The 57,671-nt window shown below is 66.0% G+C and carries 43 protein-coding genes (2 of these 43 running past the window's edge); 17 read left to right on the plus strand and 26 right to left on the minus strand.

All coding sequences use genetic code 11. From position 1 onward, the window contains the following. The 10 genes from QY325_13580 to QY325_13625 all read right to left on the minus strand — a co-directional run. Positions 1-503, minus strand: partial view of a hypothetical protein gene (locus QY325_13580; GenBank protein ID WKZ65786.1) — the 5' portion only. Its footprint begins 139 nt before the window's first position; only the first 503 of its 642 coding nucleotides appear in the window; it begins with the start codon at positions 501-503; its stop codon lies off the left edge, out of view. Between the two features lie 23 nt (positions 504-526). After that, entirely contained in the window at positions 527-1,411 is an 885-nt protein-coding gene (locus QY325_13585; GenBank protein ID WKZ65787.1) for a hypothetical protein, read from the minus strand. A gap of 74 nt (positions 1,412-1,485) precedes the next feature. Next, entirely contained in the window at positions 1,486-2,166 is a 681-nt protein-coding gene (locus QY325_13590) for a response regulator transcription factor (GenBank protein ID WKZ65788.1), read from the minus strand. After that, on the minus strand, positions 2,138-2,926 hold the full coding sequence (locus QY325_13595) for a histidine kinase (GenBank protein ID WKZ65789.1): 789 nt from the start codon (positions 2,924-2,926) through the stop codon (positions 2,138-2,140). Before QY325_13595 ends, QY325_13590 begins: the two co-directional genes overlap by 29 nt. Next, complete coding sequence (locus QY325_13600) at positions 2,913-3,569, minus strand: hypothetical protein (GenBank protein WKZ65790.1); 657 nt, start codon at positions 3,567-3,569, stop codon at positions 2,913-2,915. Before QY325_13600 ends, QY325_13595 begins: the two co-directional genes overlap by 14 nt. A gap of 60 nt (positions 3,570-3,629) precedes the next feature. After that, entirely contained in the window at positions 3,630-4,511 is an 882-nt protein-coding gene (locus QY325_13605) for a hypothetical protein (protein WKZ65791.1), read from the minus strand. 238 nt (positions 4,512-4,749) lie between these two features. After that, positions 4,750-13,578: a delta-60 repeat domain-containing protein gene (locus QY325_13610; GenBank protein ID WKZ65792.1), complete on the minus strand. Its 8,829-nt coding sequence runs from the start codon at positions 13,576-13,578 to the stop codon at positions 4,750-4,752. Between the two features lie 401 nt (positions 13,579-13,979). Then, positions 13,980-14,765, minus strand: coding sequence for a hypothetical protein (locus QY325_13615; protein WKZ65793.1), 786 nt, complete (start codon positions 14,763-14,765; stop codon positions 13,980-13,982). A gap of 188 nt (positions 14,766-14,953) precedes the next feature. Further along, a complete protein-coding gene (locus QY325_13620) occupies positions 14,954-15,583 on the minus strand; it encodes a hypothetical protein (GenBank protein ID WKZ65794.1) in 630 nt (209 codons plus the stop codon). Positions 15,584-16,286: 703 nt separating this feature from the next. Next, complete coding sequence (locus QY325_13625) at positions 16,287-16,970, minus strand: response regulator transcription factor (protein WKZ65795.1); 684 nt, start codon at positions 16,968-16,970, stop codon at positions 16,287-16,289. Positions 16,971-17,356: 386 nt separating this feature from the next. Between QY325_13625 and QY325_13630 the strand changes: the two genes are divergently transcribed. Genes QY325_13630 through QY325_13665 form a run of 8 tightly spaced genes read left to right on the plus strand, consistent with a single transcriptional unit; the run spans position 17,357 to position 31,247 of the window. After that, positions 17,357-19,951, plus strand: coding sequence for an ATP-dependent helicase (locus tag QY325_13630; GenBank protein ID WKZ65796.1), 2,595 nt, complete (start codon positions 17,357-17,359; stop codon positions 19,949-19,951). After that, positions 19,941-20,768: a PD-(D/E)XK nuclease family protein gene (locus tag QY325_13635; GenBank protein WKZ65797.1), complete on the plus strand. Its 828-nt coding sequence runs from the start codon at positions 19,941-19,943 to the stop codon at positions 20,766-20,768. The genes QY325_13630 and QY325_13635 overlap by 11 nt, the downstream gene beginning before the upstream one ends. Before the next feature lie 30 nt (positions 20,769-20,798). Continuing rightward, positions 20,799-22,658: a DNA methyltransferase gene (locus QY325_13640; protein ID WKZ65798.1), complete on the plus strand. Its 1,860-nt coding sequence runs from the start codon at positions 20,799-20,801 to the stop codon at positions 22,656-22,658. A 38-nt stretch (positions 22,659-22,696) separates the two neighbouring features. After that, on the plus strand, positions 22,697-25,513 hold the full coding sequence (locus QY325_13645; GenBank protein WKZ65799.1) for a hypothetical protein: 2,817 nt from the start codon (positions 22,697-22,699) through the stop codon (positions 25,511-25,513). Next, positions 25,510-26,772: an ATP-binding protein gene (locus tag QY325_13650; protein ID WKZ65800.1), complete on the plus strand. Its 1,263-nt coding sequence runs from the start codon at positions 25,510-25,512 to the stop codon at positions 26,770-26,772. Before QY325_13645 ends, QY325_13650 begins: the two co-directional genes overlap by 4 nt. Then, positions 26,769-29,798: a DEAD/DEAH box helicase family protein gene (locus QY325_13655; protein WKZ65801.1), complete on the plus strand. Its 3,030-nt coding sequence runs from the start codon at positions 26,769-26,771 to the stop codon at positions 29,796-29,798. The genes QY325_13650 and QY325_13655 overlap by 4 nt, the downstream gene beginning before the upstream one ends. Before the next feature lie 31 nt (positions 29,799-29,829). After that, positions 29,830-30,561, plus strand: coding sequence for a hypothetical protein (locus QY325_13660; GenBank protein ID WKZ65802.1), 732 nt, complete (start codon positions 29,830-29,832; stop codon positions 30,559-30,561). Between the two features lie 35 nt (positions 30,562-30,596). Continuing rightward, a complete protein-coding gene (locus QY325_13665) occupies positions 30,597-31,247 on the plus strand; it encodes a DUF429 domain-containing protein (protein ID WKZ65803.1) in 651 nt (216 codons plus the stop codon). Between the two features lie 317 nt (positions 31,248-31,564). Here QY325_13665 and QY325_13670 read toward each other — a convergent pair whose 3' ends face one another. The 8 genes from QY325_13670 to QY325_13705 all read right to left on the minus strand — a co-directional run bounded on the left by QY325_13670 (position 31,565) and on the right by QY325_13705 (position 37,560). Next, the gene (locus tag QY325_13670; protein WKZ65804.1) at positions 31,565-32,086 is read right to left on the minus strand and encodes a hypothetical protein; all 522 of its coding nucleotides are present in this window, start codon (positions 32,084-32,086) and stop codon (positions 31,565-31,567) included. 168 nt (positions 32,087-32,254) lie between these two features. Next, entirely contained in the window at positions 32,255-32,875 is a 621-nt protein-coding gene (locus QY325_13675; protein ID WKZ65805.1) for a TauD/TfdA family dioxygenase, read from the minus strand. Positions 32,876-32,906: 31 nt separating this feature from the next. After that, entirely contained in the window at positions 32,907-33,446 is a 540-nt protein-coding gene (locus QY325_13680) for a hypothetical protein (protein WKZ65806.1), read from the minus strand. A 104-nt stretch (positions 33,447-33,550) separates the two neighbouring features. Then, on the minus strand, positions 33,551-34,300 hold the full coding sequence (locus QY325_13685) for a hypothetical protein (protein ID WKZ65807.1): 750 nt from the start codon (positions 34,298-34,300) through the stop codon (positions 33,551-33,553). Further along, positions 34,297-35,058: a histidine kinase gene (locus QY325_13690; protein ID WKZ65808.1), complete on the minus strand. Its 762-nt coding sequence runs from the start codon at positions 35,056-35,058 to the stop codon at positions 34,297-34,299. The genes QY325_13685 and QY325_13690 overlap by 4 nt, the downstream gene beginning before the upstream one ends. A gap of 231 nt (positions 35,059-35,289) precedes the next feature. Further along, the gene (locus tag QY325_13695) at positions 35,290-35,874 is read right to left on the minus strand and encodes a hypothetical protein (GenBank protein WKZ65809.1); all 585 of its coding nucleotides are present in this window, start codon (positions 35,872-35,874) and stop codon (positions 35,290-35,292) included. Between the two features lie 177 nt (positions 35,875-36,051). Beyond that, on the minus strand, positions 36,052-36,318 hold the full coding sequence (locus tag QY325_13700; protein ID WKZ65810.1) for a hypothetical protein: 267 nt from the start codon (positions 36,316-36,318) through the stop codon (positions 36,052-36,054). A gap of 156 nt (positions 36,319-36,474) precedes the next feature. After that, a complete protein-coding gene (locus tag QY325_13705; protein WKZ65811.1) occupies positions 36,475-37,560 on the minus strand; it encodes a T9SS type A sorting domain-containing protein in 1,086 nt (361 codons plus the stop codon). 182 nt (positions 37,561-37,742) lie between these two features. Here QY325_13705 and QY325_13710 point away from each other — a divergent pair, with 182 nt between their 5' ends. Genes QY325_13710 through QY325_13725 form a run of 4 tightly spaced genes read left to right on the plus strand, consistent with a single transcriptional unit; the run spans position 37,743 to position 41,786 of the window. Continuing rightward, the gene (locus tag QY325_13710; protein WKZ65812.1) at positions 37,743-38,540 is read left to right on the plus strand and encodes a hypothetical protein; all 798 of its coding nucleotides are present in this window, start codon (positions 37,743-37,745) and stop codon (positions 38,538-38,540) included. Beyond that, entirely contained in the window at positions 38,537-39,670 is a 1,134-nt protein-coding gene (locus tag QY325_13715; GenBank protein WKZ65813.1) for a hypothetical protein, read from the plus strand. Before QY325_13710 ends, QY325_13715 begins: the two co-directional genes overlap by 4 nt. Further along, complete coding sequence (locus QY325_13720) at positions 39,667-40,293, plus strand: serine protease (protein WKZ65814.1); 627 nt, start codon at positions 39,667-39,669, stop codon at positions 40,291-40,293. The genes QY325_13715 and QY325_13720 overlap by 4 nt, the downstream gene beginning before the upstream one ends. Further along, complete coding sequence (locus tag QY325_13725) at positions 40,290-41,786, plus strand: hypothetical protein (protein WKZ65815.1); 1,497 nt, start codon at positions 40,290-40,292, stop codon at positions 41,784-41,786. Before QY325_13720 ends, QY325_13725 begins: the two co-directional genes overlap by 4 nt. A 31-nt stretch (positions 41,787-41,817) precedes the next feature. Here the strand turns inward: QY325_13725 and QY325_13730 are convergent, their stop codons facing one another. Then, positions 41,818-42,426 (minus strand): hypothetical protein, encoded by a 609-nt coding sequence (locus QY325_13730; protein ID WKZ65816.1) that lies wholly within the window; start codon positions 42,424-42,426, stop codon positions 41,818-41,820. Between the two features lie 134 nt (positions 42,427-42,560). Here QY325_13730 and QY325_13735 point away from each other — a divergent pair, with 134 nt between their 5' ends. Together QY325_13735 and QY325_13740 are read left to right on the plus strand one after the other, a co-directional pair. Beyond that, positions 42,561-43,508 carry a hypothetical protein gene (locus tag QY325_13735; protein WKZ65817.1) on the plus strand — a complete coding sequence of 316 codons (948 nt, stop codon included), beginning with the start codon at positions 42,561-42,563 and terminating at the stop codon, positions 43,506-43,508. 127 nt (positions 43,509-43,635) lie between these two features. Next, entirely contained in the window at positions 43,636-47,025 is a 3,390-nt protein-coding gene (locus QY325_13740) for an FG-GAP-like repeat-containing protein (protein ID WKZ65818.1), read from the plus strand. Between the two features lie 39 nt (positions 47,026-47,064). Here QY325_13740 and QY325_13745 read toward each other — a convergent pair whose 3' ends face one another. The 5 genes from QY325_13745 to QY325_13765 form a co-directional block, all read right to left on the minus strand. Next, on the minus strand, positions 47,065-49,059 hold the full coding sequence (locus QY325_13745; GenBank protein WKZ65819.1) for a hypothetical protein: 1,995 nt from the start codon (positions 49,057-49,059) through the stop codon (positions 47,065-47,067). A 72-nt stretch (positions 49,060-49,131) separates the two neighbouring features. Then, entirely contained in the window at positions 49,132-49,776 is a 645-nt protein-coding gene (locus tag QY325_13750) for a CatB-related O-acetyltransferase (protein WKZ65820.1), read from the minus strand. A gap of 81 nt (positions 49,777-49,857) precedes the next feature. Next, the gene (locus tag QY325_13755; protein WKZ65821.1) at positions 49,858-50,379 is read right to left on the minus strand and encodes a T9SS type A sorting domain-containing protein; all 522 of its coding nucleotides are present in this window, start codon (positions 50,377-50,379) and stop codon (positions 49,858-49,860) included. Next, complete coding sequence (locus tag QY325_13760; protein ID WKZ65822.1) at positions 50,380-50,943, minus strand: hypothetical protein; 564 nt, start codon at positions 50,941-50,943, stop codon at positions 50,380-50,382. 93 nt (positions 50,944-51,036) lie between these two features. Beyond that, the gene (locus QY325_13765; GenBank protein WKZ65823.1) at positions 51,037-53,505 is read right to left on the minus strand and encodes an adenylate/guanylate cyclase domain-containing protein; all 2,469 of its coding nucleotides are present in this window, start codon (positions 53,503-53,505) and stop codon (positions 51,037-51,039) included. A 205-nt stretch (positions 53,506-53,710) separates the two neighbouring features. Here QY325_13765 and QY325_13770 point away from each other — a divergent pair, with 205 nt between their 5' ends. Then, positions 53,711-53,902 (plus strand): hypothetical protein, encoded by a 192-nt coding sequence (locus tag QY325_13770; GenBank protein WKZ65824.1) that lies wholly within the window; start codon positions 53,711-53,713, stop codon positions 53,900-53,902. Here the strand turns inward: QY325_13770 and QY325_13775 are convergent. Beyond that, positions 53,880-54,629 carry a LytTR family DNA-binding domain-containing protein gene (locus tag QY325_13775; protein ID WKZ65825.1) on the minus strand — a complete coding sequence of 250 codons (750 nt, stop codon included), beginning with the start codon at positions 54,627-54,629 and terminating at the stop codon, positions 53,880-53,882. The two genes, QY325_13770 and QY325_13775, sit on opposite strands and share 23 nt — an antisense overlap. Continuing rightward, a complete protein-coding gene (locus QY325_13780) occupies positions 54,626-56,419 on the minus strand; it encodes a histidine kinase (protein ID WKZ65826.1) in 1,794 nt (597 codons plus the stop codon). Before QY325_13780 ends, QY325_13775 begins: the two co-directional genes overlap by 4 nt. Before the next feature lie 124 nt (positions 56,420-56,543). Here QY325_13780 and QY325_13785 point away from each other — a divergent pair, with 124 nt between their 5' ends. After that, positions 56,544-56,888 carry a ribose-5-phosphate isomerase gene (locus QY325_13785; GenBank protein WKZ65827.1) on the plus strand — a complete coding sequence of 115 codons (345 nt, stop codon included), beginning with the start codon at positions 56,544-56,546 and terminating at the stop codon, positions 56,886-56,888. Positions 56,889-57,409: 521 nt separating this feature from the next. Further along, positions 57,410-57,671: the 5' portion of a heme-binding domain-containing protein gene (locus tag QY325_13790; GenBank protein ID WKZ65828.1), read on the plus strand. It continues 221 nt past the right edge of the window; only the first 262 of its 483 coding nucleotides appear in the window; it begins with the start codon at positions 57,410-57,412; its stop codon lies off the right edge, out of view.

A 57,671-nucleotide genomic window follows, 5' to 3' on the forward strand; every position in this document is an offset into this window, starting at 1 on the left:
GTCACCGGCGGCAGCGCGATGAAGTGGAGGAGCATGCCGGCGAAGAGCCAGAAGGCGGGCACGCGCTGCACCGGTGCCACGCTCCTCGTGGCGAGGCGCCAGAGCTGTGCGCCGAGCACGGCGGCCAGCAGCGCGGCGTTCACCGCCAGGCCCACGGTGAGCGGATGATTCAGGCTGCCCAGCACCGACAGGTCGATCGCCAGGGCGGCGATGCCCGCTGCGCCCACCGCGGCGAGGCGCGGCCCCCACGCGGGCTGCTGCGCGCGCACCGCCGCCAGCACCAGCAGCGCTTCGGCGGCGATGAAGGCGTTGCAGATCGCGCTGCCGTTCACCTGCAGCCCTGCGGCGATGAGCCCTGCGGCCGCCGCGGCCAGCGATAGCGCGGTGAGCAGCCCCGCCAGCCGGTACACGCGCTGGCGGGGCCACGGCACGCGCGTGTAGGCGAGCAGGGCCAGCGCCATGGCGGCGATCAGGAGCGTGGCGCAGAACTGGTACAGGGTCATGGCGGTGGCGTGGATCACGGGCCTCAGTGCCGCTCCGCGCCGTGCCCTGCGGCGGATGGCGGGAGGGGCGGACAGAGGGGCGGGCACGGCGCGCCCTTGCCCAGCGCCTTGTGGCGGTAGGGCGCTGCGGGATGCAGGCTATCGCTGAGGGGCACGCCCACGGGCACCCAGGCGATGCCGGGCAGCAGGTCGGAAGTGGCGTCGCCGCCAGCTTTCGGCCCGGCATCGTGCACCGCGATGGGCACCAGCGCCAGCCTTCCTTCGGCCAGCGCGTTGTCCGCGATCAGCGCGCGCAGCGCTTCCTCGGGGAACACGGCCGGGTGCGGTGCGGTGCCGACGGGCCGCCATGCGCTGTCGGCGATCACCGGGCGCAGCAGCAGGCGGCTGCGGTAGCGGTGGCCGGGGCCGCCAGGAGCGTACCAGGCCGTGAGGCCCCCGGAATCGGGGTGCAGGCGGCCGTCGGCGCCGATGCGCAGGCAGTGGTCGGGCCCGGCGGGGCACAGCGGCTGCAGCCGCACGGTGTAGGCGCCGGCGCTGTCCAGCCCATGGTGCACGGCCATGGCGCGGGGCGCGGCATCGGGGCAGCGGTCCCAGGCGGCCAGCAGGTCCGCGGCCAGCACGGCGAAGCCGCCGCTGGGCACAGCGATGGGGCGCGGGTCGGCGGGCAGGCCATGGCCCACGTGCTGCGCGAAGCGCGCCGTGGCGCGGATGAGCCCGCTGCGCGAGAGCCCCTGCCCATCGTAGAGGGCGGGGAGTGCGGCCTTGAGCGCCGAATCGAGCTGCGGCAGCCCCAGGGCATGCGGTGATTCATGCATCGCACCGTCGGCGCCGCACGAGGCCAGCGCGATCAGCGCGGCGGCGCTGAGGCCGAAGGCCCAGCAGGCGGGGATGCGGATCGCGGCGGCCATGGTTCAAGGGCCGAAGCAAGGCCCCCGGCACCGCCGCGAACAGCGTTGTTTTCACAGCCGGGCCCTGTGAATTTTCACAGGTGCCGCCCGTCGCCGTTGCCGAGCAGGCCCCAGCGGAGCGCGAAGAGCACCAGCCCGGTCTTGCTCTTGATGCTGAACTTCTCGAACAGCCCGATGCGGAAGTTGTCCACCGTGCGCCGGTGCACGCCCATGCGCTCGGCCATCTGCTCGTAGGTGTACTCGGCCTCGTCGCACACCAGCTGCAGGAATTCCATCTCGCGCGGGGTGATCTGCGCCAGCACGCGTTCGCGCTCGCGCTCGGCGCGCGTCTTCATGTCAGGGTGCCGCTGCAGCGCCCCGCTCAGGTCGTCGGAGTAGTAGTAGCCGGTCTGCGCCAGGCTGTCGAGCGCGCGCTTGAGCACCTCGGGCCGCGCGTTCTTCAGCAGGAAGCCGCGCGCGCCGGCGCGCACGGCGCGCACCATGGCGTCCTCGGCGGCATCGAAGGTGAGGGCGAGCGGCAGCACCTGCGGGGCGTTGGCGCGCAGCCAGGCGATGGTCTCGAAGCCGTCCATCACGGGCATGTTGAGGTCCACGATGGCGATGCGGGGCTCGGCGCCGCGCTCCAGCTCGGCGATGAGCTCGCGGCCGTTGGCGGCCTCCACGCGCACGGCATAGCCGCCCAGCGCGTTCACGGTGGCGGCCAGCCCGCTGCGTACCAGGTGGTGGTCATCCACCAGGGCGATCGGGAGTTCCATGGGGTTGGGTTTGGGTGAGGGTCCAGATGCAGCCGCGGCCCGGGGTGCTGGCGCACCACGCATCGAAGCCGATGAGCGCGCAGCGCCGGCGGATGGCCTGCAGGCCGCCGTTGCCCGCGGTGGCGGCGGCATCGAAGCCGCGGCCGTTGTCGGCGATGGAGAGGGTGACGGGCGCATCGCCGTAGAGCGTGATGGTGAGGGTGTCGGCGCCGCTGTGCTTCAGCGCGTTGTTCACCGCCTCCTGGAACACGCGGAAGAGGATGGTGCTGCTGTCCGCGTCGAGGGCCAGCGGCGCGCCGGAGCGCAGCACATGGGCGCGCACGCGGCTCACGCGCTCGATGCGCTCGGCCTCGGCCACGATGGCGTCGGTGAGCGAGCGCCGCGCCCACAGGTCGGCGTCGAGCCCGTGCGCCACGCGCCGCAGCTCCTCCACGCTGCGGTCCATGGCATCCTGCACCGCGGTGAGCCGCGCATCGGGGTGCTCGGCCAGCGCCTGGTTCACGCCGATCTGCGCCACTGTGAGCAGCTGCCCCACGTTGTCGTGCAGCTCGCGCGCCACCTCGCGCAGGGTGTGGCGCACCGCCTCGCGCTCGGCATGCGCCACCTCGCTCTGCCGCGCGCGCCCGGCCTCGGCCAGCTCGGCGCGGTGGCGCATGCGGCGCGTGCTGTTGAGCACCAGCAGCGCCACCACGAAGGCCGCCATGGCCAGCAGCACCAATGTGCTCACCACCACGGCCCAGGCGATGTCAGCCTTTTCCATGGGCGGGTGCAATGGGCGTGGGCCGCAGCAGCAGGCCGGCCACGCCGAGCGCCGCGAACTGCACCAGGAAGAGCACATCCACGATCACGAAGAGCGTGTCGGCCAGGTGGCGGTCGGCGGCGTAGAGGCGGTTGAGCAGGCCGAGGTAGGGGATGGCGGGGCCCAGCGAGGCGAAGAAGGCCAGGTGCACCCAGAAGGCCGGCAGCCGCCACAGCACGCTGTCGGCCGTGGTGGCCAGCCGCAGCAGCTCCGCGGCGCACAGCGCGCTGATGAAGGCATAGCCGAAGAGCACGCTGCGGGCGAAGAGGAGGCGCTCGGCGCTCACGGTGGCGGCCTCCCAGCCGAGCAGCCCCAGGTAGACGGCGAGCGCCCCGGCGATCACCGCCGTGGCCCAGGGGCGCGCCATGCTGCGCCAGAGCCAGTAGCTGAGCAGCACGATGAGCGCAGGCACATAGGCCTTGTAGAGCCAGGTGTTGTTGCCGGTGAAATGGCCCAGGAGCAGGGCCACGTTCTCCACCGCCACGCTCAGCGCCAGGAAGGCCGCGATGGGGCGCAGGGCGGGCGCCGCCCGGCGCAGGTGCAGCACCCAGGCCAGCAGCGCTGCGGCTTGCACCGCGATCTTCAGCAGGGTGAGGGGTTCCATGGCGCGGGCGCTGGCACCGAAGCTATCCACCGGGGCGTATCACCGTGCGGCGCGCAGGGCCTAGCGGCAGCGCGGCGGGCACAGGTGGCCCAGGTCCACGGCGCGGCGCAGGTAGAGCTTGCCGTCGGGTTGCGGCGCGTCCAGGTCGTCCTCGCTCAACTGCGGCTGGTTGCCGTGCGCCACGTGCCAGGCGATGAGGTGGCGGTATTCCTCGCCCTGGCCGGGCACGAAGCCCAGCGCTGCCGAGTAGCACACGGGCTCGCTGATGCAGGTGAGCACGAGCGCCATGTCGTCGCCGTTGTTCTCCGCCACCAGGCGGTCCAGCTCCAGGGGGAAGCGGAACCACTCGCCGAGCGGGTCGGGGAAGTCGCTGGGCGCGAGGATGGCGCTCGTCCAGGCGGGGTCGATGGTGCGGCGGATGCGGATGCTGCTCGCGTAGTTGTCCATCAGGTCCTGCGCCGAGGGGCCGGCGATACCGGGCAGCACGAGTTCGCCGTTCACCGCCACGTACAGGTCGCCCACGGGCACGGCATAGACCCCATCGGCCGAGAGCTCCATGAACTGGAACACCGGCGCGAAGCGATCCTCGTGCAGGCCGTAGTGCACCATCAATGCCACGGGCTTCGGGTTCATGTTGTCGCGCAGGTCCTTCAGCTTGTCCACCAGCAGCGGCACCGACGTGCCGGTGATGTCCTTGTTGCTGCCGTCCACCCATGCCTTGAAGTGGACATTGAAGGTGTCGACCGCGTTCTTCAGGGTGCTCTCGTTGTAGAGCTTCGAGCGCTTGCCCAGGTCGCCGTTGGCGCAGAGCGAATCGGGCGACTGGAGAGCGGCCGCAGCGGCTGGCTGCTGTTCATCGCGCTGCTTCCATTCGCAGCCGCTGAGGGCGAGCAGCAGGGCGCCGAGCGCAGCGGCGCCGAGGAGGGGATGGGTGTGCTTCATGGCAGGGAGGTGGGTTTGCAGCAAAGGAAGACGGATGCGGTGCAGCCGGTGCAGGTGAAAAAGACGTGGGGGCCGGGTGTGAAAAGGACGTTCGCGGTGCTGCGCACCCATCCGCAGCGCTCCGGTGCAGTGAGCCGGGTGCGGCGCGGCCGGTGCGGAATGGCGCAGGGATGGGTTCCGATCCGCCCCAGGGGAGCGTTCCGCGCGCCGCATCAGCGGCGCGCGGAACGCCATGCCCTCAGGGCAGTTGGGCGGCCCGTGTGCTGGTGGGCACGCTGCCGCCGATGTTCACCAGGATGGGGTCGCGGTCGTTGTCCTCGCCCACATAGCGCACCACGCCGTCCAGGTTCACGTCGTCGTTGAGGTAGCCGGTGGCGGTGTTGGTGGGCACGCTGCCGCCGATGGTGACCAGGATGGGGTCGCGGTCGTTGTTCTCACCCACATACTGCAGCAGGCCGTTGAAGGTGACATCACCCGCCCAGAGGGCATGCACAGGGAAGGCGCCGGTGATCGACTTGCGCGCGGCAGTGCCGTAGGTGGCCGTGCCGGGGTCGCTGAGGTCGAGGGGGGTGGACGATGCGGACAGGCTCACCGGCAGGGCCGCCATGCAGCCCAGGTGGTTGCGGTGCCGCACGGCCACGTAGTAGTCGCCCGGCGGCGCCGCGAAGGTGACCGGCGAGCGGCCGTCCACCTCCACGATGTCGCCATCGCGCTGCAGCAGGGCGCTGCGCGTGGCCACCACGGTGGCGTTGTTGCCGGAGGCGCGCAGCTCCAGCAGCACCCAATCCACGATGGCATCGCTGCCGGCGGCCGCCAGCACCGTGGGCGTGGTGAACTCGCTGCCGCCGCCGCTGTGCGCCACGCCAAGGGCGGTGTAGGGCTCCGTGATCGGGAGGAGGCCCGCCGTGCGGAGCGCATCGCCCATGAGCCCGGTATCGCTGTCGTAGGGGCCTTCGAGGCGCACCCTGGCCTGCAGCGCCACTTCCTGGCCTTGTGGCAGCGTGAAGGCGGCGATGCCCGCCCGCGGCTGCAGCCCCATGAAGCCGAAGCGTCCACCGACGAAGAGCCGGTCGCCGCTCACCAGCAGGGCTTCCACCCCACCGTTGGAGGCCTCCGGGTTCCACGGCGAAGCAAGGCCGTCATAGGTGCCCACCGAGCCGAGGAACCACCGCGACCCTCCGCCGATGCTGGTGAAGTAGCCGCCGGCGTAGATGCCGGAGGCGTGTGCGCCCACCCCGCTCACCTGGCTGTCCGGGTTCGGCGCCCAAGGTGATACCGCGCCGGACACCCGGTCGAGCAGGGACAGGTTGCTGCGCGGCTGGCCGTTGATGGTGCTGTACCAGCCCGCCACGTAGAGCCGGTCGCCTTGCAGGTGAAGGTCATGCACAGTGCCATCCGCATCGGCGCTCCAGGGCAGCGTGACGCCACCGCTCCGGCTGAGCGCGGCCAGGCGCGACCGGGGCGCTCCGCCGATGGTGGTGAAGGCGCCGCCGGCATAGAGCGTATCGCCATGCAGGGCGAAGTCCAGCACACTGCCATTGGCGCCGGGGTTCCATGCGGTGGGCACGCCCGTGGCGGCATCCACGCAGGCGATGCGCTCGCGGGATTGTCCGGCCAGGGTGGTGAAGGAGCCGCCCACATACACCTGATTGCCGCTGCGCACGATGGCCGAGGCCAGGGAGCTCGCTGCCGGGGCCCAGCCCGTGGCCGTGCCGTCGGAGGTGCGCAGCGCGGCCAGGTGCTGGCGGGGCTGCCCGCCCACTGCATTGAACTGGCCCGCCACATAGACCAGTGAGTCGCCGCTGAGGTGGATGTCGTACACATCGGGAAAGGACGTGTGCTGGACATTCGGATTCCACGGGAGCACCGCACCGGTGGCGGCATCGATCGCCGCCAGGTTGTTGCGCACGGCGCCACCCAAAGTCGCGAAGGTGCCGCCGATGTAGACCGCCGATCCGCTGCGGCACACCGCGCTCAGCGATGCCCCGGGCGCGGGATCCCAAGCGGTCACCGCACCGCTGGTGAGGTCCACTTCCACCGCATTCTGGCGTTGCTGTCCGCCTATGGAAGCGATGTTGCCCACCAGGTAGGCGCTGTTGCCGCTCACGGAGAGGTCGAGGACGCCGCCCAAGAGGTTCGCGTTCCACGGGGTGCTGGTGGCGGTGGTGGTGCTCACCAACGCGATGCCCATCCGGAAGTTGCCGCCGATCTGGTAGTACTGGCCGCCCACCAGCAGGTTGCCGCCGTGCAGGGCCAGTGCGTTCACAGAAGCGAATCCGCCCGAGCCGACCACCCCAGGATCCCAGCTCGTTGCCGCGCCGGTGGTGCTGTTCAGTGCGGCCAGCGCCGTGCGGGGCTGCCCGCCGATGCTGGTGAACTGACCGCCTGCATAGACGACACCGCCGGCCGCCAGCATGGTGAGCACGGCCTCATTCGGGGCGGGGTCCCAGGCCGTGGCGGCACCCGTCACGGTGCTCACCGCACCGGCGTTGGTGCGCGGCTGGCCCGCCACGCTGGTGAGGAAGCCGCCCACGTACAGGGTGGTGCCGTCCAACGCGAGGGAGAGCACGGAGGAGCCGGTGGCGCCGGGGTTCCAGCTGGTGGGCACGCCCGTGGTGGCATCCACGGCGGCGAGCCTGGCCCGCGGCTGGCCGCCCACGGTGGAGAAGGCACCGCCCAGGTACACCGTGGAGCCGGAGACCACGATGGCATTGACGCCCCAGCTGGCATTCGGGTTCCACGGGTGCAGGCTGCCGTCGGCGTTGATGCGCGCCGCGCGGTTGCGCTCCACGCCGCCGATGCGGGTGAAGAACCCGCCGATGTACCAGCCCCCGGCGCCATCGGGCACCGCCACCTCCACCGGGCCATTGGGGGCCGGGAAGGCCGGGTCGTAGGCACCATCCGTGGTGTTCACCCGGGCGCCGTAGGGCACTGCGGGTCCCAGGCGCGTGAAGCTGCCGCCGAGGTAGACGATGTCGTTGATGGTGTCGTGCGCAAGGGCGCGCACCAAGCCATTCACCAGGGGCCAGTTGGCGGCCAGGGTGACGCCGCCGCTGCTCACCGTGCCGCTGCAGGTGCAGCCGCTCACCACGTCGCCGATGGTGGCGGGGTTGCCGTCGTCGCAGGGGTCGCCGTTGTTCAGGTCGGCCAGGTAGGGGCAGGCATCCAGCCCGTCGCAGGTGCCGTCGCCGTCGGAATCGGGCGCACTGGTGCCCACGCACAGGCAGTCGGCACCGAGGGCATCGTTCAAGGTGCAGGGGTCGTTGTCATCGCACGGGCTGCCCACGGTGCCGGGCACCAAGGGGCAGCTGTCCTGCGCGTCGCAGAGGCCGTCGTTGTCGCTGTCGGGCAGCGGCGTGCCCACGCACTGGCAGCTGGGGTTCCAGGTGTCGCCGGTGGTGCAGGCGTTGTTGTCGTTGCAGGGCGTTCCCGGCAGCGCGGAGCCGCCCAGCACCCCGAGGCAGTCGAAGACCGGGGGCGGATAGTTCGCGCAGATGGAGAAGCCGCCCGCGCCGCTGCTGAACACCTTCACGTAGTAGTTCTGGAAGGGCGCCACGCTCACCGTGTGGGAGGTGCCGCTACCGCAATACACGGCGCTCCCGGGGCAGCCGTCGAACACCTCAATGCCGGTGCCGGTGGCGCCCAGCTCGGCGATGCTCACCTCGATGGCCGCTGCGCTGCCGCTGTAGAGCACGTACCACACGTCGTAGGATGCGCTGCCGTTGCAGCCGTTGGCGCCGCTCTGCGTGCTGCCCGCGGTGGTGCCGGGGTTGGCATTGGCGGGGCAGTCGCCGTCGTTGAACACGCCCAGGACCGTGGCGAAGTCGCACTCGTTGTTGGCCACCGGTGTGCTGGCGCAGATGGTGAAGTCGCCCGGCGCGGTGCTGAAGACCTTGATGGAGTAGGTGGTGTAGAGCGTGGTGGGCACGGTATGCGCGGTGCCCGTGGCGCAGTACACCGGCGTGCCGCCGCAGGCATCGAAGACCTCGATGCCGATGCCCGCCGCGGTGACGTCACCGAGGTTGACGAAGAGGGCGCTGCCGCTGCCGGAGCCCACCGTGTACCACACGTCGTGCACGGCGCCTGGGGCGCATGAGTTGGCGCCGCTCTGCGTGCTGCCCGCGGTGGTGCCGGGGGTGGCGTTCACGGGGCAGTCGGTGTAGTTGTAGAGGCCCAGGCCTGCGGCGAAGTCGCACTCGTTGTTGTACACCGGCGTGCTGGCGCAGATGGTGAAATCGCCCGGCGCGGTGCTGAAGACCTTGATGAAGTACGTGGTGTTGAGCGTGGTGGGCACTGTATGCGTGGTGCCGTTGCCGCAGTACACCGGCGTACTGCCGCAGGCATCGAAGACCTCGATGCCGATGCCCGCCGCGGTGACGTCACCGAGGTTGACGAAGATGGCGCTGCCGCTGCCGGAGCCCACGGTGTACCACACGTCGTGCACGGCGCCTGGGGCGCATGAGTTGGCGCCGCTCTGCGTGCTGCCCGTGGTGGTGCCGGGGGTGGCGTTCACGGGGCAGTCGGCGTAGTTGTAGAGGCCCAGGCCGGTGGCGAAGTCGCACTCGTTGTTGTACACCGGCGTGCTGGCGCAGATGCTGAAATCGCCCGGCGCAGTGCTGAAGACCTTGATGTAGTAAGTGGTGTAGAGCGTGGTGGGCACGGTGTGCGCAGCGCCGTTGGCGCAGTACACCGGGGTGCCGCCGCAGGCATCGAAGACCTCGATGCCGATGCCCGTTGCGGTGACGTCACCGAGGTTGACGAAGAGGGAGCTGCCGGTGCCGGAGCCCACGGTGTACCACACGTCGTAGGTGGCGCCGCCGTTGCAGCTGTTGGCGCCGCTCTGCGTGCTGCCCGTGGTGGTGCCGGGGGTGGCGTTCACAGGGCAGTCGGCGTAGTTGTAGAGGCTCAGGCCCGCGGCGAAGTCGCACTCGTTGTTGTACACCGGCGTGCTGGCGCAGATGGTGAAATCGCCCGGCGTGGTGCTGAAGACCTTGATGACGTAGTTGGCATTGATCGCGGTGGGCACGGTGTGCGCAGTGCCCATGGCGCAGTAAACCGGGGCGCCGCCGCAGGCATCGAAGACCTCGATGCCGATGCCCGTGGCGGTGACGTCACCGAGGTGGATGAAGATGGAGCTGCCGCTGCTCGAGTAGGCGCTGTACCACACATCCTGCGTGGCGCCGGCACTGCAGCTGTTGGTGCCGCTCGGGGTGGCGCCCGCGGTGGTGCCGGGGGTGGCGTTCACGGGGCAGTCGGCGTAGTTGTAGAGGCCCAGTCCGGTGGCGTTGCTGCAGTCGTCGTTCGAAGGGGGCGCGCTCACGCAGATGGTGAAGCTGCCCGGCGTGGCCGTGAAGACGCGGATGGCGTAGAGCTGGCTGGGCACCATCGGCACGGTGTGGCTGTTGCCACTGGCGCAGTAGATGCTGTTGGCGTTCACGCAGCCGTCCCACTCGATCACCTCGATGCCCATGCCGCCGGCCGTGCCGGGCACCAGGTCCACGAAGGTGCTGCTGCTGCCGCTGGCGCTCACGTAATACCACACATCGTTCGCGCTGGCGCTGCATGCGCCGCCGCTGGCGCTGGCGCCCAGCGTGGTGCCGCTGGTGGCGGAGCAGCTGCCGAAGGGCTGTGCCCCGCCCAGGTAGGTGGAGTTCGCGCAGTCGTCGTTGCCCGGCTGCACGATGCTGCTCACGCAGACGGTGAAGTCGCCGGGGGTGCTGGAGAAGATGCGCAGGTAGTAGTTCTGCCCGGGCGTCACCGGCACGGCGTGGCTGGTGCCGGCGGCGCAATAGATGCTGCTGCCGCCGCAGCTGGCCTCAACCACCTCGATGCCCAGGCCGGCGGCGGTGAGGGCGCCGAGGTCCACCTGGGCGGAGAGCGAGGTGCCGGAGTAGAAGTAGTACCAGGCGTCGGCATTGGCCGCGCCGCAAGCACCGCCGCTGGGGGTGGTGCCGGAGGTGGTGCCGGTGACGGCGTTGGCGGGGCAGTTGGCGGCCTCGTTGTTGTCGATGTACACGGCGCCGGCGCAGTCATCGTTGGTCTGGGGCGCGCTCACGCAGATGGTGAAGCTGCCCGGGGTGGCGGTGAAGACGCGGATGGCGTAGAGCTGGCTGGGCAGCATGGGCACCGTGTGGCTGTTGCCGCTGGCGCAATAGATGCTGTTGGCGTTCACGCAGCCGTCCCACTCGATCACCTCGATGCCCAAGCCGCCGGCCGTGCCGGGCACCAGGTCCACGAAGGTGCTGCTGCTGCCGCTGGCGTAGACATAGTACCACACGTCGTTCGCGGTGGCGCTGCACGCGCCGCCGCTGGCGCTGGCGCCGATGGTGGTGCCGCTGGTGGCGGAGCAGGCGCCGAAGGGCTGTGCCCCGCCCAGGTAGGTGGAGTTCGCGCAGTCGTCGTTGCCCGGCTGCACGATGCTGCTCACGCACACGGTGAAGTCGCCGGGGGTGCTGGAGAAGATGCGCAGGTAGTAGTACTGCGCGGGCGTCACCGGCACGGCGTGGCTGGTGCCGGCGGCGCAATAGATGCTGCTGCCTGCGCAGCTGGCCTCGACCACCTCGATGCCCAGGCCGGCGGCGGTGAGGGCGCCGAGGTCCACCTGGGCGGAGAGCGAGGTGCCGGAGTAGAAGTAGTACCAGGCGTCGGCATTGGCCGCGCCGCAAGCACCGCCGCTGGGGGTGGTGCCGGAGGTGGTGCCGGTGACGGCGTTGGCGGGGCAGTTGGCGGCCTCGTTGTTGTCGATGTACACGGCGCCGGCGCAGTCATCGTTGGTCTGGGGCGCGCTCACGCAGATGGTGAAGCTGCCGGGGGTGGCGGTGAAGACCCGGATGGCGTAGGTCTGGCTGGGCAGCATGGGCACCGTGTGGCTGTTGCCGCTGGCGCAATAGATGCTGTTGGCGTTCACGCAGCCATCCCACTCGATCACCTCGATGCCCAAGCCGCCGGCCGTGCCGGGCACCAGGTCCACGAAGGTGCTGCTGCTGCCGCTGGCGCTCACGTAATACCACACATCGTTCGCGCTGGCGCTGCACGCGCCGCCGCTGGCGCTGGCGCCGATGGTGGTGCCGCTGGTGGCGGAGCAGCTGCCGAAGGGCTGTGCCCCGCCCAGGTAGGTGGAGCCCGCGCAGTCGTCGTTGCCCGGCTGCACGATGCTGCTCACGCACACGGTGAAGTCGCCGGGGGTGCTGGAGAAGATGCGCAGGTAGTAGTACTGCGCGGGCGTCACCGGCACGGCGTGGCTGGTGCCGGCGGCGCAATAGATGCTGCTGCCTGCGCAGCTGGCCTCGACCACCTCGATGCCCAGGCCGGCGGCGGTGAGGGCGCCGAGGTCCACCTGGGCGGAGAGCGAGGTGCCGGAGTAGAAGTAGTACCAGGCGTCGGCATTGGCCGCGCCGCAAGCACCGCCGCTGGGGGTGGTGCCGGAGGTGGTGCCGGTGACGGCGTTGGCGGGGCAGTTGGCGGCCTCGTTGTTGTCGATGTACACGGCGCCGGCGCAGTCATCGTTGGCCTGCGGCGCGCTCACGCAGATGGTGAAGCTGCCCGGGGTGGCGGTGAAGACCCGGATGGCGTAGGTCTGGCTGGGCAGCATGGGCACGGTGTGGCTGTTGCCGCTGGCGCAGTAGATGCTGTTGGCGTTCACGCAGCCATCCCACTCGATCACCTCGATGCCCATGCCGCCGGCCGTGCCGGGCACCAGGTCCACGAAGGTGCTGCTGCTGCCGCTGGCGCCCACGTAATACCACGCGTCGTTCGCGGAGGCGCTGCACGCGCCGCCGCTGGCGGTGAGCCCCACGGTGGAGCCGGCCGTGGGCGTGCAGCTGCCATAAGGCTGCGCGCTGCCCAGGTAGGCGCTCTGGGCGCATTCGTCATTCCCCATCGGTTCGCGCACGCACACCGTGAAGGTGCCCGGCGTGCTGGTGAACACGCGGAACCAGAAGTACTGGCCAGGCTGCACGGACAGGGTGTGACTGTTGCCCGTTCCGCAATAGGTGACCGCGCCGTCGCAGTCGATGTCGCGCACCTCCACCCCGAGGCCGGCCGCCGTGCCCGGCACCAGGTCGATGAAGGCCACGCCCTGGGGGTTGGTCGCGTAGCTGTAGTACCACACATCGGCCGGCGTGCCGCCGGTGCAGCCCAAGGGGCCGCTCGACGTGGCCCCCTCGCTGGAGCCCAGCGTGGCGCTGCAGCTCAGGGTGGGTTGCGCCGCCCCCAGCCAGGTGGCCACGTTGCACTCATCGCTCACGAAGATGCCCTGGCACACGCAGCTGTTGTTCACCTCGTCATTCACGGTGCCGGGGTTGCCATCATCGCAGGCATTGCCGGGCACCAGATTGGCCAGGTAGGGGCAGGGGTCCGTATCGTCCGGGGTGCCGTCCTGATCGCTGTCCAGCGTGCCGTCCACGGTGATGTCATCGAAGGCGAGTGCGCTGCTGTTGCCCGTTTCCGTGCCGCGCCAGATGGCCCAGCGCACCTGCACCACCGGCTGGTAGTTGCAGGCGGCGGGCAGGGTGGCGCTCACGGTGGTCTTCAGCCCCGTGCCGACAGCACCGGCCTGAGAGTAGGGGTTGGAGCCGCTCGTGGGGCTGATGCTCGTCCAGCCGCCGCTGGTGCCCACGCGGTACTGGCACACCACGCCGATGGTGCGCGGCTGGGCCAGCTGGCTGTACACCGCATACTCCAGGGTGATGTCGGCGTAGCTGGTGGCATCGAAGGCCATCATCAGCTGGTTCACCCCGTTGGTGGCATTGCCGCTGGTGTTCACCGCGATGCGCCCGCTGGTGCCGAAGAGCCCGGCCGTGCCGCCCGCGGTGGGCGCGGCGGCCGTGAGCGTGGCATTGCCCGTGGGGGTGCTGGCCGCCGCCAGCGCCAGCGTGGTGGTGCTGCCGCCGTTCACGCCGTTCCATCCCTGGAAGCCGCTGGGGTAGGTGTTGAAGGTGCCGGACGGGAACGCCTCCGTGAAGGGGAGGCTCCGCGGGCTGGGGTTGGTCTGGGCCTGCGCGCAGAGCGCAGCACCGGTGAGCGCAGCCCCAAGGAGGGCCCGCAACGGCAGGGACGAGAACAGCATGGAAGGTAGGGGGTAGGGTATGGTTTTGTTGCGCCAGGCCAGGGACAAGGGCGTTGGCCGGACGCAGGGTAGGCGGAGCAAATTAGAAGAATGCTCCGTGGGCCACAAGCCCCTGCGCATTTCATGGGGCGTGCCGTGGGCCGATGGGGGCTGTGGGGCGGGCATGGCGGGAGGCTGTGCGAAGGAACCGGGACCCGCCCCGCGCGGCAAGGTGAAAAAGACGTGGTCGCCGCCGGTGGGGCGGCGGCCCCGCGAACGGAGGGCGCCGGGGCGAAGGCCATCCCATGGAATCGGCATCCGCACGGCCGTCGGCTTCCTCCTGCCCGATCCAGGGGCACGGGAACTGCGGAATGAGAAAGCCCCGGCCGTGGCCGGGGCTGCTGCGCGGGTGCCCGCTGCGCTCAGCCCACCTCCACCCTGTCGAAGGGCTCGGCGAAGATGAGCGCGGGCCGGTGGGGCGGCACGGTGCCGCGCGTCATGCGCAGGCCGTGGGGCTCGGCGCGGTAGCCGCGCGCGGTGAGGTGGTGGTGCGCGCTGTTGCCCTCCCACAGCAGTACGTGCTCCTGGATGGGGAAGTGCCAGCGCTGCAGCTCCAGGCCCAGGTCGGGGTCGTCGGCCACGATGAGGCCCTCGCCGAGCAGGGCCAGGGTGAAGCCGCGCACCGTGCCGCGCTCGGTGCAGGCGCGGCCCATGTATTCGTGCTCCAGCAGCAGCGTGCTGCGCTCCTCGCCGCTGGCCTTGCGGTCAAGGTGGATCACGCCCAGGCGCTGCGCGGGCTCCAGGATCTCGATGCCGTCCCAGGTGGCCTGCAGGAAGCGGCCGCCGGTGTAGCGCAGCAGCGGGGTGCCGGCCGCGAAGCCCAGCGCGCCCCAGAATGCGGCATCGGCGGGCGCGGCGTGCACCACCTGTCCGGTGCAGCCGGCGCGCTCCAGCGCGGCGATCAGGGCCTGCGCCACGGCTTCGCGCTCCTGCGGCCGCTGGCCGCGCAGCGCCGTGATGCGGCCGGTGCCGCCGCTCACCACGGCCGTGCCGCAAGCCTCCACCTCGTCCCAGCGCACGGCCCCCAGGGCCAGCGCGTAGGGCGTGCGCGCGCTCCAGCGCAGCCGGCCCAGGAAGAGCTCGTACTGCTCGTGCCACCAGGCGGCGGCCTGCTCCAGCTCATGCGTGAGGAGGGGACGGATCTCCATGGCAGTTGTTCTACGGAAAGTGAACGGGGCGGGATATGGGGCTTGGGTGGACCGAGGGGGGCGGGTTGGTGTGCGGGACGCGTGCAGGGCCGCCACCGGACCCGCCCCGGCATCCGCCCACCGTGCTGTGGGCGGACCCGGGGCTGAGGTCACAGTGCATGTGCGGACGCGTGTTCGTGGTGTCCGGATCAGGCGGCCTTGGCGGTGGCGCTGTCGCTCATCTCGCCGGCGCCCGCCGTGCCGATGGCCTGCACGCGGAAGTAGTAGGCCCGGTCCGTGGTGAGGCCCGCGGCCGTGTACCGGTTCTTGCTGGTCTGCACCAGCAGCTTCCACGTGCTCTCGTCCTTCGGGTCACCATCGGTGATGTACACCGCGTACATCAGGCGGCCGTACACGCCGTCCCACATCAGGTGCACCTCACCGGGCAGCTTGCCGCGGCCGGCGCGCAGGTTGGCGGGGGCATCCAGCACGCCCACCGGGCTGGGCTGCTTGCGCACGCCGAAGCCCGTGCTGGCGATCTTCTCATGGTCGCCTTCGGACTGGGCCTGCACGTAGCCGGCCAGTTCGCGCACCACATCCTGCACGTCCGCCACACGGGCGTCGCGGGTCACATGGTCCTGGCGGCCGCCGTTGTCGCGCACCGCGAGGTTGGCCTGCTCCAGCGCGTCGCACGCCGCGCCCAGGTCGGTGAGCAGGTTCGCCGGCAGCGTCAGGTTCGCGTTGCCCGTGCACTTCTCCACCAGGTTCCGTCCCTTTTCCACCAGGGCCGTGGGGGTGAGGCCGATGAGGCCCAGTTTGACGACATACACCTGTTTCATGGTGTTGGGTTGTTTTAGTGCCGGAGACATTTCCGACACGGGGCCTTATTCGATGGGTGCGCTCATCTGGTGTCGTTTTCACCTTGCGGGAATTACGTACCGCCATCTGCGTTGAATTGCGTACGGACTCTGGAAATCCGCTTCGGACGAGGCTTTCAGACGGGGTGCCGCCCCGCCGGCCCGGGTGCGGCATACGGCGCCCGGGTCTTCCCCCCCGCGGCTCGCGGCACAACTCAATAAGGTCGCGGTGCAGCTCAATCGGGTCGCGGCGCAGCTCAATCGGGTCACCTCGCAGCTCAACAGGTTCGCGACGCAGCTAAACAGGGTCCCGATGCAGCTCAATCGGGTCGCGACGCAGCTCAATTAGGTCGCGACGCAGCACAACAGGGTCACGACGCAGCTCAATCGGGTCGCGTCTCAGCTCAATTAGGTCGCGACGCAACTCAATAGGATCGCGACGCAGCTCAATAGGATCGCGACGCAGCTCTATAAGGTCGCGACGCAGCTCAATCGGGTCGCGGCGCAGCTCAATCGGGTCACGACGGAGCTCTATAGGGTCGCGACGCAGCTCAATAGGGTCGCGACGCAGCTCAACAGGGTCACGTCGCAGCTCAATTGGGTCGCGACGCAGCTCAATAGGGGCGCCGCGCAAAGCAATAGAGCAAACGGGGACGGCAAGGGGACCTTCCCACCTGAGTCGGCCTTACACCCGCACCAGCCCCAAGCGGATGGCGGCCACCACCAGGGCCGTGCGACCGCGGACGCCGAAGGTGCCGAACAGCTCGTTCACGTGGCTGTCCACCGTGCGGCCGCTGATGCGCCACCGCTGGCCCAGGGTGGCGCTGGTGTGGTCCGGGTGCTTCACCAGGCCCTCCAGCACCTCCAGCTGTCGCCCGGTGATCTGGCGCAGCAGGCGCTGCCGCTGCCGCTCGGCGGGCGTGAGGCCATCGGGGTTCTCCACCAGCAGGCGCTGGCTCTCGGGGCTGTGCACCACCACCCCCTGCAGCACGGCAGCCAGGGCCTCCAGCACCGCCTGGGTGTGGAAATGGCAGCAGAACAGGGCCCGCGCACCGGCGCGGTAGGCGCGCAGGATAGTGGCCTCGTCGTGGTGGTGCGCCAGGGCCACGGCATGCGGCCCCTGCGGCAGGGCGCCCAAGCGCTCCAGCACCTGCAGGTCGTCCTCCACCTGCGGCCGCAGCCCCACCAGCACCAGGGCGGGCGCCACCCCCTGCTCCAGCGCCGCGAAGAGCGCCTCGGCCTCCCCGCCGCTCCACACCACCCGGTAGGGTCCGTGGGCCTCCAGCCAACTGCCCAGCGCGGCACGCATCAGCGGGTGCGGATCCAACAGGGCAATGGGGTGGGGTGGGGGCTGGGTGGGGCGGGCCATGGCAACCGGGATTTACTCAAGTGTAGCGCGCGCATCGGCAGTGCGCAGGCGCCAGTTTCACGAAAGGCAGCGCGCAGCAAGGGATCGCGCGGGCTGAGACGGGATTTGTGAAGAGGGGTTTATACATTGAGCGCCCCATGGCCCCCCTCACCCCCGAACAGCAGGCCCGCGAGCGCATCGAGGCCTTACTCAGGGACACTGACTCGAGGGGAATGGCGATTTGGTTCTTGGTGGCCGGAGGCCAAGAGGCCAGCAGGCCTGTAAGCCGACAGGCCAAAAAGCCCATGGCCGATAAGCCCGAGGCTGCAGGCACAGGCCGCGCAGCGGAAAGGCCAATGGCCATCAGGCCTCAAGGCCATCAAGCCACAAGCCCCCTTGCCTGAGCCATGGCCAAGAAGCCCGACCTCCTCCAGTCCCTCTTCTCCGCCGTCGGCTTCACCCCCAACCCCAGCCAGCGCAGCGCCATCCTCCACGAGGCCGGCCCGCTCTTCCTCACCGCAGGCCCCGGCTCGGGCAAGACGCGCGTGCTCCTCTGGCGCACCGTCAACCTCCTCGTCTGCAAGGAGGTGCCACCCGAGCGCATCTTCCTGAGCACCTTCACCGAGAAAGCCGCGCACCAGCTCAAGGAAGGCCTGCGTTACCTGCTCGCGATCGCCACCAGCCAGACCGGCCGGCACTACGACATCAGCGGCATGGCGGTGGGCACCGTGCACAGCATCTGCCGCCAGATGATCACCGACCGGCGGTTCTCACCACCCGGAGCACGCCCCAACCCCGTGGTGTTGCTGGATGAGCTGACGCAGTACTTCCAGGTGACCCGTCGCGCGTGGAACCATCTAGTGGCCCCCTTGGGCAAGGAGAAACCGGAGGATGCGCAGCGCTTCCTGAACAAGACCATCGAGGATGCCGACAACGGGAGCAAGCACCTCGCTGTGCTCAGCGCCATCAAGGCCTTCAACCGCTTCGCCGAGGAGAGCATCCTACCCGAGCGGGAGCTGGCCTGCGATGATGACTGGAAGCTGATCCGCGAGGTGCATGCGGCCTACATGAACTGGCTGAACCAGGACGAGGTGCAGAAGGTGGACCTGTCCCTGTTGCAGCAGAAGGCGCTGCAGGTGCTGCAGGCCCATCCGGAGGGCACGCGCCTCTTCGACCACGTGATCGTGGACGAATACCAGGACACCAACGCCATCCAGGAGGACCTCTTCTTCCACCTCGCGGGCGGCAGCACCAACCTCACGGTGGTGGGCGATGATGACCAGGCCCTCTACCGCTTCCGCGGAGCCACCGTGGAGAACCTCGTTCAGTTCCCCGAGCGTTGTGTGCAGCGCCTCGGCGTGGAGCCCACGCGCATTGACCTCGACATCAACTACCGCTCACGCAGCCAGGTGGTGGATGTGTACACGCACTTCATCGACCGCATCGACTGGCGCAAGCAGAGCGGCCAGGGGCACTACCGGGTGCAGAACAAGAACATCCAGGCCCACCGCAAGGATCCGCTGCCCAGTGTGGTGGTCACGGAGAAGCAGGATGTTGAGGTTGTGTACGCGGAGCTGGCGGCCTTCATCAAGCAGCTCAAGGTCCAGAAGAAGATCAACGACTACAACGAGGTGGCCGTGCTCTTCCCGAGTGTGCGCCCCTACAATGGTGTGCCCAACAGGGCGGTGACCGGAATGCGGGATGCCCTACAAGTACATGGCATCCCCGTGTACGCGCCACGCGCCGGTCGCTTCCTGGAGACCGAGGAGGCCACGGTGGTGATGGGGCTACTGCGCCTGATCATCGGCACACCGCACGAGCCGGAGTGGAACAGCCCCAGCTACCAGCGGTTCCGCGCCTGGCTAAGCCGCTGCCGCAAGGAAGCGATGGAATACGTGGACAAGGACAAGCAGTTGAAGGCCTTCATTGAGGACCGCAAGGCCGAGAAGCAGCAGGCCGCCGATGACCTCACCGCCTTGCAGAAGGTGCTGCAGAAGAAGAAGTGGGCACCCAGCGATGCCTGCACCTTGGAGCATGTGGCCGCCCTCACCAAGGCCACCAACCTCAGCACGCGCGCCATCAAGGCGCTCACGAGCAAGTACTTCCGCGACATGGTGGCCAACCGCGCCAAGGCGGGCAACCCGCTCACCCTCACCTACGTGCTCAACCGCACCACGGCGCTGGACTGGAACGTGCTCGACCTCTTCTACCAGCTCGCTGGCTTCGCTCCCTTGCGGTCGTGGTTCCAGCTGGCGGAGGACGGCACGCGGGAGGACTACGACGAAGGCCCCATCTGCAACCTCGGGCTCCTGAGCCAGTACATCGGTCGCTACCAGGATGAGTTCACCGCCATCCTCACCGGTTGGTACATGCACGAGGAGCGACTGGCCAACAGCTTCTTCCGCCAGTACTGCTATGCCTTGTGGCGTTTGGGCGAGAGCGAGTACGAGAACGACGACGACCCCTTCCCGCGCGGGCGCGTGCCCTTCCTCACCATCCACCAGAGCAAGGGGCTGGAGTTCAAGGTGGTCATCCTGGGCAACATGGGGCGCCGGTTGCGCGAGCCCTCCCCCTTGGAGGTGGCCGTGCGCGACATGCTGGGCAAGGAAGGCGAGCCCCTGGATCGCCACGCCGAGTTCGATGCCATGCGCCTCTTCTACGTGGCCCTGAGCCGCGCCAAGGACCTGCTGGTGTTCGTGGACAAGAAGGGCGGGCACGTCTTCCCACCCCTCAAATGCTTCCGCGACCTGCAACTGCCCAAGCTGCACGATCTGGACATCGCCACCCTGCCACCCGCCACCGCCGAGGTGGACGACATGGGCAAGGCCTACAGCTTCACGGGCGACTACACCAGCTACCTCACCTGCCCGCGGCAGTACATGATCTTCGACAAGTACGGCTTCGTGCCCAGCCGCCAGCAGACCCGGCTGTTCGGCCACCTGGTGCACCGCACCGTGGAGGACCTCCACCAATTCCTCATCGCCCAACGCCATGGCCACTAAGAAGAAGCCCGCCGGCGATCCGATGGAGGAGCGCATCCGCGACCACTTCGAGCGCAACTACGAGCTGCTCCGCATGGAGAGCGGCCAGGTGCTCACCAACGAGCTGAAGCAGGAGGCCCTCAACCAGGTGCTCTTCTACTACCGCAAGATGAAGCACGTGGCCGAGAACGTCACGCGCACGGAGGTGCGGCTGGCCCTGCCCGAGCAGCGCACACCGCAGGGCCGCCGCTTCACCATCGAAGGCGTGGTGGACGTGGTGCAGGAGGGCGACGAGACCTGGCTGTACGACATCAAGACGCACGACCCGGAGTACGTGCGCCAGAACCCCGCCAGCTACGAGCAGCAGCTCAACGTGTACGCCCACATCTGGCAGAACCTGCAACGCCAGCCCCTGCACCACACGGCCATCATCGCCACCCAATACCCGCGGGCCATGAAGGATGCCTGGCGCCGGGGCGACATGCCCGCCTTCCTCTTCGAGTTCGAGCGCTGGGACCCGCTCATCGTCCTGCCCTTTGACCAAGGCCGCCTGGAGGAGACCCTGGGCAGCTTCGGCGAGGTGGTGGATGCCATCGAGGGCAAGCAGTTCCCACCCCGCACCGAAGAGGACCTGGAAGGCGGTGGCAAGCGCCGCTTCGCCACCCGGGTGTGCCGCAACTGCGATGCCCGCTTCAGTTGCAGCAGCTACCGGGGCTGGGCGCGAAAGCGTACCGCCAACGACCGCAGCGCCGCCAAGTACTTCAGCGACCCGGTACCCGATGCCGAGCAGAACGACTGGGTGGATGGCAACCTTGAAGCTCCATCGAATGAACCCTGAACCCGACTTTCGCAGTCCGCATTGATCCCCATGTCCCACACCAAACTCCGCCCCTCCTTCACCTTCACCGACGAGCGCCTCGCCGAGCTCAAGCGCATCGCCCCCGAAGCCTTTGCCGATGGCCGGGTGAACTGGGAGGCCCTGCGTGCCGCCTTGGGTGAGCACCTGGAGGACGACGATGCCAACGCCGAGCACTTCGGCCTCAACTGGCCCGGCAAGCGCGAAGCGCGCAAGATGGCCGGCACCCCGAGCAAGGGGGCCCTGGTGCCGCAGCCCGGCAAAGGGGTGAACGAGGACAGCACCCGCAACGTGTTCATCGAGGGCGAGAACCTGGAGGTGCTGAAGCTGTTGCAGAAGGCCTATGCCGGCAAAGTGAAGATGATCTACATCGACCCGCCGTACAACACGGGCACCGACTTTGTGTACGAGGACGACTTCACCGAGCCGCTGGAGGAGTACCTGCGCCGCACCGGGCAGGTGGACGAGGAGGGCAAGGCCCTGACCACCAACACTCGTGCCGACGGGCGCTTCCACAGCAAGTGGCTGAGCATGATGTACCCGCGCCTGCGCCTGGCACGCCAGCTGCTGCGCGATGACGGGGTGATCTTTGTGAGCATTGACGACAACGAGGTGCACCACCTAGTAACATTGATGGCAGAGGTTTTTGGCGATGAAAACAAGGAAGCGCTTGTGACGTGGCGCAGAAGGCACAATCAGCCGAATGACAAGACGAAGATGATTGGCAAAGTGGCTGAGCACATAGTAGTCTTCGCTCGAAACTCCGAGGCCTTAAAAACGCAAGGCGGATTCCAAGGGGTGCCGCTAACCGAAAAGCGGAGTGCCGAATACAAGAATCCTGATAATGACCCCAAAGGGCCATGGACATCTAATCCTTGGAAGGCCGCTAAAGGTCGGGGCGGTTCGAGGTACACGATAACAACACCGACCGGCAAGAAGTACACTGAGGTATGGTACGGTAATGAGGAATCCTTCAAGGACCTTATCAAGGAGAAGCGGGTACACTGGACTGATGAAGGTGCTGGGGTTCCTCGTATCAAGATTTACCTGACGGAAGCCATGGAAGGCGGTCAGTCTGCCATCAATTTCCTGCGACATGAGGAGTACGGCAGTAATCAGGATGCATCTGCTGAGCTTGAAGAACTCTATGACGGAGTAAAGATTTTTGATAACCCCAAGCCGACTCAACTATTGTCATCACTTTTCCACGTTGGGAGCAAGGCGGGTGATATTGTCCTAGACTTTTTCGGAGGGTCTGGCTCAACTGCTCATGCCTGTTATCGGATGATGAGCGAAGGCGCTGGTGCGCGACAATTCATAGTGGTTCAGATGCATGAACCTGTGAATGAGAAGGAGGAAAGTGGCGCCAACGCAAAGAAGTTAGGTTTTGGCACAATCTCCGAGCTTACACTGGATCGTATAAAACGGGCATCGAAATCTCTTTCAAAGGGCAAGAAAGACTTTGACATAGGTGTGCGGTCTTATGTTATGACACACAGCCACTTCCGCGCCTGGCGCGATGTGGAGGGTGCGGACCTCACCGCCTTGGAGAAGGCCTTTGCCGAGGCCGAGAGCCCCTTGGTGAAGGACTGGACCTGGGAGGGCCTGTGCACCGAGGTGATGCTGCTGGAGGGCTTCCCGCTCGATAGCCGGGTGGAGGCCGTGAAGGAGCTGAAGAAGAACCGTGTGGAGCGCATCCACCACGAGTGGCACGCCCACCGCCTGCTGGTGTGCCTGGACAAGAAGGTGGCCCCCGAGACGATCAAGGACCTGCAGCTGGAGGATGGCGACATCTTCATCTGCCTGGACACGGCCATTGATGACCAGAGCAAGTTGCGGCTGAGCGACAAGGGGATGATCAAGACGATCTGAGGCTTTGAGCGACCTTTGGAGCTGTATACGGAACGAACATGAGCGCAGGCATCAACCCTACCCAATGGCCCTACCCCGGCGCACGCTGGTGGAAGTGCGACCTGCACAACCACACGCCGGCTTCAGCGGACTATGGAGCCGGCCCGAACCAGGCGGCGCTGAAGGCGCGCACACCGCAGGATTGGTTGTTGGACTACATGCGGGCCGGTATCGATTGTGTGGGTGTGACCGACCACAACTCCGGGGCGTGGATCGATCAGCTGAAAACGGCACTGGCGCATCTTGATGACACGCAACCGGCAGGGTACAGACCGCTGGTGATCTTTCCGGGAGTGGAGTTGTCCATCGGGCGTATTCATGCCTTGGTCCTGCTGGACCCAGACAAAGGCAGTGCGGATGTGGAGGGGATCATTGGCTATGCGCAATTCAATGGCACCCGAGGCGATTCCGACAGCGCTTGTTTGAACTCCCCGACGGCGATCGCCGCAGAGGTGCATCGCCGTGGTGGCTTGTTCATTCCGGCCCATGCCGACAATACCAAGGGCATCTTTCACGAACTGCACGGCAACGACCTGCGTCCCTTTCTTGACATTGAGAGCGTGGTGGGCATCGAGTTGTTGGCCGAACCCATCGTTTGGCCGTCGCTCTACACGGAGCGGAAGCTGCACTGGACCCCGATCGTTGGTAGCGATGCGCATCATCCGGATGACCAAGGCCGGACCGTGAACAACTATCCAGGAAGGCGTTGGACCTGGATCAAGATGGGTCGGCCCACGATCGATGGGTTGCGGTTGGCTTTACTGGATGGGGCGCTCAGCGTATCTCGTATCCTAGATCCCGCTTCGGTCGCGGAGCGCAACCGGACACCGGACCGATTGATCACTCGAGTGGAGGTGAACGGTACCAAGGTGATGGGCAATGGCGCGCCGGTGCAATTGGCATTGAGCCCATGGCTCAACGCGGTCATTGGTGACCGTGGTACGGGGAAGAGCAGCTTCGTCCATTTTGTCCGGCAGGCTTTGGCGCGTAACAAACCGATTGATCTTGGTGGAGAGAACAGCCGGCCGTGGGCAACCTTCAGCAGTTTCATGAAGCCTTCAACCAGCCGGAACGGCGACGGGGTTCTGAGGACCAATGCGCTGCTAAAGGTGCACTACTGGTTGAACGGAACGGAGTTCGTGATCAGCAGCCAAGGCGGCACCAAGGACCATTTGGTGGATGAAGTACAGCCGGAGGGTACTGTGAAGCGGGCCGGGAGTCAAGAGGTCCGGGACCGCTTCAAAGTGACCTTGGTGAGCCAGGACCAGCTGGCCGAGCTTGTTGAGAACGGTAGAGGTGGGCTGTTGGGTTATGTGGACGAAGCGATCGACCGCCTGAAATGGCAAGCGGAGCAAGATGAACGCAATGCTCAATTCCTCGCGATCAGTGCAAATCGGCGTGAGCAGGGCACCCAGTTGGCCCAGGAAGATCGACTAAAGGCACAGCTCGAAGACATTGGACGAAAGCTTGCTCAGTTCGAGGGTTCTGACCATGCACGCATCCTAAAGGAATTCCAGCGCCAGAGTCGCCAAAGTCGCGAGGTACAGTCACTTTTCAGCGAACTGGATGCCATCGGCACTGACATTCAACGCTTGGAAGAGGGTATCGGTCTTAGCGACATGGCCGAAGGGGTGTTCGAAGCTGATTCTTCCGCCGAGGCCGAGGTGCTTGAAACCTACCAGCGTTTGGTGCAGGCCGTTAATAGCGCCAAGGCTAAATTGAAGGAAGCGCGCGAGCTGCTGGCTACACAAGGCCGGATGGCACAGAAGGTCTTGAATGAGTCGGAATGGGCCGCTAATGTCAAGGCTGCTCGGGAAGCCCACGAGCAGCTCATCGATCGATTGCGAGCCTCAGGGGTTAACGACCCCGAGCAATTCGGTCAACTGGTGCAACAGCGCCATGTGGTGGAGGGACAACTGAAGCGATTAGAGGAGGTCAAGGTTGAATTGCACCGATTGGATGGTATGCGCGCAGCGGCGATTCGGGCACTGCGGAGCCATCGCCTGACCTTGTCGCGTGAAAGGGCCCGATTCCTCACTGAGGTTCTCAAGGACAACCGCTTCGTGCGCATGCAGGTGGTGGCCTTTGGCGACGAGATGGAACACTTGGTGCGCAACATGCGGGAATGGTTAGACCTCCAAGGCGATGGTTTCGGCGATGACCTGACCGCGATGGCTGCCGAGCTCTACAATGCACTCCCCGGCGAATTGGAAGCTCGGATGACCGAGTTCTTGCGTCGCTTGGATACCTTGAAGGACGAACTCCTGCGCGTTGCACGGGGTGAGCGCAACTCGAAGTGGTCGGGGTGGTTGAACAACAGGATCATCAAAATGGCCGCTGAGAGACCGGAGTTCTTTGACCGGATCGAGTCGTGGTATCCTGAGGATGGCATTGCCGTGGAGTATAACGCGACCTCACGAGAAGGTGGACAGCGTTGGAAGGATGTGAAAACCGGTTCGGCCGGCCAAAGATCAGCGGCCCTGCTCGCCTTCTTGCTCTCGTATGGTGAGGAACCTATCATCCTCGATCAGCCCGAGGATGACTTGGACAATCAGGTGGTCTTCGATCTGGTTGTTCAAGGCATCCGCGAGAATAAGCAGCGAAGACAGATCATCGTGATAACGCACGATGCCAACATCGTGGTAAATGGAGATGCGGAAGCAGTACACGTTATGGAATTCCGCGACCAATGCCATCTACAACTCACCGAGAGTTTGCAGAACAGCGCTCTGCGCGACTTGGTCTGCCGTGTGATGGAGGGCGGTAAGAAAGCATTTGAGAACAGATATCAACGCTTGATCGGCGCTACCGAATGAAGTACACAGCCTTAGAACTGCTGGATCGAATTCGGCTCGGCGAGGACAGTGAAGTGGAATGGAAGGAGGTCCGCCTGAGCGGGGACAGGCTTACTGGACCAAGGCCGGATGATCTCGCTGACGAGATCGCTGCCTTCGCCAACAAACGGGGTGGTGTTCTTATACTCGGCGTGGATGATAAGACGAAGGAGGTCGTTGGTATTGCCAAGGAGAAACTCGAGGCCCTGGAGAATGCCGTGAAGAACATCTGCGCGGACAAATTGAGGCCGGCGCTAGAAACGGTGGACATCTACAGGCGGGAGCTACCAGACTCATCGGGCCAGCTTCGTGCTATCCTGCAACTAGAGATCACACGCAGCCTGTTCGTGCACGAAAGCCCAGGAGGCACCTTTACACGCATCGGGAGCAGCAAGCGCCAGATGAGCGCTGAGCTGAAGTTGCGCATGCAGATGCAGCGCTCGCAAGCGCGGGTGGTGCGCTTTGACGAGTTCCTGGTGCATGAGGCCGGCCTCGGGGACCTGGACAAAGACCTCTACGAGCGTTTCAGGACTGACCGCTCGGACACCAGCGTCGAGGACTTCCTGCGCAAGCTGGGCATCCTCGGGCAGGATGAAGAAAGGGCTTGGCACCCCACTCTTTCCGGCGTGCTGATGTGCTCCAAGACCCCCAAGGTCTGGCACAAGGGAGCCTTCATTCAGGCCGTTGCCTATTCCGGGGCAGATGCGGTCACATCAGGTGGCGAAGCCGCCTATCAGGTGGATGCAGAGGACATCACCGGACCCTTGGATCAACAGATCGTCGGGGCGATGCAGTTCGTGCGTCGGAACTCCAAGGTCGCGGCCACAAAAGAGGCCGGACGAACTGACAAGCCGGAGTACGATACCACGGCCATTTTCGAAGCCTTCGTCAACGCGGTGGTCCACCGGGACTACACCATTCAAGGAGCCAAGGTCCGCCTGAAGATGTTCAGTGATCGCCTGGAGCTCTATGTCCCGGGTGCCTTGGTGAACACGCTTGATCTGGATTCGATCTTGTTCAGGCAGGTATCACGGAACGATACACTTGCGAGTCTCTTGAGCAAGGTGCCCGTGGATGAAAGGCTGAAAGGGAACACATCGCGCAGTACCTACATGGATCGGCGCGGCGAAGGGGCCGGCCTGATCGTGAAGCGCACGGAGCAATTGTCAGGCAAGCCGGCAACCTACCGGCTACTTGGAGATGATGAGGTCATGTTGACCATTCCCAAGGCCAGCGTATGAGCAAGGTGATCAAGCTCCACTTCGACCCGAGCCAGCCGCACCAGCTGCGCGCCGTCGAATGCACCGCGCAGTTGCTGGAGGGCCTGCCGCAGTTCGACAGTGCTCTGTACAAGAAGGCGCTGAGCGAGAGCGGCCAGCTCGGTCTGCAGAACGATGTGGTGGGCAACATCCCACCCGCCTACCAGCTGGACGAGGACTGGTTGCTGGACAACCTGAACGCCGTTCGCCGCGGCCAGCGTGACTGGCTGGAGCCCGCCCAGCTGATCCAGGAGACGATGACCCTGGACGTGGACGATGGCGATCTGCTGGACGTGCCAGGTGTGGAAGGCGAGGCCCACCGCTACCCCGTGTTCACGGTGGAGATGGAGACCGGCACCGGCAAGACTTACGTGTACCTGCGCACCATCCAGGAGCTGCGCAAGCAGTACGGCCTGCGCAAGTTCATCATCGTGGTGCCCAGCGTGGCCATCTACGAGGGCGTGGTGAAGAGCTTCGACACCATGCGCGAGCACTTCAAGGGCCTCTATAGCAATGAAGTGACGCACCTGATCCAGTATGACAGCGGGCAGATCAGCCAGTTGCGCGACTTCGCCACGAGCGACAAGGTGGAGGTGCTGTTGATGACCGTCGACAGTTTCAACAAGGCCAGCAATAACGTTTACAAGGCCACCGAGAAGCTGCAGGGGGAATGGAAGCCCTACCGGTACATCCAGGCCGTGCGGCCTGTGTTGATCCTGGACGAGAGCCAGAACTACCAGAGCAAGCGCGCGCGCCAGGCCCTGCGCACACTGAAACCGCTCCTGGCCATCAACTACAGCGCCACGCCCGGCAAGCGCGAGAACCTCTTCTACCGCTTGGGGCCGCTGGAGGCCTTCCAGCAAGGGTTGGTGAAGAAGATCGAGGTGGTGGGTGTCACTGAGCAGTACCAGTACAACAACGAGCAGTTCAGCTTCAGCTTCGTGAGTGCAGGTCGCAGAACTGGCGTGGGGCCCGAGGTGGAAGCGGATGTTACCAGTCTGATCAAGGGTCAGCCCACACGGGTGGTCCTGCGATTCAAGAAGGGTGATGATCTGTTCGACAAGACCGGCAATCCCGCATACAAGGGTTTGATCATTGATGAAGTGAGCCAAACTACCGGCGTCCTCCTCTTCTCGAACGGCGACCAGGTGAACGTGCGCGACCACGGCAACGCACAGGAAAAGGAGGACATCTTCCGCACCCAGATCGAGGAGACCATCAAGCACCACTTCGACAAGCAGAAGGCCCTCCTCGCCTCCGGCATCAAGGTGCTCTCCCTCTTCTTCATCGACCGGGTGGACAACTACGTGGCCACCGACGGCCTCATCCGCCGGTTGTTCGACGAGGCCTTTGAGAAGTTGAAGAAGGACTACCCGTACTGGAAGGGATGGAAGGCCGAGGAGGTTCGGGAGGCCTACTTCGCCAAGCGGAAAGCCGCACGTGGCCAGGCCGAGCAGTTCGTGGACACGGCCATCGAGGTGGAGGAGAAGACGAAGGCCGATCAGGAGGCCGAGAAGGCGGCGTACGAGCTGATCATGAAAGGCAAGGAGCGCCTGCTGAACCTGGACGAGAAGGTCGCCTTCATCTTCGCCCACAGCGCCTTGAAGGAAGGCTGGGACAACCCCAACGTGTTCCAGATCTGTACCCTGAACCAGACCACCAGTGAGGCCAAGAAGCGGCAGGAGATCGGCCGGGGCCTGCGCCTGGCGGTGGACCAGAGCGGTCAGCGCGTGATGAGCGAGCAGGTCAACGTGCTCACCGTGGTGGCCAACGAGAGCTACGAGCGCTTCGCCGATGCCTTGCAGAAGGAGTACACCGAGGCCGGCCAGCTGGCCCCCCCGAAGCCCACCAACGCGCGCCGCTACGCCGCCAAGCGGAACGAGAGGGTGTACAAGAGCAAGGCCTTCCGCGCCTTCTGGGACAAGCTGATGCAGCAGGCGGAATACGAGATCCTGGTGGAACCGGAGGCCGTGGTGGAGGCCTGCGTGGCCAAGCTCAACGCCGAGCAGTTCCCCGAACCGCACATCGTGGTCACCCGCGGGGAGTTCGTGATGAGCACCATCAGCGTAGAGCTGATGCAAGTCAGCGCGGGGCTGGCCAAGCTGGACGTAAGCATCAGCAACACCGCAGGTGAAAGCCGCAGCAGCACGCAGTGGTTCCGCACCGGCGATGAACTGGCCCGCAAGCTCAACGAGCCGCGTCTCAAGGGCTACAAGCTCGTGGCCATCGAGGGTGAGGGCAATGAAGCCCGCGTGCTCTTTGGCGACAAGGGCGAGCTGGCCGTGGGGCAGCAGCACCAGTTCCAGGTGCGTGAGGAGAACCGCAACACCCCGAGCACCCGCCTGGAGGCACAGGCTACGCATCCGGTCTTCAACCTCATCGACCGCGCCGCGCAGGAAACGAAGCTGACGCGCCGCACCATCCGCACCATCTTCGAGCGGATGCACCCGGACAAGAAGCAGTGGGTGTTCCGCAACCCCGAGGGCTTCAGCGGGGTGTTCGTGCGCACCATCCGCGACCTGCTCGCCGACCACATCGCCGAACGCGTGCAGTACCACCTGAAGAAGGAGAAGCAGGATGCCGACCTGGAGGCGATGTTCCCGCCGGAGAAGAAGTACGCGCAGAAGGAGCTGATCGAGGGCTCAGACGCCAGTATGTACGACTGGGTGCAGGTGGACAGCGACGTGGAGAAGCACTTCGTACAACTACGCCTGAACGGGGATGGCAAGGTGAAGGGTTATTTGAAGTTCCCAGCCGGCTTCAAGATCAACATGCCGAAGATCATCCAGGACTACAACCCGGATTGGGGTGTGCTGCGCGAGGATGAGCAGAAGCCCGAAGTGCTGATGGAGCTCGTGCGCGAAACGAAGGGCACCACGCAGATCGAGAACCTGCAATGGGGCCACGAGAAGCGCAAGATCAAGCTGGCCAAGAAGTACTTCGCCGCCCTGGGCATCGATTACCGCACGGTGGATGACAAAGTGGTGAGGTGGTGGGAGAAGGGGTGATGAATTGAACGCAGAATCAACAACGGATAACATGCCTCGCACGAATAAGCCGATACGTGATCAGATCGCGGACTACTGCTTACAGCAGTTAAAGACTCATCCTGATGGCTTGCGCTTCAGTGAACTCAAACGCTTGGTCGTAGAGAAGTTCAAGGGCACCCCCGACGGAACCATTCACGGCTCCGTTTATGTCCTTGGCGACCACCCTCAAGTGGTCAAGCCTTCACGTGGACTGTTCCGACTCCGGGAGTACGATATCACCAAAGAGGCAAAGAAACCCAAGTCCAAAATCAAGGAGCAAGATTTTTACGGACCGTTCGCAAATTGGATCACAACGGAATTGGAAGAGTGCACAAAGGCCTTGGAGGTTGGGGGCAACAAGTTCAAGGACAAGTGGGGGACTCCGGATGTAGTTGGTATCAAACGCCCCAAGGAGAGCGACATGCTCAAGTTCCCCATTGAGATCGTATCCGCTGAGATCAAGGTTGATGGCAACGGCTTGATTACCGCTTTTGGCCAGGCTTGCGCCTATCGGCTTTTCAGTCATCGCTCTTATATCGTAGTGCCAAGACAATCGCGTCAAGACGACATTGATAGACTGGACAGCTTAGCTCTTGTTTTTGGGATCGGACTTATCTTGTTCGACAACACCAACAAGCTGGACCCGCAGTTTGAGATTCGCAGCAGAGCAGCCAGGCACGAGCCTGACATGTTTTACGCGAACAAGTACATGAAGCTCCTTGAGAACGATCTGTTCTCTTGAGATGGAGATAATGTAACGCTTCCTTTCAGGTTATCATGGCGAATGACCCCATCGTCGTCGGCATCGACGTCGGCGGCCCCACCAAGGGCTTCCACGCCGTGGCGCTTGCGGGCGGCCGCTACCACGCCACGCTCGCCAGCAAGGACATTGCAGAGCTCGCGCACTGGAGCGTGCGCGACATGGGCGCCACGGTGATCGCCATCGATGCGCCCTGCGGCTGGAGCATGACCGATCGATGCCGACTGGCCGAGCGCGAACTCATGGAGCGGAGGATCTTCTGTTTCGCCACGCCCACCAAGGCTACCGCCGCCGACAGGCCTTTCTACCATTGGATGCTGAAAGGCATGGCACTGTATGATGCTCTTGCCCCTACGCACCCCGTGCGCGATCCACGTTCACCAGGCCGTACGCACTACTGCATCGAGACCTTCCCGCACGCCATCACTCATCAATTCCTGGGCGTGAATGCTACGGCGCGAAAGAAACGGGAACAACGCCGCGCGCTCTTGGACCGCCTGGGCATCGACCGCACGGCCCTCACCAACATCGACAAGGTGGACGCCGCGCTGTGCGCGTACGTGGCGCATCGGGCCGCCACGCGAGCGGCGCTGCAGGCGTACGGGGAGGAGGCCACAGGGCTGATCGTGGTGCCGCAGATGGCCAAGCGGTTCTTTGCGGGGGTGTGAGGGCATGCACGTGCCGTAATGCACGCAACCCCCAACGCATCCGTCGGGGGCTCCGTGCTTCGTAGTGCGGGTCGGTTACTTCTTGGCCGGTGCGTTACTCCGCCCAGGGCCCGAAGGCACATGGGGTACGGTGCTCGGCTTGTTGGCCGGGTAGGCAGGCCGGGGGCTTCCGCCGCCCTTGTTGCCTCCACCTTGGTTTCCTCCTTTGCTCATGAGGAACAAGTTGTTGAGTTTGTTGCCCCGGGTCTCATACCCTCATCCCTGCGCCCGGTCCGTGGGATGAAGGGGTATTAATCGGCTTCTGCGGGCCGGCTCGTTCACTTGCTCGAGCACTCGTGCCAGCAGCGGCCGCTGCAGTCGTGCCAGCAATCGGTGGCATCGGGTGCTGTCATCTCCTCGCCGAAGGCCTCCTTGTAGAGGCGGGCGGTGCGGTTGAAGCCGGCCTCCAGCTGGCGTTCGTCCTCCTCGCCGCGCATGCCCAGGTAGGGGAAGTGGTGCAGGTAGTGGCCGAACACCTGCTGGCAGTCCTCGTGGTAGGCGCGGGTGTCGAGGATGTGGTAGTGCCAGAACTGGTCGATGACCTTGGTGGGCACCATGCCCTTGCCGTGCAGCTTGCACAGGTGCAGGTACCGCTTGTACTCCACCTCGTTGGCCTCGCACTGTTCGCGGGTCCAACCAAGGCCCTCCTCGGTCTCCATCAGTTTGGTCTTCACCATCTCCAGGTCGATCGCCGCAACGGCCGGGTCGATGCCCTTGTCATGGATGAGGTGCGAGATGCGCTCGGCCGTCAGGGGCTCGGGCAGGTTCACGTTATAGGCTTCCTTCAAATGCGCTTTCATCGTCGTTGGGGGTATTGTGGGCGTTGGCCCGTGGTTCTTGCTCGTCGTTATGGACGTCTGTCCGTGGCTCATGCTGATTCCCCGCACGCCGCCCAGAAGGGCATGGCGCTGAGCCTGGGGGCACCGGGTTCATCTTCTCATGGGGTTGGTAGGTTGGCAGGTGGATGATCACTTGATCCAGAAGCGCTCCAGGTAGCGATCGCCATCGGGTCCGATCGCCTTGCGGCCGTGGAGCATGCGGTGGTTGTCGATGATCAGTGCATCGCCGGGCCGCAGCTTCAGTTCCAGGCGAGGCATGGCCCGCAGGGCATTCTGAAAGGCCCCGTAGGCAGGATCGTCGCGGTCGCTGGGGTTGGTGAGCCAGAAGGAGTAGTAGAAGCGCAGTCGGCCTTGGTCGTACATCACGAAGGGCCAGCTGCCGGGGTCCTCCGGAAAGACCTTGTGCTCGTGCAGTTCCAGCGTGAACAGGCGGTCGCGGTGCTCAGGTGCAAGGCGGTCGAAGGCGGCACGGGCATCCAGCAGCAGGCTCTCCCCACCCTGTTCGCTCTGCCGGTGGCAGTACCACGCGATGTAGCGTGCGGCATGGTGATCGGTATGCAGGTCCAGCGAGCGCGGCGAGGTGACCATGGCCTTGCTCTCGGGCCGCACGCGCACCTCGGTGCGTTGGATGATGGTGCCGAGCTCTCGGATGGATTCCCGGAAGTCGCCGTAGGGCAGCGCGGGCAGATGCAAGTGGCCTTTCTCCATGAGGGTGGTCCTTATGTCGGTGAGGAAATCGGTGGTGTTCATGGGTGCTTCGGGTTACAGGAATGATGGAAGTTCAGGCGCGTTGGCGCTGGGTGAGCAACGCATGGCGCTTGCGGTCGATGAACTCATGGAGCTGCACGGCAACGCGGTAGGAAGGCAGGAGGATCTGGAAGCTGAATTCGCCACCCCGATGCTGCACGCGGAGCACACGGTTCCGCACGCACATCACCTGCACGATGTCGCGGATGTAGAGGAAGACCTCGCGCTTGAGCTTGCCCTCCTCATCCAAGCGGATGCGCACGACATGGCGCGGGGTGAAGAGCAGGATTACCAGCAGGGTCTTCCGGATATGCTCATTCGGAAGGCGGTGCCCCTTCGTCTGGAAATGGTTGTCCGGTACCAGGAACCCCTGTTCGATCAACTGGGATCCATACTTCTTGCCGGCATCATCGAGGTAGCGCTCCCCCACGTTCACCACCACGTGGCGGACGTAGTTGAGCTCTTCGGCCCGGAGGGCCTCAGAGGCATGCTCGAGAAGGTCCGGTATGCAGGTGGCGTTGGGGAATTCCTGCTGGAGCTTGCGCTCTACGGTCTGAAGGATGTTCGGGTACATGGCTTTGAGGTTTGCGCCTCGCCATGCCAAGCAAATGCCGTCAATCGCTCGCGAACTCCACCGGGCAATAAGTGCCCTGTTCGGGGCAATGGATGACGGTGCTATCAGCCCAACCGCCCCCGATAGGTGTCCGTGACCTTCAACAAGTGACGGACGAGCTTGCCCGATTCATCAATTGCTTCAACCTTCAAACCATCTGTACCCTTCTGAATGATGCACCTTCTGTTCACCACGCACTTGCTGGAGATCTGAACAAACACCCGATCCGGTAATGTGGTCCCGACCATCTTCTCCAAGGTGATGTTGGCCAAGGTCTCCGGCGGGCGGTCCGTGAAGTGGATCCGCTTGTTCTGCGAAGCGGCCTCCTTGGCATCGGGATGCACCTCGATGAACACGATTCGATCCGGCGGCACCAAGATCTCCTCACCGTTGCGCTTCAGCCTGATCGGGATGGGCTTGTCCAAGCCGAGCGCATGGATCAGGCGCATCAGCCTGCTGACGGCCTGCTTGAGTCCAGCTTCAGTATAGGTCTTGGTAAGATGTTCAACCGGCATATGCTCTCGTATGCGCTGAATCTGTTCGATCGTATCAAGGTGCTCCCGGGTGTGTGCACTGGTGAAAAGCACCGGTATCGCGAATTCCTCTGCCAAGTCCAGGCCAGCACGCTTATCCGTCTTCACCTCAATATCGAGCAGGAGCGCATCAGGCGCTTTGGTTCGCACCCGGCTCTTGAACTCGATGACATCATCGGTGGCCGTGACCACCTCCACGTTCTCCATGCCTTTGAGCCACCGGACAAGTTGGTCCAACACTTGCTCGTCATCCTCAAGGACGGCAACCCTCAGCTTCGTCATGACTTGACCGTGATGGTGAGCGATGAACGATACATGTCCGAAGACACTGGACCATGCTCGATGTGGAACGAACCATCCAGCAGGCTTTCCAAGCGCTCCTTCATGTTCTTCAAGCCGATGCCTCCTGTCGAATCCCCATACTTCTTGCCGACCTTGTTCAACACTTCCATGCGGAACTCATTGCCAACAAGGCTGATCTCCACCCGCAGAAAGTCGGGGTCCTCCACCGCACCGTGCTTGAAGGCGTTCTCCAACAGGTAGCCGGTGACAAGGTGCGGGATGCAAGGCTGCGCGTACCAGCGTGAGTTCTTATCCAGCTTGTCGTCAATGACATCCAGCCCATCCCGCTGCTTGCGGATGATCGCTTGCATGTCCACATAGCTGCGGATGAAGCCCACCTCTTCCTCCACGCTCACCGTATGCGTGGCCCCCTTGTACAGCACATAGTCCATGGTCTTGATCATCGTGTCCATACCATGGCTCAGGTTGCTCGAATAGGCCTGCAGCCGGCCCATGATGTTCTTCACGGTATGCGGCTCCAGTTGGATCTTCAGGTTATCCGATCGGAGAAGCGCATTCTCTGCCTCGAGCTTCGCATTCTCCGTGATCAATGTATCCCGGTGGACCGTGATGCGATCCTTCTCCTTGACCACGGCATCCAATTCCTTGCGCGTTCTTCGCAGCTTGACAATGAGAACGATGAGGGCCGTGGGAATACCCAGCAGGATCAATAGCCCCAACAGATCTCCAGCCTCCATGGAATGGATTAGATGAGTGTGAAATTATCTATTCAACAACATCAGACGGATGGCTTTGTCTCCAGCGCTTCTCGACATTCACCCCTGGCCGCACGCCGATGACAACCTGTTGAGCAAGGGATGCGCCGAATGGCGGATTCACCAGCAAGCAGCTTGCGCTAGGCAAGGTCATCAGCCCCACATGAACGAACCTGCTGGTCGTGCGAAAGGACCTGGATTAGAACCGCAAGCTCATCCTGCAGTGCCAGCAGTTGGCGAAGCGGTGCTTCCCGGGGGTGTGAGGTCCCACTCCACCACCACAAAGTCCTCCACGCTGCACCCGCACTGCAACGCCGCCTCCAGCCACCGTCCCTGGGTGGCGCGCATGCGGTCCTTGCCGTAGCGCTTGCTTTCCACGAAGAGCAGCCGCCCGTTCTTCCACAGCACTACATCCCAGCTGCCGCCGTAGGTGCCGCCGTTGGCTTGGGCGATGGCGTGGAGCCGCTCGTTCACCCCGGGCTCCTCGATGGGGACATGTTCCTGGGCGCCGGGTCCGCCCGGCTTCCATTCCCGCCAGAGCCCGGGTTGCAAGCGGGGCTTGCCGTAGGTCTCCACCCACCTTCCTTCCCAGCCCACGGCCTCAAAGGCCCGCAGGATGGCCAACTCCGCGAACATCGGCTGGCCGTTGGCCTCCACAAGGGCCTTGTGGCCAAAGGTCCAGAGGTCGGTGGGCGCGGTGTACGCGGTGAACACCGGCCGGCACACCGGCACGGCCAGCGGTCCGGTGGTGGTGTGCAGCACCAGTTGGTCAGTGGGTTCGAAGCCTGGCGGCCACATGCAACGAAGCTAGGTTGGCTTCGACCCTTCGAGTCCATTGCTCTCCACGCTACCGGGACCTTCGGCCGGCGAAGGCCCGTTCATGGTCCCTGCCGATTTCCCAGCTCCCCCATCCGCACCAGGCATCACCCCCTGCGCGTGGTCGTTCCCCAGTGCGGCGTTGCCGCCGGATATGCGCTACCGCGCACTGTTCACCAGCCGCGCGACATACCGCTGCTGGTGGTGCTCCACGCTCACCACGAAGACCCCATCGGGCAGCGGCGCATCGATGCGGATGGGCTCCGGAGCGGCCGTGATGGGGCGCTCGTGCAGCAGCAGGCTGCTGGCGGCATGGATGCGCAGCGTGGCGCGCGCGCCATCGGCCAGGGGCAGCAGCAGGTGATGCGCGCCGGTGGCGGGGTCGGTGAGCAGCCGCAGCGCGGGGCTGTGGGGCGCCTCGTGCACGGAGTTGAGCTCATCGGGCGTGAGGCGGATGATGTTGCGGAACTGGTCCTCCGCATCGAAGGCGCCGAAGAAGCCGCCCAGCAGGATGAGGCCATCGGGCTACACGGCGATGGTGTTCACGAACGCGGTGGGCTGGGTGCCGGGCACCGCGCCCCCTCACTCCACCACCAGCCGCTGCGCCCCGGGCGCGCCCTCCAGCCGCAGCAGGTACACGCCCGGCGCAAGGTGTGCCGCGAGGGTGGCGGTGCCGCTGGGGATGCGCTGCTGCAGGAGCAGCTGGCCCCGGGCATCGTGCAGCTGGAGCAGGCCTGCGGCGCGCGCGTGGATCAGCACCGGGCCCGAGGCCGGATTCGGGGCGATGGCCAAGGGGGCGGGGCCCGGCTGATCGGGCAGGCCCGTGCTGGCGATGAACACGCAGCTGCTCTGCTGGCTGCAGCCGCCGAAGCTCACCTGCAGGGCGTAGCTGCCCGCTGTTTCAGCCGTGTAGCTCTGCTGGTCGGCGCCGGGGATCGGCGTGCCGCCGTCATCGCAATCGAGCCACTGGTAGGCCACGCCGGTGGCGTTGGCCGTGAGCAGGGCGCCGTCCACGGTGAAGCCGGTATCCAGGTCGATCACCTCCAGCTCGATGGTGATGATGGAGTCGCAGCCCTGCGCGTTGGGGATGGTGTCGGTGTAGAGCCCGCTGCTGGTCCATTGCTGCCCGCTGGGCGAGAGGAAGGACAGGCAGGCCGAGGCCTCGAGGGAGGAGGCGGTGGGCACGCAGTCGGCGAGGATGGAGACGTTGAAGCGGATGTCGCTGTTGGCGTAGAGCGCGGCGTTGGTGCCGTTGTAGAACATGCGTCCGCCGGGGTAGGGGTTGCCGCCGGAGAAGGGGATCTCCAGGCTCATGGGCAGCTCGAAGGTGAGCTGGCTGAAGGCCGTGGCCGTGACCGCTTCGGTGAGGTAGATGCGCAGGTAGGAGTTGGCGCTTACCGCTGTGGCGGGCTGCGCCTGGGTGTGGATGGGCGTGCTGGTGACGGTGCTGCCGGCGTAGATCTTCAGCTGGCCGGCCAGGTTGGTGCCGCCCTCCAGGCAGTAGATCTCCACATACTCCACGAGGCCGTTGCAGGTGGGCATGAACGACTGGCCGATCTCCGCATCGGTGGGGTCGGAGCCCGGGGCGTTGCTGTTGCCGATGAGGCATTGGGCCTGCGCGGCGAGGGAGAAGCCAAGACCAACGGCGAGGAGGAAGGGGCGGTTCACGGTGGGAGGGTGAGCGCGAGAGGTATCATGGACCGGCTGGGTCGTGCTGCGGCGGCCTGCGGAAGCGGGGTGCGCGTCAGCGCATGCGGAAGGGTGCGGTACCGGGGCTTTGGCAATCTGGGCTTGCGAATGCCGTAGCGTAAGGGCCGTCCGCCTATCTTGGTCTGGAAATGCGAACTGGAATGAAAGCGATGGCCCGGATCACGGTGGTTGGGCTGCTGGCCTTTGCGGCCGGCGGGGCGGCTGCGCAGTGCAAGTCCTTTGAGGGCGATCGCGGCGCGCTGAAGTACCAGGCACGGGGCCAAACGGCCGAGGAGAAGCGATGCGAAGGCTTCACCAAGCTCGATATGGCCGCATTGGACGGTGAGGTGATGTCCGTGACGCGGGGCATCCCCTCGTATTACTACTCGGCCACGGAGGTCATCTCCATCATGGCCCCGTACATCGCGGGCTGTGAAGTGCTCGAATGCACGGGGCGTGCGCGGGTGAGCGGGAGCTTCTATCGGCTCGACATGGAGATCGGGCCGGGCGAGACGAAATACGTACCCGTGAAGGACGTGATGCTGGACGGCGAGGTGAAGAACGACCGCCTGGGGGTGGTGCTGCGGCGGCCCGGCATGAAGGAGACCTATGTGCCGGTGCGCGTGAGCTCGCGCCTGCGCAAGGGCGGCATCGGCGCACCCGATAGCCTGTTCGTGAAGTTCCTGCCGCGCATCGCCCTGCGCGATATGGCCGTGGAGGTGTATGACGGGGCCACGGAAAAGCTGCTCTACACAGGCGGGGTGCGCGGCATGCTGGCCAACGACAGGGAGGTGACCGTGGCGATACCGGTCGCTGCGCTGGGCCTGCGCCGCGATGCCGAGCGCATGGTGCTGGTGCAGCTGAAGAGCAAGGCGGAGGGCCCGGCGACCGACAAGGAGAAGGCGCGACTGGACCGGTCGTTCACCTTGATCCTGCCCAAGGAATTGCCGGCGCAATGAGCTTGCAGGGGGGGCTGCGACGGATCAGCCGCAGCGTGCACGGATGGTGGGCCGCCGAGCGGGGCTGGTGCCGGCTGCGCGAGGAGCGTGAGCGGCTGTGGCGCCGGATGTCCCGCTCATTGCGGAAGCCCGATGCGGATGCCGCACGGCGGGAAGCGGAGTTCGCCCACCTGCAGCGCGTGGAGGCGGTATACAAGGAGCTGCGCCAGCGCCGCGTGCTGCGCAACAGGCTGTTGCTGCTGTGCGGACTGATGCTGCTGGTGGGGCTGCTGCTGCGCCCTAGGGAATCCAGCACCACATTCCAATTGAAGGGCCGGTTCAGCTCGGTGCTGTTCCGCACCACCACGGACCTGTCCATTTCGAGCGATGAAGGGGCGCCATGGGTGCGAAGGGCGGTATCCGCCGTGGTGGATACCACGTGGAGCTACAAGTACGGCACGCCGTTCCCCAAGCGCGGCCGCCTCGTGCTCACGGCACCGGGCGGCGAGGTCGTGATCAGCCACCTGAAGATACCCGCAGGCACCTTCATACGGTTGCAGCGCGACGGCAATACGAGCCTGCTGCGCATGCTTCCCGCAGAGGAACGGCGGGAAGACCTCAGTGTGAGCCTGCTCGGCCACGGAGGAGCACTCGTGCGGGACGGTGACAGCACCACCTTCCCCGGCGGTGTGGAGCTGCTCCCCGAGGGCAATGGGTACCATGTGATCCAGCTCGTCGGGCTGGACCTTGAGCTGCCCTGCCTGGCGGTGGATTCGGTGCGCTTCGTGCGGTCGAACTGGCTGAACCCGGAGGACATGCCCCGCGCTTCGACGCTGGCCGCCAGCCTGGTCACCGGTGCCGGCGACACGCGCGGCATCGAGCTCCTGCAGCACGACACGCTGGCGATCCGGCTCGATGGCCGCGCCCCGTTCTGCCTGCGCACGGACAGCTTGGGCCTGCAGGTGACCCAGACGGGCCGTGCCCTCGGTCTGATGGCCGGGCAGGCATGGAGACAGGCGGAGGAGCTGGACCGGAGACGCCTGTGGCTGACGGCGCAGGTGGCGGACCTGCCGGCGGAGTGGCGCGCTTTCCTCCTCACCATCCTGGTTTCCGTGTTCGGCTACCTCGTACTTGGCAACCGGGGCAAATGAGGCCACTCGTCGCCCTGTACGTTGCGCTGCTCGGCTGCGAACTTGCGGCCCAGATGCCGCCGGAGTACGAGCTCGCCTACCGGCGGTGCGCCGTGTACATCGAGCGGCCGGCCGACGGAGGCCGGGAAGTGGGCGCGGGCTTCATCGTGGATCGGCGCGGTGATTCGCTGGTGGTCGCCACCGCACGGCATGTGGTGCAGGACACGGCTTCGCGCCATGCGCCACCGGGCCATGCCGTGCTCTACAATGGCGGGCCGCCACTGCCCTACCGCCTCCTCCATCTGGATCGTGAGGACCTTGCTTTCATCCAGGTGCACGCCCCACGCTACACGGTTCGGCCTGCCCCGCCCTGCCGCGAGGCACCGATGGACGCACCGGTGTGGTTGCTCGCTTTGCGCGCGGGCTACGTTCCCATGCCCTTCGGTTTCGATGGCCGGTTGCTGGCCCGTTCAAGCAACGGCCTCCATTTCTGGGCGGCGATGACCGGCGCTGATCAGGGCGATTCGGGCTCGGCGATCATCTCCCACCAAGGCGTGGTGGGCATGCTGCTCGGTGGAAGCGATGAGGTCCGCTGCCTGGACATCGCATACATCATGGAGCGATACCAGACCCTGAAGCGATGAAACGAGCCCGCAACCTGCGCTGCCGACTCCTGCTTGCCGTCAGCCTGCCGCTGGGGTGGTCGGCGCTGCACGCTCAACCCTCGATCACCGAGCTCACGGCGGTGGAGTTCGAGGATGGCCAGCTGGGCGCCGTGGTGGCCTCCCGCAACGGGACCCATCACTTCGTGCGGATTACCACGCGGCAGCAGGAAGCCGCTGCGCCTTTGCTGCCCGAAGCGGAGGTCCTGTTCGCCAGGAGCAGGAAGGCGACCGCCACCCTGGTCCGCCGCATCGATGCGGACGAGCGCTACATCATCGGATTGTACCGCTGCCAGTACCTCGGAGCAGCAACCTCGGCACCGCGGATCGCCACCATGCCACTGACCAAGGACCAGCCGCTTCATGTGGTGATGGACGTCCGCCCAGCCAGTGAGCGGGACCAGTTCGAGCCGAGCCTGCGGCGCATCCTCACGTACACGGGCGAGTCCGGTGGCAGGCATGAGGCCCGTCCCGTTCCCGCCACGCGCGGCTCAAGCGGTGCACCGGTATTCAATGAGGAGGGCGCAATGGTGGGAATCACCCTGGAGGATTGGACCCTGCGGGATGCGCGCGTGGCGGTTGCCATCCTGCCCATCACCGGCCTGCGGGAGCTCATCCTCGGGAAAGCCGGGACCACGGCGGGTGCTGGAGGCATACCCTGCGAGCAGTTCGACCTGCAGGAGATGGCCACGGGCCGGAACACGTGTGAGCAGTTCGAGCACGATGCGCAGCAGGCGCTCAAGCGCGCCGAGGAGGCGCAGCAGCGCCAAGCGGCGCGCCAGCGCCAGTACGAAGCGCAAACCAGGCTGCAGAAGCGCTGGGAGCGTCGGATGGTGCAGAGCACCATTGCGGTTGCGCCGGTAGTGGGCTGGGGCGGCGGCTCAGAGATGCTGCTGCGACCCACTGGGGGAGTGGACCTCCATGTGATGCCCGACCGGCTGTTCCAGATCCATGTGCGGCTGCAGGGGCTCATGCTCTACGGCGACCGCACCTATGAAGATGCCGACGCAGCACTGCTCGGGTTCAACCGGATCCGCACGCGCGCGCAGGCGGTGGAGGGCATGGCGGGCTTCTGCCTCGGCAAGGGCGACATCTACTTCGGGGCGATGGCCGGCTATGGGATGGAGTTGCCGGCTACCTTGATCCGAACCCTCGGCCCACAGGAGATCAGCACCGTCACTGCAGCAGAGGGCTGGATGCGGCCGGTTTCGCAATTCGACATCGGCGTTCAGATCGCCCCTGTTCGATTGTCACTGGGCTTCCGTACCGCCCATGGCGCCGTTCCTGATATCTACAAGGCCCAGCGCATGGGCCTGCCCTGGGCATTCAGCTGGCCCGCGAAGGACATGCCCGCGAACGGGACCATGATCGTGCTGGAGTTCAGCTACCGGCTTTGGGGCTGGTGGAACCGCGATATGAAGGAGCACGCGGAGAAGGAGTACTATGGGAGCGGTGGCATCGATCGGCCGCGCTGATCGGTGCTCCGGCTCCGCAGCCCATCCGTCATCAGCGCTTGGCAGGCCCTTGGTGGGGGTCGAACATCCTCTTCCGCTCGGCTTCGATGATCGCGGGCAGAGCACCGTTCGTCTTGCACCGCGCTCCCCTGTTCGGCGGATGCAAGCGCTGGCGCTCCAGCCAGCCATTCGGCATGGCGGCGGCTTGTTCGCGCGGCAACAAGTCCTCTATCCGGTGAGCATCGAGGAGATCAGGATCCAGTATCACCGTTCCGTCCGCTTCTTCACCCATCCCGGTTCCAACCTTGTCGGGCAGCCCGGCCGAAGGCCCTTGGTTGTACAGCGCACCGGTTCGGTCGTAGCAGCAGTTCTGGCCTGCCCGCACCGCGCGCTCATTCACCGTGGGGTAGGATCGGTAACAGGTGACCGTGTCTGACGTTGCGTTGGGAATCAGCGGCGGAAGGATGGCCCAGCCATCGCCCAAGTTCTTGCCGGGCGCTGTGCACGGGCAGTTCCTCAAGGCCTTCGCCCACTCCGGGGTAGGCGGCGCATTCATGACCGACCCTGGAGCGGAGTAGCCGCCGATGTGCTGTGCCGCGGCACCCGCGATCCAGGCGAAAGGCATCAGTACGAGCACGATGCGCAGCATGGGGAAGGGCATCCGTTGCGAAGGTCGCGGTCTTCGCCCATACGGGCAGGCGACCTGACGAGCAGAAGCATCGGGGCGTGCCCCCCCCATGATCCCCGTCAGCGCCGCGTACGCCACGCCCGACTACCTTTCGGAAAATCGCCACCATGCGGAACATGACCCTGCTCGCTTCCGCTGTGCTCAGCGCCGCCGCGCTCCACGCCCAGCCCACCCTTACCCAGGCCACCAACAGCTTCACCATCGGCCAGAGCCTCACCTTGAACTACAGCCCCTACACGGACCCGGGCTCCGCGGGGCCCAACCAGACCTGGGACTTCGCCGCGCTGGCCGTTGACAGCACCACCACCGTGCAATGGGTGGACCCCGCCACCACCGCCAGCGGCGCGCTCTTCCCGCAGGCCACCATCGCGGAGCTGTGGGACGTGACCTCCTTCAGCGATCAGGACGCCACGGGCCTCTATGTGCAGGGCACCGATGAGCAGGGCACCGTGGTGGCGCTCACCGACACCCGCCGCGCGCTGATGTGGCCGCTCACCTACGACGACAGCTGGACCGACACCTATGCGGGCGCCTACAACGTGGCCGGTTTCGATGTGACGCGCACCGGCACCTACAACGGCGAGGCCGATGCCTACGGCACCCTGGAGATGCCCTGGGGCACGGTGGCGAATGCGCTGCGCGTGCACATCACCGCCGCGCAGAGCGATGCCTCGCCCTTCGCCACCCTCGAGCAGGACATCGATTCCTACCAATGGTTCGTGGTGGGCGAGCCCTGGCCGGTGCTGGAGGTGGTGACCAATACGATCAACAGCCCGCTCGGCCCCTTCACCACCACCTACAGCCTGTGGCAAGCCGATGCCGTTACCGGTACGCCCGAGCGCACGGCGCCGGCGGCCGAGCTGCGGGGCTGGCTGCTGCCCGGCGGCGCGGCCTTCGCGCTCAACCGGCCGGCCACTGGAGTGCTGCTCGATGCATCGGGCCGTGTGGCGGCCACGCTGAACCGCGAGGCGGTGATCGGCCTGGCCGGCCTGGCACCGGGCCTCTACATCGTGCGCGGTGACGATGGCGCCACGGCGCGCTTCGTGCGCGAGTAGCGGAGGGGCGAGGGCCAGCGACAGCCGTCCCTTCACGGTCGGCCTGGCTACGCTGAAGCGCCGATGGTGCGCGCCGGCTCATTGGCACGCACCGGGTCGGTGGGAAGGGTCTATGTTCGCGCCCGCCATGATGAAACGACTCCTGCCCCTTCTGCTGGCGGTCGCCGCCGTCGCCCCGGCCGCGGCCCAGGGCTACCGCACCGAGCTGATCTCGCACACCACGCTGGACCTGGTGGTGACCGATCTGGACGAGGACGGCGACCTCGACCTGGTGACCGGTGGCCTGCGCAACGTGGTGTGGTACGAGAACGAGGGGAACGCGCTGTTCACCAAGCACGCCATCAGCCACGATGCCCAGGAAGCGCAGCAGGTGCTGGTGCTCGACCTGGACCAGGACGGCCACAAGGACCTGGTGGTGGCCGATATGGCCGCCAACCGCATCCTGTACTACCGCAACAACGGCGACCTCACCTTCGACCGCACCTTCCTCTACACCGGCACCGGCGGAGTGAGCGGCATCGGGGTAGCCGACATGGATGGCGATGGCGACCTGGACATCGCCTGCGCGGCCTTCACCACCAACAAGGTCTACTGGCTGCGCAATGAGGGCGGCTTCGCCTTCACCCCCATCGACATCGCCACGGGCATGACCGGTGCAGCCCGCATCCTGCTCCACGACGCGGATGGCGATGGCGATGCCGATGTGATCGCCGCCATGCAGACCGCCGGTGCCATCCGCCTCTTCCGGAACGACGGCGCAGGAACCTTCACCAACGAGCTGCTGCTCACCACCAGCACGCCGCGCAGCATCAAGCTGGCCGATGTGAACCAGGATGGCCTTCAGGATGTGCTGTACGCCGGTACAGGCGGCGCCGGATACCTGCGCAGCACGGGCACAGCATTCACCCAGCAGCAGATCTACGGCTACAACGGCATCCGGGGCCTCGGCGTGGCCGACCTCACGGGCGACGGGTACAACGACCTGATCGTGGCCGACTATGCCGAGGACCGCATCACGTGGAGCGCCCAGAATCCTGCCACTGGGGCGTTCACGGGCCCGGGCAGCGGCACGCTCGACACCTGGCTGAACTACGCCTCCATCGTGCACGGAGCCGATTTCGATGGGGATGGCGTGAACGATGTGCTGGCGGCATCGAGCTTCGACATCCGCATCTACCTGCACCCGGGCAACCCGCCCGACCAGCGCCTGCTCGTGAACCGGTACCTCGGGGATGCACGCGGCATCGACCACGGCGACCTGGACGGCGACGGTGACGTGGACATGATGGCCGTGGGCCAGCTCTACATCAACTGGTACGAGAATGACGGCGATGGCCACATGATCCCGCGAATCGCCAGCGAGGGCATCGGCCGCATCACCATCAATGGCGGCGTGGACCTGAAGCTGGTGGACCTGGACGGCGATGGGGACCTGGATGCCGTGCTCACCGAGAGCCTGGGCAACCGGGTGACCTGGCTCGACAACAACGGGAACGGGACCTTCATCAAGCGCCTCGTCACCGGCCACCAAGCCGCCTACTCGTGCGACCCGGTCGATTTCGACGATGATGGCGACATCGATGTGGTGGTGACCAGCGTGATGGGCGACGACAATGTGTACTGGTACGAGAACAACGGTGCACAGAGCTTCACGCAGCGGCCCATCCTGCTGAGCTATGCCGACCCCTTCGAGGCGCGGGCACTGGACTACGACAACGATGGCGACATGGACGTGGTGGTGGCCTGCCATTCCAACCTGGCCCAGAACGGCAAGGTGGTGCTGTGCCGCAACAACGGCAGCAATGCCTTCACCGTGCAGGAGCTGGATGGCGCAGCGCCCATGGCCACCTCCGTGTTCTGGGTGGACCTCGACCAGGACGGTCACATGGATGTGCTGTCCACCACCGGCGGCGACGACCGCGTGAACTGGTACCGCAGCAACGGGGCGTCCATCCCTTCGTTCACCAAATCCGTGATCCAGTACGGCATGGGCTACGCCACCTATGTGGTGGCCGAGGACCTGGACGGCGACGGCGATGTGGACGTGGTGGTCTCCTGCCTCGACGACCGCAACGTGAACTGGCTGGAGAACGATGGATCCCAGGTCTTCACCCGCCACCTGCTCGCGCGCAACGTGTTCAACAGCCAGTTCGTGGGCGCTGGCGACATCACCGGGGATGGCGTGCCGGAGATCTACGCCACCGACATGGAGGCCGAGGCCGTGCACCTCTACCACCGCACCGGCTTCAGCTACGAGGAAGTGGCGGGACCGGAGCCGCAGCCCTGCCACGACCTCTTCATCAGCGAGATGGTCCATTATCCCGGCGACATCGCCCGCGCCATCGAGATCTACAACCCGCGCTCGGTGCCGGTGGACCTCTCGGACTATTCGCTGCGGTTCTACCCGAACGGTTCGCACACCTACGATGCCACCCTGCTCAACGGCGTGATCCAGCCCGGTGATGTGCACGTGGTGGTGGCCCCCAACTACGCCACGAACATCAACACCTACGCCGACCAGATCACCGACCTGTGGTACGACGGACAGGAGACCATCGTGCTGGTGCACGGCGATCAGCCCATCGACGTCATCGGCCGCGTGGGCGACTACTTCGTGGACGATGACTACTGGTTCAACAACGGCGTGGGCACCTTCTACACCGTGCTGGTGCGCAAGCCCACCATCAATCGCGGCGATCCCGATGGCACCGACCCCTTCCTCCCCGACGAGGAGTGGATCGCCTACCCGGTGAACGACTACAGCCACCTGGGCAGCCACACGGCACCGTGCGCTGCGGTCTGCACGCCCACCATCAGCCTGTCGGCGCCTGCCGGTCCGTATTGCGCGGGCGATGTCATCACCGTCACGGCGAGCGTGACGAACGCAGGCGCCGCCCCCGCCTACCAGTGGACCGTGAACGACGCGCCCGCAGGGGGCGGCGGCTCCAGCTTCACCATCAACGGGCTCATGGGCAATGCCCTGGTGCGCTGCACGCTGGAAGGCGATGCCGCGTGCGCCACGGCCACCAGCGTGCAGAGCGAGCCGCTGCTGATCGCGTTGAGCACCGTGCAGCCGCCGGTGGCGGCCATCACGGGCAACGTGGTGAGCGCCAGCCCGGTGCCCGGTGCCGACTATCAGTGGTACTTCAATGGCGACCTGCTTCCCGGTGGCAGCACGGCCACCGTCACCGTCACCCTGCCCGGCGATTACCACGTGGTGGCCACGGTGGCGGGGTGCGCATCGGCGCCTTCGAACACCGTGACCTACGAGATCAACACCGGCCTCCTGTTGCATGAGGCGCCCGGCATCCAGCTGGTGCCCAATCCCACCGACGGGCCGCTCACCATCCGCGGTGCAGCCGGGGTGCACGCGGTGGAGCTGTGGGACGCGGCAGGACGGAAAGTGCTCGAGCAGCGCGGTGCTTCGTTGGACCTTTCGCCCTTCGCGCCCGGTCTCTATACGGTGGTGTTGCGGACGGAGAACGAGCGCTGGCAGATGCGCGTGGTGCGGCAATAGGCGCGCGGCTCTAGGGCGCTGGAGCGGCTGCAAGCAGCGCTACGGGCCCATGGGCCTTGTGCCCAGCGGGTACCGTGTGGCCTTCCACCTAGCCTTCTCTCCAAGCGCCTTCAACTCCGCATGGCGCGCGGCCTGGTCCCTGTTCAGCTTCTGCTCCTTGCGCAGTGCTTCCAATTCCTCCAGCTCCTCGGCCTGGCTCTCCTCGGATGAGGCATGGAAGGAGCGACCACCGGATTCCACCAGGTAGAAGGCCTTGCGGAATGCGTCGTACACGTACTTGTCCGCGCTGATCCACTTCCACGCGCTGCCGCCGAACTGGGTGATGACCAAGGTATCCGCATCGATGCTGACGCCGCTGATGCCTTCTTCACCGATCGGGTCATGGAAGCCGCCGTCGCTTCTACCGGGCAGGAAGTCCGTCAGCAAGGCGTGCTGCACGAAACGGCCCCTGTCTTGCGCGGTGAAGGCGATGAGCAGGTCGCGTGGCCCATCGTCGGCTTCGTTGGTGAGCACCAGCGCATGGTCCTCGGCGCCATCCCCGTTCAGGTCGCCGCTGGCCTGTTGGAAGACCACGCGCCCGGCGGGCATCACCTCGCGCAGCGAATGCCACCGGTAAGGTGGAGGTTGGTTCACGGGGTGCTTCTCCACCCAGCAGCGGGTGAGATCCACCGGGCGGCGCCTGAGTTGATAGCGGTACTGAACCTCACCGCTCTCCACCAGGAAACCGGTCTGCTCGATCACCGGCTCATACACCAAGGTGTCGCACCGGTAGGACATGGTGTCCACTTCATCGCGCAGGGTCTCGTTGTGCACGGACTCCACGAGCAGTTGCCCGTAAGGGTTCAGGCTGATGCACTCCGACACGGCGTACTGGCCGTCGCCGAAAGTGGAGGCCAGGGTGTCCACGCCTTGCAGTTGCCCCAGCTGGTCATAGGTCAACCACAGCAGGTCGTGGTCATCGTCTCGGTCGCAAAGCAGCGCGACGCGCAGCCCGTTCTCGAACGGCAGCTTGGCACCGTAGCGCAAGGTGGCACCGGCGTACGTGGCCAGAGCATGCTGCAAAAGCTCCGCACGTGCACGCTCCTCCACCAGCGGCCGGGCCATGTTCCCATGATCAAGGCCGGGACACAGGCGTTGGTTGAGCCGCAAGGCGTGTCGGTCCCAGCCACCCGGCGGTGCAGGAAGCTGGCCTGCGCCGGATCGGGCCGGGGCAATGCTGATGCCGCCATCCGGCACCAACGCCCCTGGGGTGATCCGGTAGGATATTGAGGGTGCCTCGCAGGGCACCGACGTGCCATTCACTGTGCAGCCGTTGGTCAGGTGGATGTGCGTGTCCGTGATGCGCACCACGGAACTGTCGCGCGTGCGGTGGTCATGCTGCACCTCCTGGTCATCGATCTCCCATTCGAAGCTGTCCGCCAAGGTGGTCACGCTGGCGTAGGTCAGGCGTTCCAGGTCGATCAGGAACGATTCCACCTGGTGGTATTCCTGGCCCCGGGTGAAGTTCATGGACCGCTGCTCCGCGATCAGGAAACGGCCATCGGGTGTGAAGCGCTGCAGTTCGAAGCTGTTCTGACGGTCCTTGTAGAGCGGAAGGGGAAAGGCCAGCCACCGGGCGCCCGAGCGCTTCACCAGCATCGCGCTGCCTTCTTCCTGCGGCTCGGCCGGTTCGGTGATGCTGTGCGCATCCGCATCCGCCACCGGGCTGCTCCGCATCAGCGCGGCAAGTGCGGCAGCGGTGCACAGGGTGTCCGGGGAATCCAGCGGTGCCATGGGGATACTGTCCTGCGACATCGCTGACGCGCAGGTGCAGAGGGCCAGCAGGACCGGGAAGAGGGATGGGACGCGCAAGGGAGGGGGAAAGGTGGCGCTGCGCGGCAAAGTTCGGTCCATTCCGGGCGGCTCCTGGCCAGGAGCCCCGGAGGATTCCATGCGCGAGGCGGTGGTCACCGTGTCGCAGGTGTTCACGAAGGTGGAGCGGCCATGACCCTCTCCTTCTGCTGCGACGGCGTGGAGGACCGAGAGGTCCTCCACGCGCGCTGCAATGAAGCCGCCGCGGCGGGTGGCGATGCAACCGACGAACTCGCGGGGCTTGGTGCCCGGGGTTCAGCGGGCGCTCTCCAGGGCGGTGATGTCCGTGCCGTGCAGCAGCCGTGCGTTCCGGGTGATCCAGGCGGCATCGCGGTCCCACCAGCGGAGCGTCAGCAGGCGCTCGATGTCGGCTTCGCTGAAGCGCTTCCGCACCGCGCGCGCCGGGTTGCCCGCCACGATGCTGTACGGCTCCACATCGCGGGTGACCACGGCGCAGCTGCCGATGATGGCCCCATCGCCGATGCGCACGCCCGGCATGATCGTGGCGCGATAGCCGATCCACACATCGTTGCCCACGATGGTGTCGCCCTTGTGCGGATACGACAGCCCTTCCATGGCACCCTCCCAGCCGTGGCCGAAGACCTCGAAGGGATAGGCCGTCACCGCATCCACCAAGTGATTGCCGCCGTTCATGATGAAGGTGACATCGGAGGCGATCATGCAGAAGCGGCCGATGACGAGCCGGTCGCCGATGAAGTCGAAGTGGTAGCGCACGTTCCGCTCGAAGTTGCCCACGTCCTCGAAGTCGTCGTAGTACGTGTAGTCGCCCACCTCGATCGTGGAGCGGGTGATGCTGTTCTTGAGGAAGCACAGCCGCTCATGGCCGCTGAGCGGATGGCGGGTCAGGGGGCTGGGCCCTTGGGGCGATGCGGGTGTCATGGCGGGAATGCGAACCTATCCGTTCCGGAGGCGGGAAGAGGGCAACCCTCCCGGAGCGCCCCCTTCACCCTCACCTCCGATTCATTGCTTCACCAGGCGCTGCTGCGCCACCCGCCGGCCATCGCGCAGCTCCAGCACATAGGTGCCGGGCGCAACGTGCTGCAGGGGGATGGTGCCGCGCGCGCCCATCACGCGCCCTTCCTGCACCACGCGCCCTTCGGCGGACATCAACCGGTAGCGCTTCTCGCCCTCGCCGGGCATCGCTACCTCCACGCGGTCAGTGGCAGGGTTCGGGTGCATGGTGAAGGTGGCCGCAGCGGCCGGCTGGTGCACGCCGGTGCCGAGCAGCTCCTCCTCGACCCACACTGCGCGGTCCATGGTGCCGTTATTGTCCTCGTCGAAGAGCCGCACTACGGGGATGTCGTGCGGCGGCGTCCACCACAACCAGCTGGGCTTCGTGCTCGTGGTCACATCCACCCCCAGCATCCAGAGGCCCTGGTCGGCGCGGTAGAAGTCCATGGAGTCCGTCACGTTCTCCACGAGGACCTGCTTCACCGCATCGAAAGCGCCGAGCGGCGTGGTCACCGTACCCCAGCCGCCCACCTAGCTCTGGTAGGCGATGCGCGTGCGCACGCGCATCGAGTCCACGGTGAAGCCGAGCCCCAGGTCGAGCCCGATGTAGTGCGTCACCTGCGAACGGGATACCCCCGAGTGGACCTGGTTGTACTGCGCCGGCAGGTTCAGCAGCACCATGGGCGGGTCGAGGGCCACGGGCACCTGCACGCCATTCTCCTGGAATATGCGCCCATGGCCCAGCAGCTGCGTTGGACTCACCGAGATGTACTCCGCCGATGCATCGGTGTCCTCCACCGCCGCCCGGTCGCCCGGGAGCTGGATGCCGAACGGGCTTTCCCCGGCCTCCATCACTTCCATGCTGCTGGAGTTGTCGGCCTGCAGGCCCGTGAAGGACCAGGACAGCGCTGTGCCATTGCTGCCAGGTGTGACGGCCGGTGCCTCGTCGGTGGCCAGCTGGTAGCGCGACCCGATGGCGAAGAGCCCGTTGGCGGTGATGACGGCCTGGGCCGATGCCGTGGTGGCCGAGGCGAGCGCGAGCAAGCCTGCGGCGCCAATGGTATTGCGTGCATTCATGGCGAGTGTCGTTTTCATACCGCGAAAGAGGCGCGCGCCGGGCCGTCGAGCGGCATCGGATGGCATGAGCCGGAAAACCTGGCGCATGAACCGGATGCAGCCGTCGGATGGTCACTGCACGATGAGCCGCCGCTCCGCGGTGCCGCTGGCATGCACCACGCGCACCACGTAGGCCCCCGGTGCGCAGCCGGAAACATCCAGCACGCGCCGGTGCTCCAGCGAGCGCTCGCTGCGGATCACGCGTCCCTGCGCATCGATCAGCTCGATGACCACCTGGCCCTGGACCGCCACGCGCACCTGCACGAGGTCGTGCGCGGGATTCGGGAAGAGGCTCAGGATATCGTCAGCCGATGACAGGCCATCATCGATGCCGGTGGCGAGGTCGCGGACCCACAGCCCATCAGTTCGGGCCGAATGGAGCCTTCCGTTATGCACTGCGATCGCGTAGCAGGTGCCCAGCGCTTCCACCAACTGCCACGTGGCTCCCTCGTCGTCCGACCGGTACAGGCGCGAGATGACCGTGGTCCGCAGCGCGTAGAGCCCTTCTCCCGTGGGCAGGAAGCGAACGGTGCCGCCGCCGGGCAGGCCGGTGCTCGACCAGGTCCACGTGTCGCCACCATCCGCACTGCGATAGATCCCGTAGGTGCCACCGGCAAGAAGCTCACCGCCTATGCTCTGTATATCAGTGATGGAATGCGGGTCCCAATCCACCGGCGCCACCAGCTTCGGCTCGAACTGGGTCGCGCCGGGCGTGGTCCGCCACAGGTATCCGTTGCCACCTGCGCCGGCCCAGAGCGTGTCGCCGATCACGCGGAGCACGGCTACGTTGCCCGCGTTCATCCCATCCAGACCGCCGAAGGGCGCCCAGGTGGCTCCAGACCGCCTGAAGACACCCGCGCCCACGGTGGCGCACCACAGATCGTTGTCGAAGTTGGCCACGTCCGCGATGGATAGGCTGCCCAGACCCGTAAGGCCTTGGGAGAAGTGCTGCCACGTGATGCCGTCGGTGGGGCTCACGAAGAGGCCGTTGCCCCCCGTGCCGGCGAAGAGCATGGTGCCATCGTGGTAGAGCGCATCCACGAAGAAGCCCGGCTGGGGAAGGGTGGCGCCCCGCTGCCAATCCAAGCCATCGGCGCTGCGCCACACGGTGGAGTCGGTTCCGGCATACAGCGCACCTTGATGCGCCAGCAAGGACGGCGTATTGGCCGCCGGAAGGTCTTCGATACGTTCCCATTGAGCGGAGCCGGGCAGGGTCATGCCTGCGAGGGCAGTGACGAAGGCGATCCGCGAGACGGATCTCTGAACCTCCACGGTGCCGCGTTCGGGCCGGGTCTTCATGCCCCAGAGCAGGAAGGCGGGTTCGCTGCCGCCAGGCGTAGTGCCGCATTGCTGCGTCTCGAACCGGTCGCGCACCACATGCTGGAAGCGCTCGCTGATGAGGATGCAGCCTGCGGGTGCCGCATCGCGCAGCTTGACGGCGCCTTCCACGCCGGGGCCGATCACATCGAACACGGGCATCACCTTACCCAGGGCGGTCCGAGCGGATAGGTCTTGGGCGATGCCGATGCGCAGCGACAGGGTAGCGCCTTCCGGGAGAGCGGTCTCCTCCGCAACATGCAGCATGGCCAAGGCCAGTTCGGCGAGGTGGTCCGCGCCGCCGGTGCCGATGCGCGCCGCGGTGCCGATGGCCATGAACTCGCCTCCGGAGAGGCGCGCACGCTCCAGTCCGCGGCGTTGGGCCAGCGTGTCGAAACGGACAATCAGGTCATGCAGCAGGGCGATGCGCTCATGCAGGGGCCAGGGATGCGACTGCTCGATGTCGACACAGGCGCTCAGCACGTTCATGGTCTCCGGCCGCTCGGCCACGAGTCCCGGATGCTCACGCCAGCGCCGGCCGAGATCCTCGGGCAGGGCGCTCATGCGGTGATCGGGGCGCATGCGCTTGGCGCGCTGCACGGAGCGGCTGCGGAACAAGGTCCACAGGTTGGCCTCCAGCACCACCGCAGCCAGGGCCGCTCCCAGCGTGGCCATGCCGATGAGGAAGGTGCATGCGATGGCGGATTCGAGCTCCTGCCGGGCGCTGGACCAGAGCCGGACGAGGTAGATGCCGTTGTACACGACCATCACCGGCAATGCGTAGTGCACGCGCAGCCGCAAGGCGAGCACGGCATGGAAGGTGATCATCACCAGGCCCACCAGCATGGTGAGCGCGGGCTCCGGTAACAGCGGCGCCACCGCGAACACCATGAGACCCGACGAGAGGTTGCACAGTGCGGCGAGCCATTGGTAGTGCCCGCGGAACTTGCGATTGCCCAAGGCCGCGCCCACGGCGAGGTAGAAGGGCAGCACGATGCCCAGGCTCTGTGACAGTTCATCGGCGTTCCACTGACGCAGGGCGAGGCCGAGGATACCCGCCAAGGCCCAGAGGAGCGCTCCGGAGTACATGCCCCAGCGCATGGCCATATGGTTCACGCGGTCGTGGAAGCGGTCGAACGCACGGCGCATGCGCGAATCGGCCGAGAGGGGGAGCGCGCTGAGCCAGCGCGTTGCACGGGACGGGAGGAGATCGAGCGTTCTCATGCGGCGAAGGGAGCCCACCACGGCGCCTTCGGCATCATGCGATGGCATGAGTGGGCACGATTGCGGCATGAACCGGACCGGGGCTCGATCCTCCTGTTTCCTCATGAGCGACGGTGAGCCGTCGCAGCTCCATGTCCGTCACTTGCCGGGCACCTGGCGATGAGCAGTTCAGTGCGTCGTGCACCGCGCGATCCACCGAACTGACGTGGCTCTCTTGACTCCTGTGGGCAGCACCATCGATGCCGACCCGGAGCGCGCAAAGGTTTGGGCGGATGAATGGATCGTGGGTCCCTTCGACCTGTCGGGCGCGACCAAGCATCTCGACGTGGCCGCCTACCGGCATCCGCAAGTGCGGACCATCGCCACGATCCCCCTCACCGGTCCAGCCAGGCCTTGAACTCGGCCGAGCGCTCCACGCTCACGATGCTCTCGATGTCGGTGGCTGGGTGCAGCACCACCTTCACGCGGCTCTTGCTGTAGGGCACCATGCTCTTGATGGCGCCGAAGCTCACAATGAGCTGGCGGTTGATGCGGAAGAAATGGCGCGGGTCGAGCTCCGACTGGATCTTGTCCATGGTGCCGTCCACGATGTAGCGGTGGTTGTCGGTGCTCACCAGCTTCACGTAGCGGCCCTCGCTCTGGAAGTAGGCCGCCTGCTCCACGGGCACCGAGCGGATCTGCCCGCCGCTGGCCACCATGAAGCGCTCGCGGTAGGCCGGTTGCCGGAGCGCGCTCAGCTCACGGAGCACGCCTGGGTCGATGCCGAAGCGGCGCTTCAGCCGGTCCACCTTCCCCAGGGCCTGCTGGATCGCCTCCAGCGAGATGGGCTTCAGCAGGTATTCGATGCCATTGGCCTGGAAGGCCTGGATGGCATACTTGTCGTAGGCCGTGGTGAAGATCACAGGCGCTTCCACCGCCGTGCGCTGGAAGATGGTGAAGCACAGGTCATCGCCCAGGTGGATGTCCATGAAGATGAGGTCGGGCCGCAGGGCCGCGATGCCCTGGACGGCGTCCTCCACGTTGTCGGCCATGCCCACAACGCGAAGGGCGGGGTCGGCCTGTTCCAGCAGGCGCACCAGCCCTTGTGCGGCGGGCGCCTCGTCCTCGACGATGTAGGCGGTCATGGTTCCTGGGAAAGGATGGGTACGGATGCGGTGTAGTGTGTGTCGGTGAGAGTGAAAGCGGGCTCCTCGGCGCCGAGCATGGCGTAGCGCCGACGGATGTTCTCCAGGCCCGTGCCCGTGCCGGCCTCGCTTGTGCCTCGGGGACGCAGGTCGTTGCGTACCACCAGGCGATCGCCGTCAACGCCCACGGTGATGCGCAGGGGCTTGGCGGCGCTGATCGCATTGTGCTTGATGGCGTTCTCCAGCAGCATCTGCAGGGTGAAGGGGGGGAGGTAGCCCTTGAGCGCATGCGCCGGCAGGTCGAGCGCCACCTGCAGGCTGTCGCCGAAGCGCATGCGCTGCAGGAAGAGGTAGTGGCGCACCAGGTCGAGCTCCTCCTCCACGGGCACGATGGTGCGCTCGCGCGAGGTGAGCACCTTTCGGTAGAGCGCGCTGAAGCTGGCGATGAACTCGCGCGCCTTCGCGGGCTCGGTCTCCACCAGGGTGTACAGCGTGTTCATGGCGTTGAAGAGGAAGTGCGGGTCGATCTGGCTCTTGAGCGTCTCGAAACGGGCCATGAGGCTCTCCTGGAGGAGGAGCTCGTTCTCCTCCTGCAGCCGCTCCTTGTCGCGCTCCAGGCGCTGCGCGGCCTCGCGCTTCATGCGGTACTGGCGGCGGAAGGAGACGATGAGCACGACGGCCAGCGCGCTGATGATGGCCAGCGCGCCCCACGCGATGCGCGACCGCTGCGCGCGCAGGGCGTTCACCTCGGCCTCTGTGCGGGTGAGGGCGAGCTCCTTCTCCATGCGGCCGAGCGCGAAGCGGGCCTGGGCCTCGGCCACGGCGCGCTCGCGGAACACGCCGCTGAGCGAGTCCTTCACCGCCAGCAGCGCGTTGGCCGTGTTCAGGGCCCGGGCACTGTCCTTCATGGCCAGGTGGTATTCCACGCGGCTCCCCAGCACCGTGGCCAACAGGTCGCCGGCGCCGTGGGTGCGTGCGATGCGCTCCGCCTCATCGAGCCGTGCAGGCACTTCCTCCAGCCGGCCCTGCTCGAAGTAGAGGTATGCCAGCGATTCGTTGACGCGGGCCTCCAGATGGGGATACCCGCCGCCCGGCACCACCGCCAGGGCCCGTCGGAAGGCGGCCTCGCTCTCGCCCGGCCGACCCAGCGCCCCGAAGGTGACGCCCATGTTGAAGTGCAGATCGGCCATCACGAAGCTGTCCTGCGCCGCAGCGGCCAGCGGCAGCCCCACCCGGCACCAATACAGTGCGCTGTCGCCCTGCCCGCGGTAGTCGCTGAGCGCGGCCATCACCAGCGGCAGGCGATAGCTGCGGCCCACGGGCTGCTCCTCGTTCAGCCGCAGCGCTTCGCGGAGGATCGGCTCCGCTTGGGCCAGGTCGTCGAGGTCCATGTGGATGGCGGCCATGCTCAGGAGCGCATCCACCCGGCCGGCGTGGTCGCTCAGGGAGTCGGCCAGCTCGTAGGCGCGCACCTGCGCGGCCATGGCCTCATCGAACCGCCCGAGCAGCCGCAGGGCATGGCCCCGGTAGTGCACCATCTCCTTCCGCCACCAAGGGTCGTGTGCATGGGTGGGCGCCGCCAGCAGCGAGTCGGCCACGGCGAGCGCCGCCTCGGGCGGCTGCGTGCGCAGCATGCGCGAGAGCTGGCGGGTGCGCTCCTTCAGCGCCGCCGAGCGGCCCCGGCCACTGGCGAGCAACGGCGCCAGTGCGAGCAGCAGGAGCAGAAGGGGCCTTGCGGTCATCGTCCAAAGCTGATCATTGCCGGGGCTCAGCGCGCATCGCTGATGCATGAGCGGGAAGATCCGCGGCATGGGCCGGCAAGGGACGGTCATGGAGGAGCAGGACCGCCGTTCACCCGGGAAACCCCGGGGCCCGACCCCTTGCCGGTGGTTTCTTTGCCGGCGCTGCCGGACCATGCCCACTGCCTACACGGTCTATGTGATCGAGCTGAGCCGGAAGGTGTACACCGAGAACTGGAAGTTCCGAGCGGCCAATCCGCAGTACAACGGTGCACGCGAATGCCTCTACGTGGGCATGACGAGCAAGACGCCCCAGGAGCGCTTCGCGCAGCACAGAACCGGCGCGCTCAGCAAGAAGGGCCACGACCTCAGCAGCGCCATCGTGAAGAAGTACGGGCGGTACCTGCGCCCCAGCCTCTACCAGCACATCGGCCCGCTCAGCCGCGCCGAAGCGCTGGCCGTGGAGCGGGGCCTGGCGCTGGAGCTGCGGCGCAAGGGCTACGCGGTGTGGACGAATTGAGGCGGGGCGCGTACCGTACCCGTGCTTGAGGCGCCGCCCTCCGCCCATCGTCGGGGTCCGTGCGGGGCTCGGTCCACCTTCACCAACGGGTGCACCCGCTCACGGCCCATGCCAGGTGCGCACGAGCGCGGATGCATCGACTGCGGCCACCGTAGCCCGAGTACCAGTAGCAGCATGGCGTTGAGCACGCCTTCGATGTGGCTGCTTTGGCCCATGCGCGGGTTGGCCAAGGCGGGCACCCGCAGGCCGGTGAGCAGGCCGAACGGCAGCAGCCAGGCACCGGGCTTACGCAGGCGGCGGGCCTGGTGGTCATGGCAGGGGGAGATTCATGAGAAGGCACTTCGGCGCAGGGTCGGGCCTCGGTGGCCTTGGGGGCCTGGCCTGAGGACGATCAGAGTCTCATATGGCGGTTTCCCGTATCCTTGAATGACCTGGAGCGAGGAGGGGCGGCTCCTAGGGGTGAAGCAGGCCTTCCGTCTTTCGAACATATCCCCAGATCACCGAATACTATGCGTCCACTCTTGAAGAAGATCCTCCTCGGCCTGCTGGGCCTGCTGCTCATCGCCCAGTTCTTCCAACCGGACCGCTCCGCGCCGGCAGCCGACCCGGCGCTCGACATGCTGGTCATGACCGATGCACCGCAGGACATCCGTGATCTGGTGACCGGCGCCTGCTACGACTGCCACAGCTACACCACGGACTATCCTTGGTACGCCTACGTGTCCCCGATGAGCTTCATCGTGCAGGACCACATCAACGAGGGCCGCGAGCACCTCAACTTCA

It is taken from the genome of Flavobacteriales bacterium, from assembly GCA_030584065.1.
Classification (GTDB): domain Bacteria; phylum Bacteroidota; class Bacteroidia; order Flavobacteriales_F; family PHOS-HE28; genus PHOS-HE28.

What these genes read in the sequence shown, in the direction of transcription:
- QY325_13730 (WKZ65816.1), bottom strand. Translation starts at nt 42,426, where the DNA reads ATGCCCTTCCCCATGCTGCGCATCGTGCTCGTACTGATGCCTTTCGCC.
- QY325_13675 (WKZ65805.1), bottom strand. Translation starts at nt 32,875, where the DNA reads ATGAACACCACCGATTTCCTCACCGACATAAGGACCACCCTCATGGAG.
- QY325_13720 (WKZ65814.1), top strand. Translation starts at nt 39,667, where the DNA reads ATGAGGCCACTCGTCGCCCTGTACGTTGCGCTGCTCGGCTGCGAACTT.
- QY325_13640 (WKZ65798.1), top strand. Translation starts at nt 20,799, where the DNA reads ATGTCCCACACCAAACTCCGCCCCTCCTTCACCTTCACCGACGAGCGC.
- QY325_13740 (WKZ65818.1), top strand. Translation starts at nt 43,636, where the DNA reads ATGATGAAACGACTCCTGCCCCTTCTGCTGGCGGTCGCCGCCGTCGCC.
- QY325_13760 (WKZ65822.1), bottom strand. Translation starts at nt 50,943, where the DNA reads ATGAAAACGACACTCGCCATGAATGCACGCAATACCATTGGCGCCGCA.
- QY325_13665 (WKZ65803.1), top strand. Translation starts at nt 30,597, where the DNA reads ATGGCGAATGACCCCATCGTCGTCGGCATCGACGTCGGCGGCCCCACC.
- QY325_13725 (WKZ65815.1), top strand. Translation starts at nt 40,290, where the DNA reads ATGAAACGAGCCCGCAACCTGCGCTGCCGACTCCTGCTTGCCGTCAGC.
- QY325_13670 (WKZ65804.1), bottom strand. Translation starts at nt 32,086, where the DNA reads ATGAAAGCGCATTTGAAGGAAGCCTATAACGTGAACCTGCCCGAGCCC.
- QY325_13585 (WKZ65787.1), bottom strand. Translation starts at nt 1,411, where the DNA reads ATGGCCGCCGCGATCCGCATCCCCGCCTGCTGGGCCTTCGGCCTCAGC.
- QY325_13750 (WKZ65820.1), bottom strand. Translation starts at nt 49,776, where the DNA reads ATGACACCCGCATCGCCCCAAGGGCCCAGCCCCCTGACCCGCCATCCG.
- QY325_13615 (WKZ65793.1), bottom strand. Translation starts at nt 14,765, where the DNA reads ATGGAGATCCGTCCCCTCCTCACGCATGAGCTGGAGCAGGCCGCCGCC.
- QY325_13695 (WKZ65809.1), bottom strand. Translation starts at nt 35,874, where the DNA reads ATGTGGCCGCCAGGCTTCGAACCCACTGACCAACTGGTGCTGCACACC.
- QY325_13630 (WKZ65796.1), top strand. Translation starts at nt 17,357, where the DNA reads ATGGCCAAGAAGCCCGACCTCCTCCAGTCCCTCTTCTCCGCCGTCGGC.
- QY325_13600 (WKZ65790.1), bottom strand. Translation starts at nt 3,569, where the DNA reads ATGGAACCCCTCACCCTGCTGAAGATCGCGGTGCAAGCCGCAGCGCTG.
- QY325_13765 (WKZ65823.1), bottom strand. Translation starts at nt 53,505, where the DNA reads ATGAGAACGCTCGATCTCCTCCCGTCCCGTGCAACGCGCTGGCTCAGC.
- QY325_13625 (WKZ65795.1), bottom strand. Translation starts at nt 16,970, where the DNA reads ATGGCCCGCCCCACCCAGCCCCCACCCCACCCCATTGCCCTGTTGGAT.
- QY325_13650 (WKZ65800.1), top strand. Translation starts at nt 25,510, where the DNA reads ATGAAGTACACAGCCTTAGAACTGCTGGATCGAATTCGGCTCGGCGAG.
- QY325_13620 (WKZ65794.1), bottom strand. Translation starts at nt 15,583, where the DNA reads ATGAAACAGGTGTATGTCGTCAAACTGGGCCTCATCGGCCTCACCCCC.
- QY325_13605 (WKZ65791.1), bottom strand. Translation starts at nt 4,511, where the DNA reads ATGAAGCACACCCATCCCCTCCTCGGCGCCGCTGCGCTCGGCGCCCTG.
- QY325_13780 (WKZ65826.1), bottom strand. Translation starts at nt 56,419, where the DNA reads ATGCATCAGCGATGCGCGCTGAGCCCCGGCAATGATCAGCTTTGGACG.
- QY325_13635 (WKZ65797.1), top strand. Translation starts at nt 19,941, where the DNA reads ATGGCCACTAAGAAGAAGCCCGCCGGCGATCCGATGGAGGAGCGCATC.
- QY325_13680 (WKZ65806.1), bottom strand. Translation starts at nt 33,446, where the DNA reads ATGTACCCGAACATCCTTCAGACCGTAGAGCGCAAGCTCCAGCAGGAA.
- QY325_13655 (WKZ65801.1), top strand. Translation starts at nt 26,769, where the DNA reads ATGAGCAAGGTGATCAAGCTCCACTTCGACCCGAGCCAGCCGCACCAG.
- QY325_13685 (WKZ65807.1), bottom strand. Translation starts at nt 34,300, where the DNA reads ATGACGAAGCTGAGGGTTGCCGTCCTTGAGGATGACGAGCAAGTGTTG.
- QY325_13735 (WKZ65817.1), top strand. Translation starts at nt 42,561, where the DNA reads ATGCGGAACATGACCCTGCTCGCTTCCGCTGTGCTCAGCGCCGCCGCG.
- QY325_13610 (WKZ65792.1), bottom strand. Translation starts at nt 13,578, where the DNA reads ATGCTGTTCTCGTCCCTGCCGTTGCGGGCCCTCCTTGGGGCTGCGCTC.
- QY325_13595 (WKZ65789.1), bottom strand. Translation starts at nt 2,926, where the DNA reads ATGGAAAAGGCTGACATCGCCTGGGCCGTGGTGGTGAGCACATTGGTG.
- QY325_13645 (WKZ65799.1), top strand. Translation starts at nt 22,697, where the DNA reads ATGAGCGCAGGCATCAACCCTACCCAATGGCCCTACCCCGGCGCACGC.
- QY325_13785 (WKZ65827.1), top strand. Translation starts at nt 56,544, where the DNA reads ATGCCCACTGCCTACACGGTCTATGTGATCGAGCTGAGCCGGAAGGTG.
- QY325_13775 (WKZ65825.1), bottom strand. Translation starts at nt 54,629, where the DNA reads ATGACCGCCTACATCGTCGAGGACGAGGCGCCCGCCGCACAAGGGCTG.
- QY325_13715 (WKZ65813.1), top strand. Translation starts at nt 38,537, where the DNA reads ATGAGCTTGCAGGGGGGGCTGCGACGGATCAGCCGCAGCGTGCACGGA.
- QY325_13590 (WKZ65788.1), bottom strand. Translation starts at nt 2,166, where the DNA reads ATGGAACTCCCGATCGCCCTGGTGGATGACCACCACCTGGTACGCAGC.
- QY325_13660 (WKZ65802.1), top strand. Translation starts at nt 29,830, where the DNA reads ATGCCTCGCACGAATAAGCCGATACGTGATCAGATCGCGGACTACTGC.
- QY325_13710 (WKZ65812.1), top strand. Translation starts at nt 37,743, where the DNA reads ATGAAAGCGATGGCCCGGATCACGGTGGTTGGGCTGCTGGCCTTTGCG.
- QY325_13690 (WKZ65808.1), bottom strand. Translation starts at nt 35,058, where the DNA reads ATGGAGGCTGGAGATCTGTTGGGGCTATTGATCCTGCTGGGTATTCCC.